At 53.1% G+C, this 56,683-nt stretch carries 52 protein-coding genes and 1 pseudogene (2 of these 53 only partly in view); 12 read left to right on the top strand and 41 right to left on the bottom strand.

The features are described from left to right. The 5 genes in view from atpA to ACK8P8_RS01990 are tightly spaced (at most 13 nt apart) and all read left to right on the top strand, a layout consistent with a single transcriptional unit that may run on beyond the window. Positions 1–1,550, top strand: partial view of a F0F1 ATP synthase subunit alpha gene (gene atpA / locus ACK8P8_RS02010; protein WP_369859188.1) — the 3' portion only. 31 nt of this gene lie to the left of the window's left edge; 1,550 of the gene's 1,581 nt are visible here — the last part of the coding sequence; the start codon falls outside the window, past its left edge; the stop codon is at positions 1,548–1,550. Between the two features lie 4 nt (positions 1,551–1,554). Then, positions 1,555–2,418 carry an ATP synthase F1 subunit gamma gene (gene atpG, locus ACK8P8_RS02005; protein ID WP_369859187.1) on the top strand — a complete coding sequence of 288 codons (864 nt, stop codon included), beginning with the start codon at positions 1,555–1,557 and terminating at the stop codon, positions 2,416–2,418. 13 nt (positions 2,419–2,431) lie between these two features. Beyond that, positions 2,432–3,262, top strand: a complete 831-nt coding sequence (locus ACK8P8_RS02000; protein ID WP_410025490.1) for a lipopolysaccharide kinase InaA family protein — start codon at positions 2,432–2,434, stop codon at positions 3,260–3,262. Beyond that, the gene (locus tag ACK8P8_RS01995; RefSeq protein ID WP_410025489.1) at positions 3,259–4,056 is read left to right on the top strand and encodes a metallophosphoesterase family protein; all 798 of its coding nucleotides are present in this window, start codon (positions 3,259–3,261) and stop codon (positions 4,054–4,056) included. The genes ACK8P8_RS02000 and ACK8P8_RS01995 overlap by 4 nt, the downstream gene beginning before the upstream one ends. Next, positions 4,037–4,723 carry a hypothetical protein gene (locus ACK8P8_RS01990; RefSeq protein ID WP_410025488.1) on the top strand — a complete coding sequence of 229 codons (687 nt, stop codon included), beginning with the start codon at positions 4,037–4,039 and terminating at the stop codon, positions 4,721–4,723. Before ACK8P8_RS01995 ends, ACK8P8_RS01990 begins: the two co-directional genes overlap by 20 nt. A gap of 88 nt (positions 4,724–4,811) precedes the next feature. Here the strand turns inward: ACK8P8_RS01990 and ACK8P8_RS01985 are convergent, their stop codons facing one another. From ACK8P8_RS01985 to ACK8P8_RS01935, 11 genes are read right to left on the bottom strand one after another with little or no spacing between them, the layout of a single operon-like run. Continuing rightward, a complete protein-coding gene (locus ACK8P8_RS01985) occupies positions 4,812–5,417 on the bottom strand; it encodes a DUF6549 family protein (protein ID WP_369859182.1) in 606 nt (201 codons plus the stop codon). Then, positions 5,410–5,622 carry a hypothetical protein gene (locus ACK8P8_RS01980; protein WP_369859181.1) on the bottom strand — a complete coding sequence of 71 codons (213 nt, stop codon included), beginning with the start codon at positions 5,620–5,622 and terminating at the stop codon, positions 5,410–5,412. Before ACK8P8_RS01980 ends, ACK8P8_RS01985 begins: the two co-directional genes overlap by 8 nt. Positions 5,623–5,676: 54 nt before the next feature. After that, positions 5,677–5,967 carry a hypothetical protein gene (locus tag ACK8P8_RS01975; protein WP_410025487.1) on the bottom strand — a complete coding sequence of 97 codons (291 nt, stop codon included), beginning with the start codon at positions 5,965–5,967 and terminating at the stop codon, positions 5,677–5,679. Further along, positions 5,964–6,140 (bottom strand): hypothetical protein, encoded by a 177-nt coding sequence (locus ACK8P8_RS01970; protein ID WP_176554886.1) that lies wholly within the window; start codon positions 6,138–6,140, stop codon positions 5,964–5,966. Before ACK8P8_RS01970 ends, ACK8P8_RS01975 begins: the two co-directional genes overlap by 4 nt. Next, the gene (locus ACK8P8_RS01965) at positions 6,133–6,657 is read right to left on the bottom strand and encodes a hypothetical protein (RefSeq protein WP_240053675.1); all 525 of its coding nucleotides are present in this window, start codon (positions 6,655–6,657) and stop codon (positions 6,133–6,135) included. Before ACK8P8_RS01965 ends, ACK8P8_RS01970 begins: the two co-directional genes overlap by 8 nt. A 29-nt stretch (positions 6,658–6,686) precedes the next feature. After that, complete coding sequence (locus ACK8P8_RS01960) at positions 6,687–6,953, bottom strand: hypothetical protein (RefSeq protein WP_099290222.1); 267 nt, start codon at positions 6,951–6,953, stop codon at positions 6,687–6,689. 4 nt (positions 6,954–6,957) lie between these two features. After that, positions 6,958–7,731, bottom strand: coding sequence for a 3'-5' exonuclease (locus ACK8P8_RS01955; RefSeq protein WP_099290223.1), 774 nt, complete (start codon positions 7,729–7,731; stop codon positions 6,958–6,960). Positions 7,732–7,752: 21 nt separating this feature from the next. Then, positions 7,753–9,930, bottom strand: a complete 2,178-nt coding sequence (locus tag ACK8P8_RS01950; protein WP_099290224.1) for a helix-hairpin-helix domain-containing protein — start codon at positions 9,928–9,930, stop codon at positions 7,753–7,755. Further along, entirely contained in the window at positions 9,927–10,466 is a 540-nt protein-coding gene (locus ACK8P8_RS01945; protein WP_099290225.1) for an NUMOD4 domain-containing protein, read from the bottom strand. Before ACK8P8_RS01945 ends, ACK8P8_RS01950 begins: the two co-directional genes overlap by 4 nt. Continuing rightward, complete coding sequence (locus ACK8P8_RS01940; RefSeq protein WP_410025485.1) at positions 10,456–12,180, bottom strand: PHP domain-containing protein; 1,725 nt, start codon at positions 12,178–12,180, stop codon at positions 10,456–10,458. The genes ACK8P8_RS01945 and ACK8P8_RS01940 overlap by 11 nt, the downstream gene beginning before the upstream one ends. A gap of 1 nt (position 12,181) precedes the next feature. Further along, on the bottom strand, positions 12,182–13,219 hold the full coding sequence (locus ACK8P8_RS01935; protein WP_410025484.1) for a toprim domain-containing protein: 1,038 nt from the start codon (positions 13,217–13,219) through the stop codon (positions 12,182–12,184). A 186-nt stretch (positions 13,220–13,405) separates the two neighbouring features. Between ACK8P8_RS01935 and ACK8P8_RS01930 the strand changes: the two genes are divergently transcribed. After that, the gene (locus tag ACK8P8_RS01930; RefSeq protein WP_410025483.1) at positions 13,406–14,554 is read left to right on the top strand and encodes an ATP-binding protein; all 1,149 of its coding nucleotides are present in this window, start codon (positions 13,406–13,408) and stop codon (positions 14,552–14,554) included. A gap of 307 nt (positions 14,555–14,861) precedes the next feature. Here ACK8P8_RS01930 and ACK8P8_RS01925 read toward each other — a convergent pair whose 3' ends face one another. The 4 genes and pseudogenes from ACK8P8_RS01925 to ACK8P8_RS01910 form a co-directional block, all read right to left on the bottom strand. Next, positions 14,862–15,230, bottom strand: a complete 369-nt coding sequence (locus tag ACK8P8_RS01925; protein WP_410025482.1) for a DUF4405 domain-containing protein — start codon at positions 15,228–15,230, stop codon at positions 14,862–14,864. Continuing rightward, a pseudogene (locus tag ACK8P8_RS01920) lies at positions 15,230–15,660 on the bottom strand (NifB/NifX family molybdenum-iron cluster-binding protein); the annotation flags it as partial. The gene ACK8P8_RS01925 and the pseudogene ACK8P8_RS01920, both read right to left, overlap by 1 nt. A gap of 23 nt (positions 15,661–15,683) precedes the next feature. Next, positions 15,684–16,364, bottom strand: a complete 681-nt coding sequence (locus ACK8P8_RS01915; RefSeq protein ID WP_410025481.1) for a 4Fe-4S binding protein — start codon at positions 16,362–16,364, stop codon at positions 15,684–15,686. Between the two features lie 93 nt (positions 16,365–16,457). Then, on the bottom strand, positions 16,458–17,384 hold the full coding sequence (locus ACK8P8_RS01910) for a hydrogen peroxide-inducible genes activator (RefSeq protein WP_410025480.1): 927 nt from the start codon (positions 17,382–17,384) through the stop codon (positions 16,458–16,460). 99 nt (positions 17,385–17,483) lie between these two features. On the opposite strand from ACK8P8_RS01910, the gene ACK8P8_RS01905 reads away from it, so the two are divergent. After that, the gene (locus ACK8P8_RS01905; RefSeq protein ID WP_410025479.1) at positions 17,484–17,681 is read left to right on the top strand and encodes a 4Fe-4S binding protein; all 198 of its coding nucleotides are present in this window, start codon (positions 17,484–17,486) and stop codon (positions 17,679–17,681) included. Between the two features lie 117 nt (positions 17,682–17,798). On the opposite strand, the gene ACK8P8_RS01900 is transcribed toward ACK8P8_RS01905, so the two are convergent. From ACK8P8_RS01900 to ACK8P8_RS01840, 13 genes are all read right to left on the bottom strand, one after another. Further along, a complete protein-coding gene (locus ACK8P8_RS01900; RefSeq protein WP_410025478.1) occupies positions 17,799–19,172 on the bottom strand; it encodes a DnaB-like helicase C-terminal domain-containing protein in 1,374 nt (457 codons plus the stop codon). Then, positions 19,169–19,789: a hypothetical protein gene (locus tag ACK8P8_RS01895; protein WP_410025477.1), complete on the bottom strand. Its 621-nt coding sequence runs from the start codon at positions 19,787–19,789 to the stop codon at positions 19,169–19,171. The genes ACK8P8_RS01900 and ACK8P8_RS01895 overlap by 4 nt, the downstream gene beginning before the upstream one ends. Beyond that, positions 19,773–20,375 (bottom strand): RNA polymerase sigma factor, encoded by a 603-nt coding sequence (locus ACK8P8_RS01890; RefSeq protein WP_410025476.1) that lies wholly within the window; start codon positions 20,373–20,375, stop codon positions 19,773–19,775. The genes ACK8P8_RS01895 and ACK8P8_RS01890 overlap by 17 nt, the downstream gene beginning before the upstream one ends. 86 nt (positions 20,376–20,461) lie before the next feature. Beyond that, the gene (locus ACK8P8_RS01885) at positions 20,462–20,941 is read right to left on the bottom strand and encodes a hypothetical protein (RefSeq protein WP_410025475.1); all 480 of its coding nucleotides are present in this window, start codon (positions 20,939–20,941) and stop codon (positions 20,462–20,464) included. Then, on the bottom strand, positions 20,919–23,240 hold the full coding sequence (locus ACK8P8_RS01880) for an SMC family ATPase (protein ID WP_410025474.1): 2,322 nt from the start codon (positions 23,238–23,240) through the stop codon (positions 20,919–20,921). Before ACK8P8_RS01880 ends, ACK8P8_RS01885 begins: the two co-directional genes overlap by 23 nt. Then, positions 23,228–24,295, bottom strand: coding sequence for a metallophosphoesterase family protein (locus ACK8P8_RS01875; protein WP_410025473.1), 1,068 nt, complete (start codon positions 24,293–24,295; stop codon positions 23,228–23,230). The genes ACK8P8_RS01880 and ACK8P8_RS01875 overlap by 13 nt, the downstream gene beginning before the upstream one ends. A 75-nt stretch (positions 24,296–24,370) precedes the next feature. Continuing rightward, on the bottom strand, positions 24,371–25,597 hold the full coding sequence (locus tag ACK8P8_RS01870) for a hypothetical protein (protein ID WP_410025472.1): 1,227 nt from the start codon (positions 25,595–25,597) through the stop codon (positions 24,371–24,373). Positions 25,598–25,881: 284 nt separating this feature from the next. Then, complete coding sequence (locus ACK8P8_RS01865) at positions 25,882–26,415, bottom strand: hypothetical protein (protein ID WP_410025471.1); 534 nt, start codon at positions 26,413–26,415, stop codon at positions 25,882–25,884. A gap of 116 nt (positions 26,416–26,531) precedes the next feature. Beyond that, positions 26,532–28,601: a hypothetical protein gene (locus tag ACK8P8_RS01860; RefSeq protein WP_410025469.1), complete on the bottom strand. Its 2,070-nt coding sequence runs from the start codon at positions 28,599–28,601 to the stop codon at positions 26,532–26,534. Next, positions 28,598–29,170 (bottom strand): hypothetical protein, encoded by a 573-nt coding sequence (locus tag ACK8P8_RS01855; protein WP_410025468.1) that lies wholly within the window; start codon positions 29,168–29,170, stop codon positions 28,598–28,600. Before ACK8P8_RS01855 ends, ACK8P8_RS01860 begins: the two co-directional genes overlap by 4 nt. Further along, entirely contained in the window at positions 29,160–30,047 is an 888-nt protein-coding gene (locus ACK8P8_RS01850; protein WP_410025467.1) for a hypothetical protein, read from the bottom strand. Before ACK8P8_RS01850 ends, ACK8P8_RS01855 begins: the two co-directional genes overlap by 11 nt. A 4-nt stretch (positions 30,048–30,051) precedes the next feature. Then, positions 30,052–30,993, bottom strand: coding sequence for a hypothetical protein (locus ACK8P8_RS01845; protein WP_410025466.1), 942 nt, complete (start codon positions 30,991–30,993; stop codon positions 30,052–30,054). Further along, positions 30,986–31,675: a hypothetical protein gene (locus tag ACK8P8_RS01840; RefSeq protein WP_410025465.1), complete on the bottom strand. Its 690-nt coding sequence runs from the start codon at positions 31,673–31,675 to the stop codon at positions 30,986–30,988. Before ACK8P8_RS01840 ends, ACK8P8_RS01845 begins: the two co-directional genes overlap by 8 nt. A gap of 264 nt (positions 31,676–31,939) precedes the next feature. Here ACK8P8_RS01840 and ACK8P8_RS01835 point away from each other — a divergent pair, with 264 nt between their 5' ends. Next, positions 31,940–35,071, top strand: a complete 3,132-nt coding sequence (locus tag ACK8P8_RS01835; RefSeq protein WP_410025464.1) for an SIR2 family protein — start codon at positions 31,940–31,942, stop codon at positions 35,069–35,071. Between the two features lie 68 nt (positions 35,072–35,139). On the opposite strand, the gene ACK8P8_RS01830 is transcribed toward ACK8P8_RS01835, so the two are convergent. The 9 genes from ACK8P8_RS01830 to ACK8P8_RS01790 form a co-directional block, all read right to left on the bottom strand. After that, positions 35,140–35,454, bottom strand: a complete 315-nt coding sequence (locus ACK8P8_RS01830) for an RNA-binding protein (RefSeq protein WP_099290242.1) — start codon at positions 35,452–35,454, stop codon at positions 35,140–35,142. Between the two features lie 23 nt (positions 35,455–35,477). Continuing rightward, positions 35,478–35,780, bottom strand: a complete 303-nt coding sequence (locus ACK8P8_RS01825; RefSeq protein ID WP_099290243.1) for a hypothetical protein — start codon at positions 35,778–35,780, stop codon at positions 35,478–35,480. Positions 35,781–35,845: 65 nt separating this feature from the next. Next, entirely contained in the window at positions 35,846–39,685 is a 3,840-nt protein-coding gene (locus ACK8P8_RS01820; protein ID WP_410025463.1) for a cell envelope integrity TolA family protein, read from the bottom strand. A 74-nt stretch (positions 39,686–39,759) separates the two neighbouring features. Beyond that, positions 39,760–42,015: a hypothetical protein gene (locus ACK8P8_RS01815; RefSeq protein WP_410025462.1), complete on the bottom strand. Its 2,256-nt coding sequence runs from the start codon at positions 42,013–42,015 to the stop codon at positions 39,760–39,762. 9 nt (positions 42,016–42,024) lie between these two features. Next, a complete protein-coding gene (locus ACK8P8_RS01810; RefSeq protein WP_410025461.1) occupies positions 42,025–43,707 on the bottom strand; it encodes a hypothetical protein in 1,683 nt (560 codons plus the stop codon). Beyond that, positions 43,704–44,606, bottom strand: coding sequence for a hypothetical protein (locus ACK8P8_RS01805; RefSeq protein ID WP_410025460.1), 903 nt, complete (start codon positions 44,604–44,606; stop codon positions 43,704–43,706). Before ACK8P8_RS01805 ends, ACK8P8_RS01810 begins: the two co-directional genes overlap by 4 nt. Further along, positions 44,590–45,942, bottom strand: coding sequence for a hypothetical protein (locus ACK8P8_RS01800; protein WP_410025459.1), 1,353 nt, complete (start codon positions 45,940–45,942; stop codon positions 44,590–44,592). The genes ACK8P8_RS01805 and ACK8P8_RS01800 overlap by 17 nt, the downstream gene beginning before the upstream one ends. Next, positions 45,933–46,925: a DUF6046 domain-containing protein gene (locus tag ACK8P8_RS01795; RefSeq protein ID WP_410025458.1), complete on the bottom strand. Its 993-nt coding sequence runs from the start codon at positions 46,923–46,925 to the stop codon at positions 45,933–45,935. The genes ACK8P8_RS01800 and ACK8P8_RS01795 overlap by 10 nt, the downstream gene beginning before the upstream one ends. Positions 46,926–46,944: 19 nt before the next feature. Beyond that, positions 46,945–50,817 (bottom strand): phage tail tape measure protein, encoded by a 3,873-nt coding sequence (locus ACK8P8_RS01790; protein ID WP_410025457.1) that lies wholly within the window; start codon positions 50,815–50,817, stop codon positions 46,945–46,947. Between ACK8P8_RS01790 and ACK8P8_RS01785 the strand changes: the two genes are divergently transcribed. Further along, entirely contained in the window at positions 50,816–51,019 is a 204-nt protein-coding gene (locus ACK8P8_RS01785; RefSeq protein ID WP_410025456.1) for a hypothetical protein, read from the top strand. The genes ACK8P8_RS01790 and ACK8P8_RS01785 overlap by 2 nt on opposite strands. Positions 51,020–51,109: 90 nt before the next feature. On the opposite strand, the gene ACK8P8_RS01780 is transcribed toward ACK8P8_RS01785, so the two are convergent. Then, entirely contained in the window at positions 51,110–51,463 is a 354-nt protein-coding gene (locus ACK8P8_RS01780) for a hypothetical protein (RefSeq protein WP_099290253.1), read from the bottom strand. Positions 51,464–51,661: 198 nt separating this feature from the next. Between ACK8P8_RS01780 and ACK8P8_RS01775 the strand changes: the two genes are divergently transcribed. Continuing rightward, positions 51,662–52,996 (top strand): ATP-binding protein, encoded by a 1,335-nt coding sequence (locus tag ACK8P8_RS01775; RefSeq protein WP_306449682.1) that lies wholly within the window; start codon positions 51,662–51,664, stop codon positions 52,994–52,996. A 1-nt stretch (position 52,997) separates the two neighbouring features. Next, positions 52,998–54,890, top strand: coding sequence for a DUF4209 domain-containing protein (locus ACK8P8_RS01770; protein WP_410025455.1), 1,893 nt, complete (start codon positions 52,998–53,000; stop codon positions 54,888–54,890). Between the two features lie 65 nt (positions 54,891–54,955). On the opposite strand, the gene trxA is transcribed toward ACK8P8_RS01770, so the two are convergent. Beyond that, positions 54,956–55,249 carry a thioredoxin gene (gene trxA, locus ACK8P8_RS01765; protein ID WP_410025454.1) on the bottom strand — a complete coding sequence of 98 codons (294 nt, stop codon included), beginning with the start codon at positions 55,247–55,249 and terminating at the stop codon, positions 54,956–54,958. 35 nt (positions 55,250–55,284) lie between these two features. On the opposite strand from trxA, the gene ACK8P8_RS01760 reads away from it, so the two are divergent. Then, complete coding sequence (locus ACK8P8_RS01760) at positions 55,285–55,602, top strand: RloB family protein (RefSeq protein ID WP_410025453.1); 318 nt, start codon at positions 55,285–55,287, stop codon at positions 55,600–55,602. Between the two features lie 262 nt (positions 55,603–55,864). On the opposite strand, the gene ACK8P8_RS01755 is transcribed toward ACK8P8_RS01760, so the two are convergent. Continuing rightward, positions 55,865–56,347 (bottom strand): DNA N-6-adenine-methyltransferase, encoded by a 483-nt coding sequence (locus ACK8P8_RS01755; RefSeq protein WP_410025452.1) that lies wholly within the window; start codon positions 56,345–56,347, stop codon positions 55,865–55,867. Between the two features lie 9 nt (positions 56,348–56,356). Further along, positions 56,357–56,683 carry the 3' portion of a hypothetical protein gene (locus ACK8P8_RS01750; protein WP_302363163.1) on the bottom strand. The gene runs 129 nt beyond the window's last position, so 327 of the gene's 456 nt are visible here — the last part of the coding sequence; the start codon falls outside the window, past its right edge; its stop codon occupies positions 56,357–56,359.

Below are 56,683 nucleotides of genomic sequence, written 5' to 3'. Positions count from 1 at the left end.
TTTCGGATATACTGCTTTCCGAATTGCAACAGACAGACCTTACGGCGCAATTCGCCGAGGTAGGTACGGTGTTGCAGGTCAGCGACGGCGTAGTGCGTATCTTCGGATTGCAGAATGCCGAAGCGAACGAACTTTTGGAATTCGAAGACGGCATGAAGGCCGTAGTGATGAATCTCGAAGAAGACCATGTGGGCGCAGTTCTGCTCGGTTTTTCCGAACGTATCGAAGAGGGGGATTTGGTGCGCCGCACGGGCCGCACGGCATCGATCCGTGTGAGCGAAGCGATGCTCGGCCGCGTCATCGACCCGCTGGGCGAACCGCTTGACGGCAAAGGCTCGATCGGCGGCGACCTCACGGAGATGCCGTTGGAGCGCAAGGCCCCGGGCGTCATCTTTCGCCAGCCGGTGAACCAGCCGTTGCAGACGGGTCTGAAAGCCGTTGATGCGATGATTCCCATCGGCCGCGGACAGCGCGAGCTGATTATCGGCGACCGTCAGACCGGCAAGACGGCAATTGCCATCGACACGATTATCAACCAGCGCCGCAATTTCGAGGCGGGCGATCCGATTTATTGCATTTATGTAGCTATCGGCCAAAAGGCATCGACTGTTGCGGCGCTTGTGGAGACATTACGTCGACATGGAGCGATGGCCTACACGGTTGTCGTGGCCGCCACGGCCGCCGATTCGGCTGCCATGCAGTATTTCGCACCCTTCGCCGGGGCGGCCATCGGCGAGTATTTCCGCGACACGGGACGTCATGCGCTGGTCGTCTACGATGACCTTTCGAAGCAGGCTGTGGCCTACCGCGAGGTGTCGCTCGTGCTGCGCCGTCCGTCGGGCCGCGAAGCCTATCCGGGTGATATTTTCTACTTGCACTCGCGTCTTCTGGAGCGAGCAGCCAAGATCATTGATCAACAGGAAGTAGCCGCCGAGATGAATGACTTGCCCGAATCCTTGAAGGATAAAGTGCGTGGCGGCGGTTCGCTCACGGCACTGCCCATTATCGAGACACAGGCGGGCGATGTCTCGGCCTACATCCCGACGAACGTCATCTCCATCACCGACGGTCAGATTTTTCTCGATGCCAATCTTTTCAATCAGGGCAACCGTCCGGCTATCGACGTGGGCATCTCCGTTTCGCGCGTCGGCGGCAACGCCCAGATTAAGGCAATGAAGAAGGTTGCTGGTACGCTGAAGATCGATCAGGCACAGTATCGCGAGTTGGAATCGTTCTCGAAGTTCAGCAGCGACATGGATGCCGTGACGGCCGCCGTGCTGGACAAGGGACGCAAGAATACGCGCCTTTTGGTGCAACCGCAGTACAGCCCGATGCCTGTCGAGCAGCAGATCGCCGTCCTTTACTGCGGTACGCATGGGCTGATGCGCGATGTCCCGCTGGAGCGGGTTGCCGATTTCGAACGGGAGCTGCTCCGCGAGTTGGAAGCCTCGGAGGTTTTTGAAACCTTGCGCGGCGGTGTGATCGATGAAGCGACCGGAGCAGCCATCGAAACTGCGGCCGCACGGGTATCGTCCAATTTGAAAGCATAGGCGTATGGCAGCACTCAAAGAGATAAAAGCCCGCATCGCTTCCGTACAAAGTACGCTGAAGATCACCTCGGCAATGAAGATGGTTGCCTCGGCCAAATTGCACCGTGTACAGGCGACGGCTTTGGCATTGGCTGAATATGAACGGGGACTGTCGCAGATTGTAGCGGCGTTAACGGCCACATCCGATACAAAAGTCGCTTCACCGTTACTGTCGCCGCATGAAAAACACGAAGAGGCCGTGGTCGTGGCCTTTTCATCAGACGGCTCGTTGTGCGGTTCTTTCAACGCCAATGCAGTCAAGGCGCTGGCACAGCAGGTTGAGGTGCTTCGCGCCGACGGGTTCGACCGCGTGACGGTGATTCCCGTGGGCGAGAAAATCGCACAGGCTGTCGTCAAGGCGGGATACAATGCGAATGAACGTTTTCATTCGCTTGTGTCGAAACCGGCCTACGGTGACGTTGCCGTGCTGGCCGATCTTTTGATGGCGGAATATACGGCCGGAAAGGTTGACCGTGTGGTATTGGTCTACAACCATTTTCACTCGATGGGACATCAGACGCCCGTGCAGCAGACGTTTCTGCCGATAACGATGCCTATGGGAGAAGAACTGTTCGACTACGCTCCGGAATACATTTGTGAACCTAAAACGGAAACGCTCCTTGCGGCACTGCTGCCCTACACGCTTCGCGCACGTCTTTATGCTGTGTTGCTGGACAGTGTCACGGCCGAACATGCGGCCCGCACCGTCGCCATGCAAACCGCCTCAGACAACGCTTCGGAGTTGTTGGACGATCTGTCGCTGACCTATAACAAACGCCGCCAGCAAGCCATCACTGACGAACTGGCCGACATTACTCCCAACGATTGATTTATAACGTACCATGAAGATCCTCATCAATTCCAAATATGAATACCTCCGACCATTCGTCGAACAGCTGACCCGCCCGATCTTTTTCGCTCGGCACGGAGAGACGCTGCACAGCGGCCGTAACATCGTCAAACTCTTCGAGACGGACGGCATGCGGCTCGCAGTCAAAAGCTACGAACGCCTGACATTATGCAACCGTATGCTGTACGGTTCGCTTCGTAAGAGCAAAGCCATGCGCGCCTATCTGTATGCCGACAGGCTGCGTCGGTTGGGCATCGATACGCCCGAGGAGGTGGCTGTCGTGGAAATCCGAAGGGGGGGGGTAATGCGGCAATGCTATTTCGTGTCGCTGTACACGGATTATGAATCGATCCGTCCCGCGACCGAGACGTTCATGCAGAACGAAGAGGCGAAAAACGTCCTCGACGGCGTGGCCGGATTTCTGGTTCGAATGCACTGGGCTGGTGTGGAGCATAAGGATTTGAATGTAGGAAATATTCTATGTAAAAAAGAAAGAGACAACGGAGCTGACCGATATTGTTTTATGGTTATCGATACCAACCGAATGTCGTTTCGCAGGCATCTTTCTATGCGCCGACGTTTGCGCAACATGCGCCGCCTGTCATGCAGTGCGTCGGCCTATCTCTACATCCTGCACCGTTATGCGGAGCTGTTGCGCACCGATGCGAATGGAGTTCAACTCAAAGGTATCATTTGCCGCTTACTCTTCGAATGGCGGCAACGCACAAAAAGAAAAATCAAAAGCATCTTCCGTCGGAGCAAGCCTCAACCGCGAGCAGAATGCGAAGATGTTTATGTCGCACAGATTTCCGGTCGGTTATGAAACATAGTATCGTATTTTCAACTATTGCTGTATTTCTGGCTGCCTGTCAGGTCGAATACCATCCCTACGATACACGCATCGATGGCGAAACGGGTATCAATGCCTGCAATATCGCTCGCATCGAGGCTGCTTGCAAAGGCAAGCGGACGATTCGTTTTGCGCAGATAAGCGACACGCAGCGATGGTACGACGAAACCGAAGATGCGGTCAGGGCGCTCAATGCTCGCGACGACATCGACTTCGTGATCCATACGGGCGACATGGCCGATTTCGGCATGCGCGACGAGTTCGAGCGGCAGCGAGACATCCTCAATCATCTGCGTGTTCCTTACGTCGCCTTGCTGGGCAACCACGACTGTCTGGCTACCGGCGAACGAATTTTTACCAAGATTTTCGGCGAGGTCGATTTCGCCTTCACGGCCGGCGACGTGCGGTTCGTCTGTCTGAACACCAATGCGCTGGAGTTCGATCACGACACACCTGTCCCGAATTTCGACTTTCTTGAACGCCAGATTGACGGCTTCCCCGCCGGGGCCGAAAAGACTGTCGTGGTCATGCACGCCAAACCTTATTCCGAACAGTTCGATAACAACGTGGCCAAAATTTTCCAGCAGACGATCCGTCAGTTTCCCCAGTTGCAATTCTGCCTGAACGGCCACGGTCACAACTTCGCTGCTGAAGAGATTTTCGATGACGGGGTGGTATATTACGAATGCGACAATATCGGAAAAGAGAATTACCTGCTCTTTACCATTACCGAGGAGGGATACAGCTATGAACGGGTGGAATTTTAAACGATTCATTATCGTATTGGTCGGTTGTCTATGGCTGTTGCCTGCAACGGCTCAGGAACCGTCGTTCGTCCCGCTTGCCAACATTCAACTCGGTCAAAACAAACGCCTCGATTTTCGGGAGCATCGAGGGTATGAAGGATGGGAACGGCTTATTCCCACACATGTCAAGGCACAGTACGCCGGAGGTATGGGATTCATGTCGGTTGGCTGCGGATGGGACTACGGAAAGAAATGCCGTTGGGAAACCGACGTGCTGGTTGGCATCCTGCCCAAAGCCTATTCAGACCGAACACATACGACCTTCACGCTCCGGCAGAATTATATTCCGTGGAGCATCCGATGCTGCGAGCGATTCGCCATAGAACCCTTCACGTCAGGCATTTATCTTAACTTAATTACAGGCGAGGATTATTGGGTACGTGAGCCCGACCGTTATCCGGGCGACCGCTATTACGGTTTCACTTCACGGCTGCGGACGCATCTATACGTCGGGCAGCGATTCACTTATTACCTCAAAAACGACTGCCTGCTGCGTCATATCACGCTTTATTACGAGTTGAGCGCCAACGACCTCGACATCGTCGCCAAATGCGGGAACAAGTCGCTCGACTTGTCCGAAATCGTCTATTTCTCGGTGGGGATCAAGTTCCAGCTGTTACGGGAATGAATATGAATGAAGAGCTATTACTGTGTATGAGATTATCCGCCGCCTAACAAATTTGGCTAAAAAATCAGAGCAACTGGCAAATCATGGTTTACCGGTTGCTTTTTGCTATTTGTATATACTCCGAATACCGTATCTCCGCATACGGGTTGTCACTTGAAATGGTTTGATGCACGGACTTTACCCGCCGCCAGAACCACCAGCCTTTATACTCTAACCACACCGCTTGGCGCAGCGTCACCGGCACCCGTATCTCACCCCGCAGCCGGTTATCCTCGATGATTCCCGTAAGCTGGATGTGCGGCGTAACCATCTCTACCCTTTGGCGCAGAATCGGCACCGTATCCCGCACAACCACCGTGTCCCGTATCACGGCGTCTATCGGTCCGGCCACCTCAACCTCATGCCGTGCCGCCGCTTCGAGGTGTTTGATTTTTATCCCGAGCCGCCTGATTTTCTCGGCATCCTCGGCACGCAGACGCTTGTATTCGTCCACCCGCAACCGCAGCGCATTCACATCCACGGCCATTGTCGTCGAATCGACACGGATACGCTTCATATCCGACAGCAACGCTTCTGTATTGCTCCGGTAGCGGTTGCGTTCCTCCTTGAGATAGCCGTTGCGTTGCCACAGAACTGCAACAGCCCCACCGAGCAACAGCACGGCGAGGCTCAAATACAGGGTACTCTTACGCATGGCAGACCGATTCGGCGGGGATGAACCACTCGTATTCCTCTTGGTACGGGTCTTTGAGAAACACCATATACCCCTTGCATCCGCGACGTTCGGGACTGGTAAGGTCTTCCGACACGACACCCGTTTTCCCGACCAGTTCCTCCAGCATCATCTCCGTAAGCTGGGATGATGCCACTATCTTCACTTTTGAATTTCTTGCTATCATAACGCTTTTTATTTGATGAATAGTAATTTAGATTTCTTCCGGCTTCTCAATCATTTATCGTTTTTGCTTTAAGAGTTCCTTGATGTCCTCCCGCATCTCCCGAATGTCGGTCTGCAAGGAGGTGAACTGGGTCATCGTCGCCTCGAACACCGCCTTGTCGAGCTTGATGGCGTCAATGCGTTCGTACTGGTCCTGCACTTTCATCTCTAATGTCTGGCAGCGGCGTGTCAGTTCGTTGATATGCTCGGTGTTGCTGACGTGCTGCACATAGAGGGTCACGACAAACGAAACGATGATGATAATCGTCCGGAAGTTGTCGCTGATGAAGTTTCTTACTTGTGTCATGATGGATTTTGTATTAAGATGGAAAAAGCATTCGTGATGGCCTCCATAAGCCGTGCGGCCACCTCGGAGTCCCGTAGCAGACCGTATAACAACAGCCCGAGGATAACGAGGATGTAAATCACCCGTTCCGCCGTGCGGCGGCTGAACTTCGGTCGGTTCCTATTTTCACTCATGGGGCGTGGATTGCGGTACGATGACGTTGAAGACTACGCCGCCCTCACCGCCGTCGATACGGAGTTTGGTTTCCTGCGAGCACTTGATGGGATAAAGCTCCATGAGGGCTTTGGCGGCATTGACGGCTACGGCACGCAACGGTGCCGGGGAAAGCGGCACGCCGAATTTGTCGGTGTACTCGGCCGAGGAGGTTTCGCTCATCACCGCTTTGAGTGTCTCGGCCACCTGCAACCGGGTGGCGATGGTCTCGACGTCGAACTGCACACTGTCAATCATCTCCCGAATACGGGCCGAGATATGCGGACGCCCCAGCAGCAGACGGCTGGCGATGGGTACGTTCTTGCCCTTGCCGAACACCTCCTCGTAACACTTGCGGTGGTTGCCGGCATAGAGCGGACCGCCGGAGACGTACAGCTCGCAGAACTTGTCTTCCTCTTCGGTCAGCGGCTTGTCCGCCAAAGGGACAGGCACCGCCGGCAGCACCTCGTTCGTCTTATCGCTATCTTTCTTTTTCATCACATTGTCGTTTGAAAAAGAATAGAGAATTACGGCTTCGGCGGTTGAATAAAATCCGCCTTTCTGGAGATAAGCTGCTCCATCAGTGTCTGGTAAAACACATCGGCCAGCGCGTCGGCACACGCTTCGGCATCTGCCAGCGAGTTGATGAGCCGCATGTTGAACATCACGTTCAGGTCATACCCCGTAATGGCGGCCATCAGCTCGTTGCCGTCGTAGTTCAGTATCCCGTAGGTCATGCGGTCTTCCACCCGGAACGTGACCCGTTCTATCTTGTCTCCTTTCTTCTCTTCCATAACTTCAGATTTTGAAATGGTTCCTCATCTTCGGTGTCCGCTGCTGCGAAATATCCGTATCCCCGTTCTGCCGCAGACGGCGGCTGCACAGAGCGGCCACTTCCCGTGTGGCCGTCACATCGGCATCGGCATCGTGGGCATCGTCCAGTTCGATGCCGAGACGTTCGGCCACCAGCTCCAGCTTGTAGGACGTGACCTGCGGATCGGCGGCTAAACAGAGCCGTGCCAGGTCGATGGTGTCTAAGTAATGAGGCTGGAAGTTCCCGTAAAAATCCGTCGTGCCGGCGAATACCTGCGCGAACTCTTTCTGTAACCCGGCATAAGCCATCATCTGTTGGAGAAAGCCCACGTCGAACGGGATGTTCTGCCCGATAAGCACGGGCTTGTAACGGACGCCCTTGCACAGGGTATGTTTGCGGGCGAAGTCGATGACATCCGCCGCCACCTGTTTCAAGAGGATGCCCCGTGTCCGCAGTAGGTCCATCGTGATGTCGGTGTAGTTCAGCGCGGCGGCCTCGTAGTTCATCGATTCGGAGGTGCTCTCCTGTTCGATCTCCCGACGTGTCTTGAGCACTTTGCGTTTGGGTGCCCCGCCCAAAGGCTGCTTGTCGTAAGGGGCGATATAGTTCGCATAGCGTCCCAGCACCTCGAAGGTGTCGAGCCGCACGGCCTGCATGGCGATCTGCGTGCAGGCGCAGCGCGTGCAGTCCAGACCGCCGGTCTCGAAGTCGAGCACGACGGCCGTATAGATTCCTTGTTCTGTCTTGGGTGTTGCCATATTATCCGAATAAGTTGATTCTCATACGATATGAATGATAGTCGATTTGGTGCTTTGGAGGTTGTTTGTGCCGGAATAGTCGCTGTACTTGACCATCCCCGACACGATGACGATACGGTCTTTCAGTGCGGAGATTTCCTCCCGATGGGCTTCGCAGGTCTCGCTCCAGCAGACCATCTCCGCCACGTCGTTATTCTGCTGGAGCGTCAGCTTGATAAACCGCTTGCGTTCGCCGCTCGTCCGGTCTTTGTACGTGTGCTCGGACAGCTCCGTGACGGAGGCGCATACGGCGGCACGCCGTCCGTCGCTGGCCGGGTCGAGCACGTCGTGCAGACTCAGGTAGGAGGCTTTGCCTTTCACGAGCGCACGGGCTTCGGATGCCTCGAAGATGCGGCGGTAGTCCACCGAACCGATGCCCGACACGGCAATCTGCTGGCGGCTCCAAAAGTAATGCCGCCCGACCAGCTCCTCGGGGAAGTCTTTCTCCGAAAGCGTGAAGCCTAATTCTGCCGCTGCACGGGCAAGCAGACCGTAACGCTCCGTCACCGTACCGATACCTTCCACTTTGTCGAAGCATCCAGACAGAATCATGTTCCGCACATGCCGGGCATTGACCGGTACCCGCACGGATTCTTCAGCATTGTCGGGGTCGTCCCAGTAGGCGTATTTCTTCAATTTGTACCGGAATATCCGGTGGATGAAGTGCTCGATGGAGGTGTAAGGACCGTTTTTCTCGCGTTCCTCGACGATGCAGGCAACGGCTTTGGCTCCGAGCTGTTTGATGCGGCCGAGTGACCAGAAGATTTCATCCGTGCCGTAGTCGGTGAAGAATACCTGCCGGGAGGTGTTGATTTCGGGCGGCACGATGCGGGCTTTCGAGCAGAGCTCCATCTCGGACATCAGCAACGGGATTTCTTTGTCGTCGGCCCACTGCAATGCCACGGTGTAGAACGCTGTCGGATAGTTGGCTTTGAGATAGGCTCCCACGTAGCTGGTGACGGCATAAGCGGTGGCATGGCTGGCATTGAACAGGTAACCGCCGCCGGCTTCGATCATTTCCCAGATGTGTTCCGCATCTTCTTTGGGACACCCTTTGGCGGCAGCTCCCGTCATGAACTTCTCCTTCATGGCGCGGATGACATCGATTTTCTTTTTGGAGATGAGTTTCAGCAGCCGCACGCCCTCGGCCAGCGAGAAACCGCCGACTTCACGCGCCATCTGGGCGAGCTGTTCCTGAAAGACCAGTACGCCGTAAGTGTTTTTCAAGGCATCGTAGGTTCCCCACAAATAAACGGGGGCCACTTCCTCACGGCGGCAGAGCAGGTATTTTTCGGCCGAACCGGAATCGAGCGTCGCCGGACGGTACAACGCTCCGGCGGCAATCAGGTCGCCGATGCACTGCGGCCGCATGTCTTGCAGGAAGCGGGTCATGCCCGGCGAGGAGAACTGGAAGACGTTCTGCGTGTAGCCCTCCGACAGGATACGGAAGGTCTTCTCGTCGTCCAAGCCGCTGCGCACGATACCCTCGAAGGAGAGCCCCGCACCGTATTCCCGGTTGCAGATGTCGATGACCGCCTGTATTTTCGACAGCTCCTTGATGCCGAGACAGTCGTTTTTCAGCAACCCGACCTCGTCGATGGAGTATCCGTCCAGCTCGGAAATGAGCAGGTCGTCCACTTTCTTGATGGGCGTGTAGTCGAAGCACTCCATCGGCTCGCCGTCCTGCTGCTTGGGCGTGATGATGATGGCCGAGGCATGGACGGAACCGGAACGGGGCTGACCCATAAGCGGGCGGATGTCCTCGATGACCCTCGGGTACCGTAGGATGAAGTCCCGGACTTTCTTGTTGGTGGCGGCCAACTTGAACAGGTCGGTCCAGGTCATGTTGTCGTCCCCGAAGATGGCCGTGATGTAGTTCACCACACTGACCGGCACACGGTGTACGCGGCTGACATCTTTCAGCACGGCTTTCATTTTGAGGGTCGTGAGCGTACCGGCGGAGAAGACCTGCTGTCGCCCGTCGGTGTTGTACCGACGCTCCAAATACTCCTTGACCTCCTGCCGGCGGTCGGACTGGAAGTCGATGTCCACGTCGCTCATGGTTTTACCGGAACCTTGAAGATAACCGTCACCGACCTCACAATCATACGCTTTTACAATGTGCCGGGATTCAATCTTCCTTATTGATTCTATTTTCATCGGACGTAGGTTTTATTGTTCACGATGTTGCATATTGCCTGTTTGCACACGCCGAACATACCGGCCAGTTCGACTTGGCGGATACCCCACAGATAGTGTAATAACCGAATTTGACAAGCCTCCTCGTTTGTTAATTTCGCGTGGGCATGGTTCTCACCGTAATCTCTTTTCAGATTCTGTTCTATGGCATGTCGATAGTTTTCTTTCCGCGTGCACATTTCGAGATTATCGGCTCTGTTGTTCAGTTTATTGCCGTCTTTATGATTGACTTCCAGGACTGAATTCCAATCCGGTAAAAAAGCACTGGCGACAAGCCGGTGAATCAGAAAGTGTCTGGTGTTGTTTCGTGTACTTAATTGTACCTGAAAATAAGGGGATGTTCTGCCTTGAGCGGGAGTCAGGATATGGCCTTTGAGCAGACGTTCTTTTCTATTCTGCACGAGCACTATCCTGTCCAGGCTTCGTACTTGCCCGAAATTACTGACTTGATAACACTTTTCGTAACCGGGTATATCTTTCCATATTTCATCTTCCATATCGCATATCTTTGTTGATTTCAAATAGTAAATCCCGATTGTCGAACAGGATATCATCCCCCTCCCGAAGCTCATCGGCATAGACCTCGATCTGTTTTTCGCCACGGCGTACCGCCAACCGGGCATCGCGGTCAAAAAGCACTGTCTGACCATTACTCAAACATAGTTTCACGTAGCTCGTAGATGCAATCGTTCCGACAAGTTTGGTCGCTTTGGCCGGATAGAGCCCGGCACGCTCGGGCAGCAGGAAACGCTCGAAGAGCAGGTTGTACCGGATGGGGTCGATAAGCGTGATACCCAACAGGTACAAAGCCAGACAACCTCCTGCCGAACCGCGCCCGCACCCCACAAGAATACCGTTGCGACGTGCCCAGTTTACCGTATCGTACTGCACGAGCATGTAGTCAATGTTATCTGTAGATTCGAGAATGTAGATCTCTTTATCGAGTCGCTTCCTGTACTTGTCCTTTTGTTCGGCGGGTACCAGTTTGGAAAAACCCTCTTCGAGCAGGGAAAGGAACATCGTATGCGTATCGCCGTAACGCTGCCGCTCCTCCGCCGTCATGTCGTAGCGGGGCATGTAGTTCCGCTCGGTCTGGTAACGGGCTTCGGCACCCTCGGCAATCTCCACCGTGTGGCGGCACATCCGCTCGAAGAGCGCGTCCGTGTTCCACCGCTCGCCGTCGAAAAGCGCACGGACGGCGGTATAGTGCTCGTCGATGTCTTTGAAGTATTGGTCGTCGCTCTGGGCATGGGCGGCACCCGTGGCGATTTTGTTGAGCACGGTTTTCGTGCGGGCATCGTCCTTGTCCGGATAGTAGCAGTCGGTGATGAGTATCGGCTCCACTAAGAAACTGTCGTTCCGCTCGTCGTAGAAGGTGTGGAAGAAATGGGCGGTCGCCTTCAGCACCTCGGCATCCAGCCGTTCGGCCTTGTACTCCGACAGGTCCACCTGGTAGAACACCTTATCGAAGGTCTCCCGCAGGGCTTTCACCGCATGTAGGTTATTTTCCATCCAGCACGGCGAGAGTTTGCCGAACACCAATACGTTCCCTTCGCCGCGGCGGAGCAGTTCGGGAAGCGGAATGGTCGCGTCCGCAGCATCCACCATGACGGCTTTCTGGATGCGCAGCAGATTCCTGAGTCCGCGCTGGCTTTGACAGTAGATTTTTACCTCCACCTTTTCGCTCTCGTGCGCCAGCGTGCAGGTGTATCCGATGACGGGACGGATGCCGGCCTTGTCGCAGGCTTTCTGCAACGCCAGCGTCGCACCCATCGTATTCCGGTCGCAGATGCCGAGGGCGGTATGGCCCATCCATGCGGCTTTCCGCACCCACTGCGACACGTCGCCCGAGGCATTGAGCAGTTCGTAGGGCGTATGGACACCTAAGTTCACGAACGGGGTTTTCCGCTTACAGGGAACTCGCCGACCCACGTATTTGAGGATGTTCAGAGCGAAGCCCTCCCGGAGGGAGTAGTAGTACCAGTTGTCCCCGAACGGGAAGACGACGTATTCGATGCCCTCGGACAGCAGCACCTCCGGATGTTCCATCAGGTTGAATTCCACCTCTGCGCCTCGCACACGGAAAATCGACTCCACCCCGGAAAGGTCCGCGAGGAACAGTTTGCCGAGCCCTTCAATTTCGACCACTTCACGGTCTATGGGCCGGTAAGCGATGCGGTGCGCTTTCAGCCATTCATGTAATTCGTTCATGCTATTTCTGTTGTATCTTGGTGAGTTGATATTCGACAGGCGTTTTCAACCCGTAGGCGAAAACACGGTAAATCTCTTCCGCCGTCAGGTCTTCCCAGTCTTTCTCCGGATCGGGAATGTCCGCCACGAAGACCTCGAAATAGGCGGAGAGCTCCGAGGCGGTGTGTTTGACGGCCTCCACGGCATCGCCGTCGTAACCGATGACCACCGTGCGGACGCCTTTCGTCTGGAGTTTGTAGATTTGGGTGCGGGAGATTTTCTTCCCGAAGGTGGCGACGGCGACGATACGTCGGTTGTCGTACAGGTCTAATTTGCGGGTCAGGGCGACCACGTCGAAGATGCCTTCGGTCAGGATGACCGTGTCGGTTTCGCCCTCCACGATACCGTCGTAATGATAGAGCAGCTTCACGAAGTCGTTCTCGGTGGAGTTGCGCCAGCGCAGCATCTTGTAGCCCCCGTTGCGTGCGGCACGGCGGTTATGGAGGTCGATTTCCTCCTTGCTCCACGTATGGCGGGCCACGTAACCCACCGTGTCGCCCGCGTCGATGACGGGAAAGATCACGTAGTCGTCCCAGCGGCGGTTCAGCCGGCAGGTGGTGCCCACCGGAAAGCGGTCGTAATCGTCGTAGGTAAATCCCCGGCTTTGCAGATAAGGATGGGTAAAGGTGCGCCGCCAGTATTCCGGAAGGGATACGATGCCCAACTCGTCATCGACCTCTTCCTCCGCATCCTCCAACGGGAACAGCACATTGGGAAGCGGCTCGTCGAAAGCCACCGTTTCCGTCGGCAGCAGGTCCATCCGGCCGAGGCTTTCGAGCAACTTGCCCAAAGTCGTGGTCGAGCGTCCGCACGAGAAGCAGTGCGCCATGAAAGGTTTCTTACGGGCGGTCTCCTTACCGATATAGACCCCGAATTTTCCGTCCTTGCCGCAGAACGGACACCGCGCGATAAGGTTCTTCCCGCCGCCGTCCGTCCGTGCCCCGAGTTCCGCCCGGAGCTCGGTCACAAGCAAGTCATATTCTTTCCCTGTGATGTACATATAAAGAAATAGCCCGCCGCAGTGGCGTTGGGTTGGCAAAAGCCGTCTTTTATTTCTCTTTCGAGCGAGATTTCCTATTTCCCGACAAATTGCCGCCAAAACATTTTGCGTTTTCCGACAAAAAAACAGGTATATATTTTGCAATTATAAAATTCAATTTTATTTTTGCATAAAAATAACGACGATATGATAGAGCGCACCCAACAAGCCAAGTTACTTCAACTGGCAACAAAGTATCCTTTTGTGACTATTACCGGACCGCGACAGTCCGGCAAATCAACTTTGGCCGAACTGACCTTTCCGGATTATAAACGTGTATCACTGGAGGATTTGGATAACCGTGAGTTTGCGACCGAAGATCCGCGAGGTTTTATTGCTACCTATCCGTCTCATACGATTATTGACGAAGTTCAGCGTGTTCCTACACTGCTTTCCTATCTTCAAACGCACACGGACCAGGAACATCGGATGGGGATGTATATTCTGACCGGTTCGCAGAATACGGAACTGATGGATGCCGTTGATCAGTCTCTTGCCGGCCGAGTCGGCATTTTGACTTTGCTACCGTTCTCCCATGAAGAGATGCGCAATGCGGGCATTTTGCCCGAAACGACCAACAGTGAGATTTTCAGTGGAGCCTATCCGAGTATCTATGACCGCAGTATCGACCCGACGGACTATTATCCGAATTATATCAAGACCTATATAGAACGTGATGTCCGACAGATGAAGGCCATCGGCGATCTTTCAAAGTTCCGCAGACTCATCAAATTGTGCGCAGGACGTATCGGTCAGTTGCTCAACAAGGCTTCTTTGGCTGTCGAATGTGGTGTGACCGCTCCGACAGTCGATGCGTGGCTTTCGATTCTGGAGGAGAGCTATATCCTTTATTTCCTGCGTCCCGACTACAACAATTTCTCCAAACGTCTCGTAAAATCGCCCAAACTCTATTTCTATGATACGGGGCTGGCTTGTTCCCTTTTGGAAATAAGAAATGTATCACAACTCGATTCACATTATCTGCGAGGCGGGTTGTTTGAAAATATGGTCATCAACGAATTTCTCAAACGGGACTATAATCGGGGATTGGAACCGGCTCTCTCGTTCTGGCATGATAGCGCAGGCAATGAAGTGGATCTGATTCAAACGGAAGCTGATTGTCAGTATGCCTACGAAATCAAGTCCGGAGCGACCTTTTCCAAAGAATATTTCAAAGGGCTCAATTATTGGAGTAAACTTTCCGGGGCTGATCCTGATCGAAAAACGGTAATTTATGGAGGAGATAAGTCGATGCAGACATCAGATGGCAAGGTCGTATCATGGAAAAATATTTAGTTTCTTTCATGCGATGATAGGAACTGTGCTATCAGGTACGGAATTACTCACTAATTGAGCAATTGTACACACGTTATTGCTCAACTTATGAGCAATTTCCGTATATTTGCAGCATCTAATCAGTGCCCGTATCGGCAGGTCACGATATCTGCACTATAAAAAAGATGCAAGAAGGCTCCTTCACGGGAGCCTTCTCTGTTTATAATTTTCGCTTAATGCTTCTTTTGTTGGAGTTAAAGGAGATTGTATTTTCTGAATCGTTGGTTTATTCGTTAACTATTAAAACGGATGCCGCTATTCCGAAATGCTAAAATAAAGATAACCAAGGCACTATCGTTATCAGCAATAGCATCAATAAAAACACATAAAGTGCCATCCGTAATGTCCGGTTCGGACATCTCTTCTTAAAGAAAGCCGATACTATGTTCAGATGCAACAGAATGTGTGCGGCAAGCAGAACAAGCAAAGCTACCCCTGCCCATAAATGGACATCGCCCCAGCCATGCCTTCCCAATCCACACAAATGCGAACACCATGAATCGGCACCTTGAAATCTGACGGCATGGCGGGAAGGAATGACAACTTCCAAGATGAAACCGCTTATGCTGACCAATGCTATTGCAATCAACATGGCAAGGTCAATGGCAATATTGACCGGCATTTTGTTCTTTAACATCACTCCTTATTATTATGTTCATGGTGATGCCCATGATGACATTCATGATGTTCATGGGATGAACAACCTATACCGGAATCTGTGATTTTTCCGTTCAGATAATCGGTTACAACATGCTGGATATTCCCGGAGCAGCCTCTTACTACTTTTATGTTGTGGGAAGTAAGGACATTCAAGGCTCCTTGTCCCATATTCCCAGCCAGCATCACATTGACCCCCATCTTCTCCAATTCTCCTGCTATGTTGGACTTGCATCCGCATCCTTGGGGAGAAGGAATAATCTCGTTACTCAGGATTCGATTGTCTTGCCCTATTGTCAAGACAGTGTAATACTCGCAGTGGCCGAAGTGGTCATCGACCTCATTTTCTCTTGTCGGAATTGCAATTTTCATCATAATCTATTTTTATTTATGTTAATGTTATCTACCGTAGAGCCTACGTTATTTTTGTAAGTTAAGGCTTCATTTCAGGAACTTTCAGAGGGCATCCTTTGATGCAACGTCCGCACTTGATACAATCAGGATGGAGGAATCCGTCTCCGTCATTCCTGCTCTCGTATGGCTTTAACTGCATGGGACATACCGCAGAACAGAGTTTGCATTTTGTAGTACACTTTTCTCCTACGATGATGCGGCGGTAGCTGTCGGGAAGCCTGCCGCTACGAGGCGACACCCACGCTGACAGCGTTCCCATCGGACAAAACGAGCACCATGTTCTCGGAGCATATATAAATGAAAGAGCCACGCCAACAATCGTGGTAACCAGTATAATCGTCCAAAATACCCGTCCCATATCATTCCAGTCGCCCCAAGCACGGTACATCTGTATGCCGAACATGGTGAAGATAAATATCACCATGAAAATACGGAATCCTTTGGTGCGTACAAATGCCGGAATCGGTTTGTGCGGCGAGTATTTCGCCAATACCCGGTCGTAAAAATTTCCACGGGGGCAGGCATTCCCACACCACCATCGCCCTTTGCGCACGGCAAACGCGACCGGTGCTATCATACAGATAACAGCAAGGAAACCGATTACCGGATAAAAGTAACCGACAACAAGATACACCAATAGTATCCAATATAGTGGAAATCCCCTTTGAGGAAGAGAACGAAAAAATTGTTTATGTGCCATGTGTTTTCTAACTCATTGTTTCAGGGAACAAAGTTACGCAATTACCCACATCGGCACAAGCTATAAAACAGATACCTTAATCGATTTTATCAATCAAAGTGTGATTGAGAATTTTTTAAGCCTCTTATTGATCATGGCAGGAGGAATAACTGTCCTGATAGCATCGGCAAGGATATTAAGCAGGCGTTCACGCACGAAATTACGATGTACCACAAAGGCAATCTCACGGTTCGGTTCGGGATTGGTAAGAACACGGACATTGGCTTGCTGGCATTTCCTAAGAAGCGGTACATGAAGTTCCGGAATGATGGCATATCCTCCGTTCTCGTCAACAATCTTTATCAGTGTCTCCACACTGCCTGCTTCATAAACGGCTTGGCGCCCTGCCTTGTAGTTGCAAAAGGGAAAAACACCGCGATTGGGGCAATAGCCCTCACGAAGCACCCATACGCTTTCCACAGGAAGCCGGCCTGTCTGCAAATCAGCGGCATTATAAATTGGCTCGTTCGGAGACACGTATGCCATGAGACGCTCTTGATAGACCGGTATTTCCAACAATTCGTCGTTATTAAGCGGTGTCGCCAAAAGCGCGATATCAAGTTCTCCGCGTTCAAGTTGTGAAACAAGGGTTGATACCCGTGCTTCCTCTACATGCAATTCTATGTCCGGATGATTGGCAGACAGGTATTTGAGCATTTTCGGCAATAAATACGGAGCGACCGTAGAAGTAATGCCGAGCGACACTTTCCCGACAGATTCTCCTTTTCGTGTAGCCACCAGCTCTTTAACCTGTGCTGCATTGAACAACAGCAGCTTTGCACGGCTGATAATTTCTTCGCCGACAGCGGTCGGCTTCACCGGATGGCTGTTACGGTCAAATATGGTTACATCAAGCTCATTCTCCAATTTTTGAACAAGCGATGACAAGGTTGACTGTGAGATGCCGCATGATTCCGCGGCTTTTGCAAAATGGCGGTATTTGTCAACCGCCACGATATATTCCATTTGCTGAAGTGTCATATAAGTCGGATTACGTTCGATAATTTCGATGCAAAATTAGATAAAATCTATTTTGTGGAACAGAATTATTGGACTAATTTTGCAAAAAAATAAACGGCTATGATACAAGTAAACAAGAAAATCTGCCCTCACGACCATATTTGTCCGCTGATTAAAGCATGTCCGGTCGGAGCAATTTCACAAGATTCCGAAGGTTTTCCGGTGATAGATTACAACCTTTGCATCGAGTGTGGTAAATGCGTGAGAAAATGCCCGATGAAGGCGATGAAACAAATAGAGAGCGAACAAAAAATATAAATTCTATGAATATCGCATTACCTGATCGAGTTCGCTTCCGGCAATACGATACCGCTTTGGCATTTCGGATTCAATTATTAGATGACAAAAGGCTCCCTAATCGGAGCCTTTATCATTTTAGATGTCTTCCATCTGCTGCAACGCCATCGACCGCTGCGGATCATAGAACACCTCGTTGTCGTAGTCAGTGGCGATTTTGATGGTGTCGCCCTTCCGGAAGAACCGGCTCTTGGCCACATGCAGGCGCATCAGGCACTCTTTCCGCTCGGCAGACGACTGGTTGAGCGATATAAGGTGCGTACAAGGACGCGCCAGCCCCTTCGCCTCCGAACAGTTGTATTCGGTCAGCACGTTCCGCTCGTTGTTGAGCCAGTCCCGGTCCTCGATGGTGCTCTGGTAGGTCACTACCATCCACACGTTCTCGTCCGCCGCCAGGTCTTTGAGATCGTTCGCCACGGCGATGCGCTTGGAACGTTCGTGCTCGGCTCCCCACTGGCGGCGCGTGGCGTCGGTGAGCAGGTCCATCGAGTCCACGATGACCACATCGGGCGAGTAGCCGTTGATTTTGCGGTATTCGGCAATGCCGTTCTTGATGTCCATCGTCGAGATGCGGGCTGCGAAACGCGGGAACGAACGCACCGTGATACTGCCGGCGTAGCTCATCACCAGCTCCTCGAAGTGCTTGAACTCCCGGTCGGAAATCTTCCCTTGCTCGAAGTAGTAGGCATTGCGGGAAATCATTCCGCCCGAATAGGCGTCCAACGCCTCCTGCTCGGAGCCTTCCAACTGGTAATGCAGCACGTGCAGCCCGTCGTCGATGTCGGCACGGATGCCGATGTGCTTGGCCAGATGGGATTTGCCCACACCCGTCGATGCCAGAAAACAGGTCAGTTGCCCCCGAAGGTTCCGGCCGCCGTTCAGAGCGTCGAGATACGGGATGTAGAAGCGGCACACCTGCGGCAGTCGGTTTTCGCGGCTCTCGGCTTCGCGGCGGCGGTTGTGCTCGAAGCGCTCCCGGAAGGTTTTCGCCACGTCCACGAATGCCGTGGTACGGAGCGTGAACGATGAGAGCCATCCGGCATATTCGGCGAGCAGCGCCTCGGCCTTGTCCTGACGGTTCTGGTTGTAGAGCTTGCCGACCTCGGTATAGACTTTCTGCAACCGCACGCCCTTGATGTAACCTTCGAGCAAGTCGGTAAGGGATTCCGTGTTGGTGTTCTCCTCCTCGTACTCGCGGAAGGTCTCCAACAACTCGATGGCGTCGTAGTCGCCCTGGAATGTCTGCGAGAGCGTGGCATACGTCGGCGGGGATTTGTAGGTGCGGTAGTGGTTGGCGATGACCTCCTGAATTTTCTGGAAGCTGCGGTCCGGCAGGTATTCCGTGCGCATGTTCTCTGCCACCACGCCACACAAGGTGTCGTAGCGCAGGGCAGCGGCATAGAGCTCGTAGAGAAACTCCGCCGATAAAGGATTGACAGGTGCGTTTTTCATGGGTGGCTCCTCCTTTCAGCTTCTTCACGGCGCAAGCGGTAGAGTTCCGGATAACGGGCGGCGGTACGCTTGCGGCAGAGCTCGGCACGGGAGCATGTCCGGCAAGCGTCCGAGAACGGATTCCACAGCAAGGTCGAAATACCGCAGACGTAATAGCCCACAGGCGTGTTCACCGCCCGTTGTTTGGTCGCCTCCTCGTATGCCGGATCGAGGAACTGCCACAAGGGATGTTCCCGCCGGTCTTTGAGCAGCAGCGGCAAGGCGGTGCGGTTGAGTCCGGCCTGCTGAAGCCATCGGTCCTCGTGGTAACGGCGTACCGGTGTGGTGGCGGCAAAACGCTCCCGAGCTTTGGGTCCGAAGGAGTGCGACGGCATCCATCGGCACGACAAGTAATTCCCGTCAAACCGGCTGATGGCATGCACCTGACAGATGCAGAAGTCCGCGATACGCTCGTCGGAGAGCTCCCCGCCGCTGTGGATACGCAGGAGCTCCAAACAGGCCGCCACCATCCGCCGTCCCGACTCTCCGCCGGGAAAGCGGAACGAAGCGTCGATGAGCCGGCGCACGAGCGTCTCGAACAGCGATACCGTCACACGGGTTTTATCGTTTCTCTCCATCGGGCGTAATGAGTTTGCGCATCTGCTGTTTCGCCAGGAAAATCCGGCTTTTCATCGTGTCGAGGCTACGGCTTTTCATGTTGCCGTTGCGGTATGAAATCTCGACGATCTCTTCCAACTTGTATCCCGCCTGTTGAAGCAGCAGGGCCTCCCGGTAGATGGGTTTGAGCGAGTCGAGGGCATTCAGAATGTCATCGTTGTAAAACTCCCGGTAGTTCTCCATACCCATAGCGTTGCCGTGCGTGTCGTCTTCATCGGTCAGCGACGAGGCCAGCGAATAGACGTCCACGTTTTCCGAAACGGGCAGGCGGCCGTGACGGCGGTTCTGCTCCATGACGAACCGTTTGGTCACGATGTGTATCCAGTTGAGAATGCTCCGCTGGGGATCGTATGTGGTGATGTACTTGAAAAAGTTCACTAATGCCTCGCTGTAATTGTCTGCAATGTTCTCCTGCAAGTAGGTGTAACGGATGCAGAGCCGGTACACCAGATTTTTGTTGGGCAGGATGTAGCGGTTGAACAGCTCAGTACGCAGTTCGATATTTTTTAACTCCTCTTCCGGGAGTGGCTTTTCCTGTTGCTCCATAGGCCGACGGATTGATGGTTCAATCTGAATCTCAATCTGTCAGCAACTCTATGTGCGTCAATTCTATAAATGTTTGTCATAACTTCTTAAATACGATATTTGCGGATATAGTAATGATAAAGGTGGCAGGCGTCGGCGGCGTTGTCGTCGGGTGCATCGTAGCGGTATTTCTCGCGGCAGGCGCGAATCATCTGCTCCTTGGTCGCCCGCCCGTCTCCGGTGGCGAATTTCTTCAGCGTGGCCGGGTTCACGAATTCGGGCTCCGGCAGGTCGAGTTCATCGCAGACCTCCAGCAGGATACCCCGCAGCTCTGCAAGGCGGCGCATGTCGTAGAAGTGGCGGTTCACTGCCACATCCTCGGCCACGATCCAACGGATACCGTAACGGCGGATAAAGGCCATGAGCATGACGCGGAACGCGCCGTGCATCTTGTTGCCGTTGCGGCGTTTCGACTCCGTGAAGTTCCACGTCCCGCTCTCATGCTGGCTGTAATAGCCGGTCTTGGTCGCCACATCCAACGCCAAAACCTGTTCGCGGCCGACATTATCCGATACGCGATTCTCCATGCTCTTTGACGATTACCAGTTTATTGGGATAACCCTCCGCGACATTCCCGTGCGATACGACGAGCACGGTCCCGCCGAGGGCGTTCAACGCCTCGAACATGGACGCCAGTCCCGCTTCGTCCACCGCCTCCAGTATCTCGTCGAGAACGAGCAGGTCCAGCCCCTTTTCGTCGTCGCAGTTGGCGTTGACGAGCTTTTGCATGGCAAGGATTGTCGCCAGATTCACGCGGGCGGCTTCGCCTGCCGAGAACTTGCCGAACGAACCGCAGTCCACGCCGTCACGCAGCAATGAAATGGAGATTTTCTCGCGCACCTTGCCGCTTTTGAGCACCGTGTAACCGTCGAAACGGATGCGGATGTCGCTGCCGATACCGACGAGGAACTCGTTGGTGATGTGGCTCAATGCCTCGATTTTCGTGTTGGCCAAGTAGGTCTTGAACTGCACGAAACGTTCCCGCTGTACTTCCAATGCCCGCACTTTGTCGTCCACGTCGAACTTGCGTCGGGCGGTCTCCATCGAGCGTTGTTTTTCCTGTTTCAGCGTAGCGCGAAGCGACTGGGTCAGGTCGGTCGCGGCGGCTTCGTTTACCTCACGGATGGTCTCTTTCAGGGTGTCCACGGCACACTCCGCCGAACGGATGTCCTCCTCGGCTTTACGTTTCTCCCGACCGAGTGCGGCACCCCGCTCGTCGATGAAGCCGAACACTTCGTCGAATACCTTGCGGCGGATACCGTCGATCTCCTCCTGCATGGCGGCAATCCCGGCTTGGGTGCGCTTACGGTTATGCTCCGCATCCTCGACGCTGCTCGTGGCACCGCGCACCGCACGCTCGTGTTCCGACAGCTTCTGTTCCCAATCCCGATGCTCGTTCTCCATGTCGCGGCGTTCGGTGCGGATACGGTTCTGCTGCATCTCTACCTCTTCGGTGCGTTTCTCCCCGGCTTCTATGCGACCATTCACCTCGGAGAGTTGCTGTTGGCGAAGACGCAGTTCCTTCGTTCCCGCCTCGATGTCGAATCCGGGATGAGCCACCAGGAACTCGTGCCCGCAGGCGGGACAGGTAATCGAACCCGCCAGTTTGTTGGACAGCTCGTCGATACCTGCCGAGACGGTACGGCGCTTGCGGCGCAGCTCGTCCAGACGTCCGGCAAGGTCGCGCAACCGGCTGTCTATCTCCTGCAACCGCAACTGATAGCCTGCCGTCTGTTCCTCGTACTGCGAGCAGAAACCGGCGTAATCCTTTTTGAACTGTTCCCATGCCGCACGTTTCTCCGCCAGCGTCCTTTCGGCGTGTTTGACCGCAGCATCGAGGTTGGCAAGAGAGGCACGGGCGATTTCCATATCCTCCTTTTTGAGCCGGAGGGTACGGTCCCAGTCCGTGCGCCGTGTGTTCGTGAAGAGCGGCATAAACGCTTCGATGGCTTTCAGGCACTCTTCCAACGAGGTGTCCGAGGATTCCAGCTCCTGCAACGCTTCGTCCGCCTGCCGGACTTTCTCCATCGTCCCGTCGGTTTCGTCCGCCGACGCTTTCCGGACACGTATCTGTTCCCGCTTAGAGGCGATGGACGCTTCGAGCTCCGCAATGCGGGTCGCACGGGTGCGCCCGCGCTCTTCGCCCGCTACCGTCTCGCGGTCGATCTGCTCCTGCAACATCTCGATACGACCGTCGATGCCTGCCAGTTCGAGGTTTATCCGCTGCTGCTCGCTTCCGAGCGGTTCGATGTCCTCCTCGACACGGGCGATGGCTTCGTCCACGAGAATGCCGTTCGAGAAGCGGTTGATAATCTCCTTTTTCTCCTTGTCGGAAGACGAAAGGAAGTCCTCGTAACGGTATTTCGAGAGGATAAAGTTGTTCAGCAGCTCATCCCGCGTGACACCTAACTTGTCGAGGATGTAGCGGTTATAGGCATCGACCGAGGGCTGCACGGCCTCGTCCGTCTCCACGTTCTTGCCGCCTCGCCGGAGCGTGCAGGCAACCGTCGATGTCCCTTTGCGGGGAATGCAGCGTGAAACGACAAGTTCCTCATTGGAAGCGTCGTTTGCCAGATGCAGGTCGATACGGCACTCCTCGGCAGCATCGTTGATAATCTCCTCGGAGCGTATCTTACGCAGCGGACTGCCCGTGATGCCGATGGCGATGCACTCCAAAAGGGCGGATTTCCCGGCACCGTTCGACTGCTGGGAGTCGTTGTCACGGTTATCGCCGAATATCAGGGTCGTAACACCTTGCTGCAAGGTGTACGACAGGCGGCGGAAAGCGCACAGGTTTTCCGCCTCTATGGTCTTCAGTTTCCACATGGTCTGTTCTCGATTTTAGATAAGTATTCCAGTCCGACAGTCACCTCGTCGATCTGCTTCTCGCGGCAGAACTCCTCGTAAGTCTCGCGGATGCGGCGGCTGTCGAATTTCTCGAAGAGCGACGAGGACGAGGCTTCGAGCATCTCTTCATCGTCGGCTATAAGCTCTACCTTGGTGGCACCGGCTTCCAAAAGCGCGGCCTTATTCACCGATTTCATGGCCGCCTGCGGGGCATGGACCCGCACCTTGACCTTGTAACGGCCGTCGGCATCGATCTCCCTGAGCTCGTCCATGAGGTGCAGGCCCGTCCGCTCGGCCGACACGTCTAATACCTTGTAGCGCGTGTTCACCTTGTTCTTGATGAACTCGTGCGTGCCGTCGGTGTAGATGACCGTGTAGCCTTTTTCTTCATCTTCGCCGAAGTTGTGCTGACGGCTTGACCCTATATATTCGATTTTGGTTTTCGGGATGATGCACCGGTTGTGGTAGTGCCCGACGAACACTTTGTCGAAAGCCTCGAAAAGGTGTACGGGCAGTTCGTTGTCGGACGGCTGGGACAGTGCCCCGTTGATGCCTTCATGGATGTACAGGTAGTTCAACCGTTCGGGGTCGAGACGCACCCGCTCTAATTTCTCCGGAAAGCTGCCGTTCTCCGGAAAGTAAGCGACCATGTGCAGAATGAACCGCTGCCCGTCGGGACAGGGCAAGGCGATGTAGTCGTCCGCGACCAGCACGTTGTCGTGTTGGTCGAAGATGTGACAATAACCGCGCGGCGATTCCTGGTTTACCTTGTCGTGGTTGCCGTTGATCATCGTGACGCGCATACCGTACTCGGCAGCCAGCAGCAGGGCGTCGTGCACGGCCAGCAGCACGTCGAGGGTCTGGGCGGCACGGCTCAGAAAGAGGTCGCCGCCGAGGGCAATCTCCCGGATGTCCATCTTCCGGCAGATGTCAAGGGCCTCCCGCCAGTTGGCCGTAAATTCGGGTATGTTATCTTTGGATACGTGTATGTCGTTCAGTAACAACAGACACGGATAGTTCTTTTCCTTTGGCATAAGCATGTGATGTAGGAAAGGGAAGCGCAGCACAAGGCTGCTCCTTCCCTGAAATGAATAACGCTACGTGTCTGTTTACCTGCGACGGCGACGGGGTTCCTCCTCGGCCGGCGGTTCGGGTGCTTCCTCCTCTTCGGAAGGGACGGGACCCTGCATCGCCTCCTCGATCATATCCAGCAGGTCTTTGTTCGAGGTCGAACGGGTCACGCGGATCTGAAGACCTTCCTGCTCGATGTAGGCGCGGATAAGGCCGCGAAGTTCCTGCCCCTGCTCGGTGCGGTCGCCCAATCCTTGCTCCTGCAAGCTGTCGAACCGCTCGAACAGGTCGTCGAGGGTGGCGGCTCCGGCCGCCGGGTTGTCCTTGTTGTCTTTCGTGCGTTTGTCGAACGAGAAGGAGCTGGTATCCTCTTTCGGGAGGGCGGCCATGATGGTTTCGACGGCTTCCTTCATCTCGTCCGTCTCCATGACGGCCATGCCGTAACGGGCATCGCACTGCTTGAGGTACTCGACGGTCGCCTCGGCCTGATAGCGCGAGTAGCGGTAGATGATGTCGGGAATGCGGGGTGCGGAGAGCAAGGCCGAAAGTTCCTCCTTCGAGAGTACGTCGGTGTCGCTTTCGTTGTCGATGCTCACGAGGTATTCGGTCTTGCCGCCGTTCTTTTTCTTCTCGATTTCTACCGGATAGGCATCGTGTACCGAGCACACGGGACAGGGATGGTTGGGGTTCTTGGCCAGTTTCTTCTGCCAGAGTTTGAATTTCCGTTCGTCGAGGTCTTTGAACTGGCTGTGCGAGAGCGTGAGAAGCTGGAGCCCTTTGGCCCGTTCGTCAAGGTCGAGGACGTAGAGCGCGTGGCCGTAGCTGTATTTGAGGCCGCCGCCGAAGCTGCCGCCCCCGATTTTCTCGGCCAGTTTGTCGTCTCCCTGTGCCTTGGCTTCCGCCACGGCGGCCTTGCGGTAGATGTCGATCAGGTCCAGCGGATAACCGGCGTCGGTAGCTCGCGGGACGGTCACGTACAGGTACGAGGCTTTGCCGCCCGTGGAAGGTTTCTCCAATTCGAGCAGCAGTTGATGGACGGGGAATTCGTAACCCGGACGGGCAAGTACGCCGTCGGTGGTCGGCGCGATGGGCAGCACGCGCAGGCGGTACACGCCCAACTTGTCCATGCGGAAGAACTCGGTGCGGGCGAACGCCTTGTTCTCTTCCTGCGCCCGCTGTTGCGCCTGGGCATAGGTCTCCTGCGAGGCAAGGAATAAGTCCTCCACGGAAACCGGATTCTCTCTTTCAAGATTTTCGTCTTGCATAGTTTGAAAGTGATAAAATTACTAATGCCGAAGAATCTAAAAGACGACGAGGGACGGGTTCGGATGCACCGCCGCTCTTCAATTTAGAAACTGGATGGAAAGCCGGCCGGTTCCGGTCCGTTTATCACTTTCCCTATGCGCCGCCCGAACGGGCGGATTCAACTCAAGTGTTTACAAAAATAGCCTCCTTTCACGAGCGGGCAAAATAAACGGTTGAATGTTTGCTGAAAAAGTGGATAACCCGCTGTTTTCAAACGGTTTATTATGCCCTGCAAATAATCGTTTCAGGTTTTCCCCGTCGTAGTGTTCTGCCACGGAAGGCGCAGGCGCTCCGCCGGATAGAGGCTCGACGTGTCCACCTTCGAGGCATCCTCGACCATCCGGCGGCGGATGGCGGAAATAAGTTTCCGGTTCCGGCAGATGAATTTCTCCAATTTGTGCCGCCGCATCTCGTCGTAGAAGGGTTTCTTCGCAGGGGTCATCACGGTAGCGCGGCGGCAATAGAGGCCGTTCCGTTCGTAGAGCTCCATGTAACGCCGGAACTTGGGCTTGCGCAGGGACGGGTCTTTCGAGGCCGAGCAGACGATACGGATCAGCGGCAAGGGCGGAGCGCGGTGCCTGCCCGCCGGCAACGACTGCATGATGAGCTGGAACACTTCGGGGACTTCGTATTTGAGGAAGAATCCCAATTTGGTCTCCTCGAAAAGGTAACGTTTATACGTTCCCTTCGGTCTTCCTGACTTTCCGGGACGTTTTGCGGGGTTCTGCTCCGCTTTGCGGGTGATCCTCGCGCCCCGGTGTTTCTTCGCTTGTGCCATGTGTTTCGGGTTTTACAGGTTCGACAGATGCCTGGGCGACGCTGTGCGTGCGGCGGCGTTTCTCGCTGATGGCGGCGCGGCTGTTCAGGTCGCGCTGGATGTTGAGCTTTTTCATGTTACGTCATGTATGAAAAGTGAATATTGATTTCCGTGCTGTACATGCCCCGTTCGTAGATACGGACGTAGCGGCTTCCGGCATCGATGGTGAAGGACGAGCCCCGGTTGTATTTGTGGTCGTCGTTCCAGTGTGCCATCGTGGTGCGCAAGCCGTATTTGGGCGGCTCGACCTTGTTGGGAATGACGGCGATGATGCCGCCCTCGTTGCTGCCGTCACGCCGGGCGGTGTTGATACGCCCCTGTATGCAGACGATGCTGCCGATCTGGCGCACGAACAGTTTGCTGGTATCGGTTCCCGAACCGCTGTTCGACATCTGGAGCCAGCCGGTATCGAGCAGCTTGGGCTGGTAGTCGGCGGCGTATGCAGCCCCGATATTTTTGCAGACCAGCTTACGGGCATCGTCATCGGGTAATGCGAGGTCCGACAATTTCTTATCCCGCCGCACGTAGTTGTCCGCAAGGTCTTTGCTGCCGGCGGCGGCCAACCTCTCCCGAAGCATCTGCTGGGCTTGGGCCGAACTTTTTCCTTGACGGACCAAAAAGGTGATGTAGTCCTGGAACAATTCTGCAAGACGGCCGAAACGGCTGTCCGCATCTTTCTTGGAATAGACACCCAGATTTCCGGCGGCGGTCTGCCGCTCACCCTCATCCAGACCGTCAAGCAGGCGGTCGGCTTTTTTCCGGAGTTCGGCGGCGACCTGCGTCGTGGTAACGTATCCCTCGCTCTGGGGCGTGTCCTCCCCGGCGAAGCTGCCGCTGGCGATGGCGTTCAGTTTGTCGTAGAGTTCTTGGGTGAAATCTTTGGTCGATAGCCCCTTGCCCTCGACGGCATCCACTTTTTTGTTCAGTCCGTCGGTCAGGGCCTGCTGCGTGGCGTAGGTCTTGGCGATGGAGATGCCGTTTACCTGCAAATCGCCCTGCACATCGACGAAGTTTTTCGGGACGAGCAGAATGCCGCCTGCCGTGTTGGTGATGGAAAAATGAGGGTGTTTGTCTTCGGTATAGCCCACAATGGCGGCTTCCGCTCCCGACTGGTCGCACCAGCGTATGGTACCGCCGAATGCGGCATCCGTCAGGACGTGGTCTGCGTCCGAGAGCGTGATGCCATGCGCCGAATCGACGGCCAGCACGGCATGTACCGCCACCCGTTTGTCGGCACCGCATACCTGCAACAGCGGCAGCGTGCACCGTTTGCCGTCGTACACCTCGAAGTTCCGGAAGTAGGCCGTGCCCTCCTCGTAGCCGTCGTAGTTGATACGGACGGTTCCCTTGTCACTACGCTCGGCGATGTTTTTCAGTTGGTTCCCCGTGAAGAACAGCGAACCGGCACGCACCGTGTCACTGCGCAGGTCGGACAAGGTGCAGAGCCGCTCCGTGAAGGTAGCGGCGACAACGCCTTTGCTTTCGATGGTAACGCTGCCTTTAAGCAAGTCGAATACGACAGCGGCGACAGGAGCTGCATTCGTGCCGGCTTCGAGACGGGCGACGGAGGCTTCGGAAAAGTAACCCCGCAGAATCTTTTTGCTGCCTGTCGGGGAAACCAGCAGCGAATGTTTGCTCTCGATGCCTTTTTCGACGGTCAGGGTGCCGGTCAGCAGGAGGTCTTTGCGGACGGTCTGCCTGGCGAAGGGGCTGTCGGTCATCAGGGCGTAGCGGCCGAAGAATTTATCCGCCAACCGGGGTGCATAGTCGGCCGTCACCTCGATGTACTGCGGCAAGGCTCCCGTAACGGAATCGACCGTGTCGGGCACGGAGCGGCCGCCCGAAGCCAGGTAGCAGGCTCGGCCGCGTTTATTGACTTCGTTGGCGTAAGTGACCGACTCGTTGCTGTTTTTCTCGTAGATGTAGTACGGATACGAAGCGTCGGCACACCCCTCGAAACGGCGGATTTTACCGCCCAACCAGACGTATCCGGGGGTAATGACGGCGCCTTGGCACTGGCAGCCGGAGATGATGAAGTTGGAACAACCGTCTAATAGGCTGCCGATGGCCAGCACCATGTCCTGTAAGTTGATGATATCGTCGGCGTAGGTGTAACGGCCGCCGGGTTCCGCGATGAATTCTTTCATGATTTCGTTTTATTGGGTTTGAGCTCTTCGCCGTCTATTTTGATCAGATAGGTCTTGCCTGCCGTGCGGTAGGTATTCACCGCGTAGGAAAGCATGTAAACGAACTCCTGCGTGGGGATGGTGATGGACGGTACGCATACCATGAAGCTGACTTTCGCAATGGCTTTCTCTTCGGCGAACAGATGGAATGGCCGGGGATTTTCATCGTCGCTATCCGTCGTGACCTGCTCGCCCTCGTACCATACCGTGAACGGCCTGCCGACCGTCGCGCCCTCGTGGTAGAGGTCCACGCCGAGCGGTGTGCTGTCCGTGATGTGGATGACATCGGATGCGTCGCGGAAGTAACGGCGGAACCGGTAGTTCAGCCACCACTCGAACCACATCACCTGCGAGGTCATGCGCGCCTCGATCTGCCGCTCCCGTGCCCATGCGCAGAAACGGTCGTTCAGGCTTTGCAGCGGCCACACGAGGCTCTGCAACAGCAGGATGTAACGCCGCCCCGACAAATAGTGCGGGGTCAGGCGGTTGATGAGCCTGTCGGTCGGCAGCCGGTATCTGTTATTGTCCATCGACGCTGAGTTTTAAGGCTTGTCGGAAATTGGGTATCTGCTCTTCGTCGCCCTTCCCGGAGGACTGGCGCAGGTATCCGGAGGCGGTATGCCGCATCCGGACGATTCGTTCCATTGGCATCAGGGTTCCTTCGCTGTTGTGGCAGGCTAAAAAGACACCCTGCCGGGGCGTGGCCTCTTCGTCGATCCACACGTCGGTCACATGCTCGGCCGAGCGGATGGCTTCCATGACCTTGGAGACATAGACGACGGCATTGAACTCGATGTTCATCATGTACTCCTTCAGCTTCTCTTCGATGTTGTCGAACACCTCCGCCTCGGAGATGGCGCCGTCCCAGAAGACGGAGAGCCGGGGCACTAAGAGGTCGCCCGGCAGGGAGGTAACCTCGACACGGGTGCCGGCGAACTTGATTTTGGCGAGATAGGCGCGAATTTGTACCAATTCCTCTTCCTCTACGGCAGACAGGTTGCCCTTGTCCCCTGTGGCGACTTTCAGGACCAGCTTGCTGTCGAGGTTCACGTCGTCGCTGCTCTCGTCATACGACACTTGCGTGATGATACGCTTGCTTTCGTCCACGGAGGCGTACCCGAAAGCCAGACCGTCTTCGCGGACGGTCAGTTCGTCGCCTTTCTGGTACTGGAGCAAGGCACGGGCGTAGTAGTCCGGAGTGCCGTTGATACGCCGGTTGATGGTTTCGGAGATGTCGTAGGCGAAGACGTCGAGCAGGGTCTCGAAGCTGTGGATGACGGCGGCAACCGTCCATGTGATACCGTTCAGGATGGAGAGCTTCGAGTCGCTGGAAAACTCGTTCAGCTCCATGCGCCTGTTGCGCTCCCGGACGGCTTCATCGTATATTTCTTTCAGGGTTCGGCTCATGGGTTCAAGGTTGATTGGGGGTGTAACGATAGCATTTTTCAGGGGTACGGATGACCCAGGCACCGCCTTCGTTCCAGCTCTCCTCGTGAGTGAGCAGCCAAACGGCTTCCAGACCAGTGGCGGGAACACATACACCGGTCGCATCCCGCACGGGTTCCGCGTATGTACCGGAGGGAACGACAGGCAGTGTGAGGTCGCAGTTGCGGCGGCCGTAATGATGGGTAACCAACCGGATCAGGTATTCATCGACGGCAGCACGGCTTATGTCGGCATCCGTCAGATCGAGCGTCATCAGTTGCCGGCACTCCGCCAACGGCAGCAGTGTCCCGCAGCTCTGGCGGCTGAGGTCCATCCGGAAGACACCGTCTAACAGAGGTGCGAAGTCCAACGGGCACGCACCGCCGCAAAGCGAGAACCGCTCGCAGCGAAGCGGCTCGGACAGACGGATGCGACGCGCACCGCTCGCGCTCAGATCGAGGCTCTGAAGGGTGAAGTCCCCGTAAAGGCGTACCCGCCGGGGCGTGACGACCGTGTTGTCGAAACGGTGTTCGATAAGCCGCACGGAGGAACTCAACACTACGGGTTCCAACGGGGAGTTGTCGCCCCAGTCGATTTCGGCGGTACCGCTGCCGGAAAGGGAGAAAGCCGTAGCGATTTGTGCGGCTTCCAGCGTGAACCACAGACGGCGCTTGCCTGACGGGTATTTAGGATAGACATTCCGTTCTCCGCCGGCCGGGACGATTTGTTCCCGACGGTATCTGGCGACCACATCCGCATTGATGACGAAATCGTCCGTGTAGAAGAGCTCGTCCCCGCTGTGGAGCGTATCGGCCAGAGAGAGCGTGGGATTGCAGATCAGCAGGTCCACGATGCCCTCGATGGAACCGGTTAGGTGCAGGGCTACATCATACAGGTTCTGACCTTCGGTGACGGTATATTTACCCATGCTGTTCCTCCTTTTCTTCGGTTTCTAACAAGAGCTCTCCGGTAATTGAGTCCATGTAGGCGTTGATGATGACCATGTTGTCGCCCTTGAACTCGGCTTGCAGTCTGGCAGCGAGGTTGTTGTTCTCGAAGTTGCCGTGCAGGAAGTCGATCAGCCCGACTCCGGTGGTGGGATACTGGTACAGGTTTCCCGGAAAGGCTTTCAGCAGGAACACCTCGTTCTGGTATTTGGCGGCACCGATTTCCAGATCGGTGTCGTCACCGGAATAGAGAAGCAGGCAGCCGTCCCGAAGGACAAGGTGGTAACGGCCCTCTTCATTGATGGTCTCGTATTCGGAGAGCCGTATGACCTGCGTCGCACCCTCGCTGTCCTGCAAATACACGGGAAACCAGGTGGTGTTGTTCGTGGAGTTGACGACATATTCGGGATGTCCCGTCCCGGTGTCCAAACGCAGGCGCACGAGCAGCTCCTTGTAGAGTGGCGTGTAAGGGATTTGGACGTAGAAACCCTGTTCGCCACGGCGACGCACGGTGAAGTCCGCCGGGACGGTAATCTCCCCGCGAACCCGTTTTTCGTCCTGCTCTCCCGACAGACGAAACGGGTAGAACACCTTGCCGGCCAGACCGGTCGAGGTGTTTACCTCACCCAAAGAGGGATTCATCGTGATGTCCATGCGTGCCATAAACAAGTATTGAAAAGCCCCGGACACAGGTGCGCCGGTACTGCGTGTTACTGATAAAGATTAGCGACAAAAAAATAGAATGGTTTATAGATTTGCTGTGAAGTGGATTTATTATCAATTATAAGCTGAATAGTTGATTATTCTATTTCCGTTAATTATTAAGCCTTTATATTTGTTCGCATTAAGTCAAATTGTTAAATTTGCAACAGCATTTATGTTTTTATAGAAAGGATGCTGTAAGTTGAGATAAAGATTCAGTAAAATATGGACCAGCACAATTTATATTTGGATTTTGATGCTTTTATTCGTTCGTTTGTCCAGAACCGAGATACATCTTTTGCATTTCTATTAGGTGCTGGTGCATCTATTACTTCAGGAATGCCTTCTGCTAACGATTGTATATGGGATTGGAAGAAACTTATTTATTGTTCTTCCCAGTCTTCAACTCCTTCATTTATCGATCCTAAATCAGATACATGTAAAAACATCATTCAGAAATGGCTTGATAATCAAGGTAAATATCCACCTGTTGGGGATGCTCATGAATATTCCTTTTATGCGGAAAAAGCATTGCCCATTGAGGGGGATAGAGTAAAATATTTTGAGCATTTAGCTCAAGGAAAGCAACCCTATATTGGGTATAAACTTTTATGTCTTCTGAACAAATACGGCATTGTCAAATCTGTATGGTCAACTAATTTCGATGGCTTGGTTGAACGTGCGGCTCAACAAGCCAACATAACGCCTATCTGTATAAACCTGGATTGTACTGATCGAATATATCGGACTGAAAGTAACAATGAATTACTATATATAGCTTTACATGGGGACTATAAATACACATCGTTAAAAAATACTTCCAAAGAGTTGGATAATCAACACCCGACTTTTGTGGCAGCATTGAAACGATATTTTAGCGATAAGAATCTCATAGTAATCGGTTATAGCGGTCGTGATAAATCGCTAATGTCGGCATTAACGGAAGCATTTTCAGAAAGAGGTTCTGGACGCATATATTGGTGTGGTTATGGTTCTGATATACCACCAGAAGTGGAAACCCTATTAAAAGCTGCAAAAAATGCAAAGCGGGAAGCGTTTTATATTGATACTGACGGTTTTGATAAAACGATGCTTTCGCTGGTTATGAATAGTTTCCATTCAGACGTAGAAAAACAAAAAGAAATTATGTCTATATTGGAGAGCGTCCCTGAAGACGACAATACATCTCCATTTTCTATTCATATCACGAAGACGGACAAATACTTGAAAAGTAATTTGTATCCCATAATCTTTCCTAAGGAACTATTTCAATTTGAGATTGAATATAAAGAAGATGAAAGACCTTGGGCTCTTTTAAGGGAGCTAACTAAAGACCAAAGTATTATAGCTGTTCCATACAAGCAAAAGGTATATGCTTTATCTACCGGTTCTGCCATTAACAATGTATTCGGATCCCGACTCAAAAGTGATATTGAACGGATTCCTGTTTCAATAGACGATATAGAGCAAAAAAGCAGTTATAGGGAACTGTTTTTAAGAGTAATACTACAAAGTATATCGACAATTCGGGGTCTCAACGTTGATGTTAGGCATAATACACTTTGGCGACCTGATATTTTCAGGAACGATAATGGCATATTGATTCATGAAGCAATAGAATGCTCACTTATTTTTGTGCCACAACAAAAATACGCCCTGCTTTCCTTGCGACCAACAATATATATAGAAAACCCACGCACGGTTTCAAAAGAGAAAAAGCAGGAGTATGCACGGATATATCTGGATAAAATGTGGAACCAGGCATATAGCAATAAACTTATCCAATGGGAGAATATTGTATTTGGCAATGCACGCCTTATTTTTGAGTTCCCTCAAAATTCTGGCAGTGGATTTAAATTCCAAATAAGCAACAATAGCGGATTTTCCGAAATACAATATCAGGACAACAACGAACGAGGATATTTTTCAAGATCGTATGATAATAGAAGAACGATTTACCGGGGACTTCAACTCAAAGAACCTGAATTAGAATTCGTAAATACATTTGCAGACAGACCTTTTTTAGATTCAAATCCTATGAGAGGATTATCTAATCATAAGCCTTATGATTCTTGGCAAAAAGATGTTTTGCCTCAAAATGTAAGACTGGGTGTGATCTGCCCTCATGCTCACACGGATAGATTCAACTCTTTTTTACAACGCTTAAACACAACCGTACAGGCAAACGATAATTCGGATTACATTCAGCCATATACAGGATTTCACAGTATATATAAAACATTACTGGAGATTCCTGACCGCAATACAGATAAGTGGATAAAAACAGAAGATACGCCGAGAGATACGATAAGCCTTGCACAATCAATATGTCACCAAGCCGGTAGTTTAGCAGATAAATATCCGGGAATTGTGGTTGTAATTTACATACCTACATCTTGGAGTATTCACAAACAATTCAAGCATAACAGCGAATCGTTTGATTTACACAATTATATAAAGGCTTATGCAGCTCAGCACAGTTTTACAACTCAAATTATAGAAGAAAAGACTCTGAGTGATCCAATGGTGTGCGAAATCTGTTGGTGGTTGTCGTTAGCTTTATTTGTTAAGGCAATGCGTATCCCTTGGGCATTAGCCAGTCTTGATTCAGATACGGCGTATGCAGGCATTGGTTATAGCGTCAAAACGAATAGTAAAGGAAAAGTGGACATCGTTTTGGGTTGTAGCCACATATACAACGCTAAAGGTCAAGGGTTAAGATACAAATTATCAAAAGTTGAGCAACCTCAATTTGATGGGAAAAAGAATCCTTACTTAACTTATGAGGAAGCATTCAAATTTGGAATTACCATACGAGAATTGTTCGTTAAATCTATGGATAAATTACCTCGCAGGGTTGTCATTCACAAACGAACACCATTTAGAAATGAAGAAATTGAAGGCATTACTCATGCGCTAAGTCAAGCGGGAATTAAAGACATCGACTTGATAACCATCAATTATGAATACAATGCTAAATTTATAGCACAAAGAGTTTATAACAACAATATTTCTGACGATTCATATCCGGTATCGCGTGGAACTTGCATAAAACTGTCATCAAGAAATGCTTTACTATGGACACATGGTGTTGTTCCATCAATTCGGGGTGGACGGCGCTACTATCCCGGTGGCAGGTGTATTCCAGCTCCTCTAAAAATAACTAAGTATTATGGTAAAGGAGATCTATCTACTATTGCTTCTGAAATTATTGGATTTACGAAGATGAACTGGAACTCATTCAATTTATATACGAAATTGCCAGCAACAATTGACACTTCTAATACATTGGCACAAGTAGGTAATTTACTGCATCAATATAATGGAGCAACATACGATTATCGATATTTTATTTAGTTCTATAAAACATTAGTCTGGCAATGCCAGACTAATGTTAATACGGAAATTTGTGCTGCAAATTCATACTATTTCCCGTCATAAATTTTCTCCACGACCATCCACATGTCGTCCGGCAGCTTCTCGTCCGAGATTTTCTCGCACGCCTGTTTCAGGTAGGCCAGTTCGTCGGCAGTGAAAGCGATGGACTGCGGCGTGTCTTTCTCGATGTCCCACTCGATGCGACCGTTCTCCTCATTCTCGTGCAGACCGACCGCTTCGCGCTCCTTGGCGGAGATTTCGATTTTGCGGAGAATCTCTTTCTTGGTGTTGAACTCCTTGAATGTGCCGTCTTTGGGCAGGATAACCGGAATGTAGAGCCGGTCCTTGATGTTTAATTCCATATTGCTGATAATTGGTTTTCGTGTTATTCGGTTGCTGTCTCGGCGGTAACGGCGGACTGGATCAGAGCCATAAAGTTCTCGAAGTCGGCCATCATGCCGGCAATGGACACTTCTTTGGGCAGAGAACAGAAGATTTGTCCGTTTTCGTAAGTAACGGTGCCGATAAAGACCGGAGGCGTGTCGCTGTCGGGGCGGCTTTCCGGGGTGTAAACAGTCGCCACCACCCGCTCCAATGCGTTGTCGGTGATGGTGAAGTCCAGATTGTAGAAGGCGCGGTCCGTGCGTTCCTGCGCCGTCTTTGTCGTCGTGATACGGATGATGTTCATATAGCAGGTTTTATGAAAGAATAGCATATTAAGGAACGGAACAGGTGACAATGCTCCAAAAAAGATCACAAATCCCAGTCCGCCGTACTGATTACCTGAAAATTGAACGAGCCGTCATTCCGGGAAGCATCGTCCTGCGTGTAGATGTCGAAATAGTAGGAATAGATCGCTTTTACTGTCGGGTAAATCGGGGTGTTTTCCGCCGTGGAATAGATTCCGGTAGCCATGACGAGGTAACGGCTCGACAATCCCCACGAAGAGGGAAGATAGACGCGGTACATGCCTTTTCCCAATCGGCTGACGGATACGGATTTTGAACCGTCGAAACAGAAATAGCGGATAGATGCGCTGGAAGTTGTTCCGGTAACAATGCCTGTAACAAGAATTTGCTGAAACTTTCCGTATCGGCTGGTTGTCATCAGGTCCCGGCGGTTGAGTATAATCCATCCGAAAAAGGTCTTGTCGTCCCCGTAACCGATCATCTCGATGACCTCTCGGGAAAATTTGAGCGTCGTTTTCGAGATGCCATCTTCGTAGAAATATTTCCCGCTCGGAGCCGTGATGCTCATCACTCCCGTGGAGACGGTCGAGCCCCATTTATAATTGACCAGACAAATCCGGCGGCCGGAGTTTTCCAGTGTCCATTGCAGGTTGATGTTTTCGTTCCAGCCTCCGGATTGCGTACACACCACGTTGTCGTAATGCACGGGGTCGGTCTGTACATCACTGGTCGTGCCGCCGCCTACGACAATCCAGATGGAAGGGTCGTTCTGGACGAAGGCACTGCGGATGGTCCCCTGTATGGTCACGTCCTTGAATTTACCTCCTTGGGCGATGATGTTGCCGGCGGCATCCCACTTGAATTTGCCGTTGGCCACCTGTCCCGAGCCATCCGTGTTGAAAAGGCTGCGTCCGGAGCCGAACGAGGCGGAACCGTCGTTGTTGAGTTTCCACCGCGTACCGTTGGTGATGGAGCCGTCGGCGCCCAACGAGACGTTGTTTTTCCAGATGCGGCTGTTGTCGAAAGCCCAGCCGGCAATGCGGTTATAAATCTCCTTGGCTCCCGATTTTGTGTAGTTGGCCGACAGACAGAAGTATTCCACGTTGTCCCAGGTCATCATCTGGATGCCGAGAAAGCCCGTCTTGACCGTACTGCCCGAAGCGGCGATCTGTCCGAAGACCACATGCCCGGCATTGCTGCTCTGACGCCATGTCATTACGATGCCCAAGGGTTTATAGGCACCGCTGTACCAATAGCCCGAGCCACTGGCCGCCGAGCGAATCTGAATCGGCATGGCACCGACAGCACCCACACTGCCGGCCGTGATGTTGTCCGCCCCGATGGTCCAGCCGCCAATCTTGCCCCGCACGAATGTACAGGTCAGACCGTTGATATAGTCCGTGTTGATGATGTTGGCTTTGATGCTGGCTGCATCGAGCTTGGAAGAGTTGATGCTCCCCGCCGCAATGCGGTCGGCACTGAGCGTCCCCGTCCGGATACTGCCTGCGTCAATGGCGACGGCATTTACCTGCGCCGCAGTCAGCGTGCCGGTATAGATACCGTTGGCATCGATGGTTGTGGTGTACCGTTCCGATGAAGTGACATCGAATACGGTTGCGTATGCCACCTGCCATGTAACCGGTGCTTCGGCTGTAGCGGCCGCACCACCTGTCAGATAAAAAAAGTTGGTCGAGGAAAAGGATGCAGTGCCGCAGACTACTTTATAGATATACTCGCACCAGTCTCCCGTACCGGCAGTCGGAGTCAGCCATTTACTGGAGCCACCCGTTCCGATGTTATTTGTCGCCCAGGCGATTTGCCGTCCGGCCGGAATCTTGGCTATGATACGGACAATGAATATCTTTTTATATCCGGTTTGGGTATAGAACGTGAAGCCTCCGAATCCGGGAGAGGCGCTTCCAGTAGTTTTAATCTCCAATACATAACCGCTGTCATTGGGAGCCGATGCGCCGGTTCGGGTTACGGTCACCGTACCGTTACCTGCATTGTTATAGACATTGACGCTATTATTGCCGTTACGGAAAGTCGGATCACGGTAGAGCATTTTACCGAATGCCATCGCCCGTGCCAGTTCTTTGGCGGCATCGGACTTGCTGGTGGCGTCTGCCGCCGCTGCATTGACGGCTTCCGTTTTCTTGGTATCAGCATACGTTTTGGCGGACGCCAATGCCGAATTGGCCGCATTGGTCCAGTTCAACGACACCGCTGCCGAAAAAGTCACCGCACCGGCTGCATTCCATGAGATGTTCCCCGAAGCGATACTGCCGGAACCGTCGTTGTTCAGCTTCCATTTGCTGCCGTTCGTGATGGAGCCGTCCGCACCCAATGCGATGTTGTTCTTGTAGAAACGGCTCGCATCGATGTTCCACCCGGCAATCTGGTTGGCCGAGCCGAAACGGGCAAGACAAGTGCCGGCGGCATCCGTGGCGAAAAATCCGAAATCAGTATCGGAGTTGTAATAGAGTTGTACCCGCTTGCCGCTCGTTGCTCCCGAACTGGCTCCATAAACGACCATCCGTTTGTTGCCGCTGTCCAACAGGATGTGGCTGTTGGATAACGTGGTCGCACCGATAGTCCAGCCGCCGATGGTTCCCCGAACGAAAGCGCATGTCAGACCGTTGATGTAGGCCGCATTGATGATGTTTGAGCGGATCTCCGCAGCATTCAGACGGGCGGTAGCGATGGTGCCTGCCGTAATCTGCGAGGCGTTGATGTTGATGGCACTGACGGTATTGGCGGACAGTTTCCCCGTGAATATACCGTTTGCATCGATGTAGGTCAGCTTGTTCGACCAGCCTTCCGTATTGGCTTTCGAAGTGATGGCATCCGCCACGGCACGGGCATCCGTACCGGCTTTCTTGGCATCGGCAATGGAGGCGTTCAGCGTAGTGGTCAATGCAGAGATTTTACTGTCCGCATCTTTGCCTGCCTGCGTGATGGCTTCGCTTTTTTTCGTGTCAGCGTAACTTTTAGCCGAATTCAAAGCCGCATCGGCCTTACTTTGTGCGGTAGCGGCAGCACTGTTGATGGCTTCGCTTTTCTTGGTGTCAGCATAGCTCTTGGCACTGCCCAATGCGGCATCCGCTTTATTCTGGGCAGTAGCGGCAGCAGCGTTAAGCGTTTCAGTCTTGGCTTGCTGGATGGCATTGGTCCAGTTCAAACTGACTCCTGCACCGAACGTGATTTTACCGGTTGTGGCATCGTAGCGGACAAACTGGTCGCCGTAACCGAGCTGGACATTGCCGCCATTATCCAGAACAAAAGTTTTGTATCCGTTCTTGAACCCGCAGATGCCATCAATGGTCTCGGTAGCAATACTGCCCGACGCTGTTTTCGTACTGAGGGCAAAACGGCCGATGGCGGTCCCCGTAATGGTTCCGTCATGGTTCTTCACACCGGCAAAGAGTTTCGGCGTGATGACGGTATGGCTGTCGATGAGCGTTTTACCGGTATTCCATTCCCGCACCCAGTCCAACAGGTTGGCATCGGCACCCGCTGTGCCCGGTGCTCCGGCTTTTGCTTTCGACCATACGAACGACAGGCGGTAAACCGTCCCCACAATGGTAACGGGAATATCCAATGAACCGTGGTCGGCAAGGGTTGCCGTTCCGGTAGCAAGCGTATAGGTCACTGTTTTTCGGCTATTATCCACCGAAATAGATGAGAACCCGGTTGGTTTAACAATTGCTCCGATGGTAAAGTCCTTGTATTCCGAATCGCCCAAGGTAACCTTGATGGTCGAGGTCAGAGTAACGGCAGAAAGTAGCTTCCCCGAATGGTCTGCGGGGAAGACGTATTCCCCGAGCGATTGGCTGATCGTGTAGGAATCCTTCTGTATGTAAAGCGTGGTTTGCCCACGGGCGATAAGTTGTCGGCTGCTCATACGTTTTGTTTGTATAAGAATAGCCGTATGTGTGGGCAATGAGTTTATAGACGAGATGGGTTATCTCATATTGCCTACATGAGCACTTCACAGTTGAATACCGCCTTGCGCCACACATCCTCACCGGTAATCCGCAGCGTGCGTCCCCGATGTTCTTCCGCATTCCAGAGGGCATCGCTGTCGGTATCGTCGCTGATACGGTTCCAGAGAAAATGTTCATCAGGAATCCGGTCAGTGATTTCTGTTCCCGCTTTGTAAAGACGGGCACGAAGTGTCGTTTCGACCATGTGGTTGCGGAAAACGGTACCCGAATCGGACTCCACATGCAAAGAATAGCTGTCACTGCCGTCGTATTGTTTGGAGACGGTATGGGTGGCGTGGTACGACGCGCCGGAGGAGCGGACGACGAAGCGGAGTGTCAGCACGTTCCGCCCTTCCCAGCCGGAAAAGTCCGGCGTGAGCGTGTAAACGGATGAGGTCCCTCCGGTGTCTTTCCACCCGCCGTCTGCGGCAAGGTATTCCCAACGGCAGGAATCCGCTGTCAGGTTCTGCGCCGTGCCGGTCAGGAGGATTTCTGCCGGGTCACAGAGATTACCGGAAACGGCATCGGGATAGTGAAACACCGTACTGCCCTCGACGGTGACGAAACGGGGTCTCATCTGTTCCTGCATCTCTTCGTCCAAATCCTCCCAGCGGATGGTGACATCCTGCAAGATGATGGTGTCTTTGTTCCAGCGGAAACGGCCGCCGGAGAAGTATCCGCTGCCGTCGGGGTTGATGACGAACGAATCGTTGCCTGCACGAATGGAACCGTCCGGCTCCAACCGCAGCAGAGGGTGCTGGATTGTGCCGCCCACGCCGCCCCGGCAGAACCATGCCCCGTATTCGTCGGTCTCGTTCAGGGTGTCGTCCGTGGGTTGGTACAAGGTCGGCACGTTTCCTTTTTCGAGTTGTGGGGAACTGAAAAACCAGACCACCCGGTTCTCGGTGCGGAAATCGATGCAAAGGTCGTTGCCGGAAACAGGTTCTATGTCGAAGGCCACATGTACCCGTTGCCAGGATTGAGGCATTATAAGGCTGGCAAGCACCTTTCCCCCGTGAAGAATATCGAACGATATCTCTTGTTTGGACGGGCAATAACACCAGAACGAGAGACAGTAACGCTCGCCCGCGTGTTTCTCGGCCCATGCTTCTTTCTGGCAAAGCAAGGTCCCGCCGCTAACGGGAAGCAGGATATTTTTCCCGATACCGCTCGGAGAGTGGGACGAAAGGCGAACGACCGTCGTGGTGAAATTACCGTTCAGCGAATCGAGGATGCAGTTCTTGTGAATGCGTCCGGCGTAGAAGGTGCTGCCGAAACCGCCCTCGTCACCGGCGGTCAGCGTACCGGCTACATGGACGTCCCGCGTGGCGTAGAGACGCTGGAAGTAAGCCCCGTAGCCTTGCAGCATGCCGAACAGCGGGTCGGCGATTCCCGTGATACGTCCAATACGGATTTTGGCGGCTTCGGCAAAGGAGGAAAGGTGTTCTGACAGGCAAACATTGAGGTCGCCGACCTCGCACCAGTCGCCCGGATTAAGATGTCCGGAAAGGTCGAAAGCCAGTATGCGGGCATATTCCGCAGGAAAGTCCACCGTAATCAGGCTCAATCGGTATTGCCACTCGGTCGTAACGTCCACGGTGTCCTGTCCGTCCGTCTCCGTGCCGTCGGCATACCCGAAGCGTAGCGGCACGGCGGACAACGCTTTGGATGCACGGATACGGAAGGAAATGACCAAACGCTGGGGATGGGAAACGGATCGGGGAAACGGAAGCAGCAATCCGCCTGAAGCTGCCGTCTGATCGGCAGAACGGGTGATTCGGATAATCCGGCTGGCCGGACCTCCCGAGGGAAGATAATGGTAGCTCCATGTCGCATTGTCACTGCAACCGAATGCGGCAAGCGATGCGGGGCGGTACAAGGAACGTTCCGTCCCCATACCGTCGATGACATCCATGTACGGAGCTTCTTCATCCGAGGCGGTCAGGTACATGGCACCGCTGCGCCGTTCATCGGTCAGGCTCGTGAGGCGGACGAAATCCAGCAGCTCCCCGTCACGAGGCTCATCGCCCTCGATGAGCGCACCGATGAAATACGGCGACGACGCCTCCTTCCCATCAGGCAACAGCACGGAGTCTTCACCGGTGGCCAGTACGACCATCAGACTGTAAAAGGTCTGTGCGCCGTCCACGTACTGGCGGCGCACGACGTCTCCGGTGTGCAACCCCTGCCGTTTCTTGGAACCGGGGTCGATGCGTATCTTGAATCGGGAATATTCGTATAGGGCCATAAGTCGGATTTACAGTTTCTCGACACTGTCCCCCGAACAGGTATCGGTAACCCACAAGGCTCCGTTGGTCGCCGAGGAACGCTGCACTTCCAATTCGTAAAGCCGCATCCGTTTCCGGACGGTCAGTTCGTCGAAGGTCGCTGAGATGCTTCCCGTCGTTCGGCTGCGCAGGATCGCCCAACCGGTACCGGCCATGCCGGAGGTGAATCGCTCCGAGGAGAGACTGCCGTCGAAGTAGGCGTTACCACCGTGACGGATGCCGTCCTTGACTTGTCTGAGACAAATGTTGTCGGTAAAGAATAGTCCCTCTGCTGTAAGACGGGTGAAGCTCCCGTCGATACCGATGTGTCCCGTGACCTCGACGGGATTCAGGGCGACGATAAAGTCCCCGAATGTGCCGATGCGCAGGGAGTTTGAAGTTCGGTTTAACGGAGCGTAACGGCTGGTGGAGGGGGCATGGAACAATAGTGTCGCAACCTGTTCGTATTGACCGCCGGGAGTCTGGGTGTGGTCGCTGCGGGAAACGAAAGCCAGCATGTCGTCCTCTCCGGTCAGATAACAGCCGCCCGTGCTCCCGAAACGCAGGCGCTTATGGATGACGATGCCTTCGTCCTCACTGTCGGTGCGGTACGAGGAGAGCAGGTCCCCGCCGTAGTTGTGCCGTACCCGGATGGAGTCGGGAAAGTACGCCGCTCCGTATGGGGAAAGCAGGACATGTTCGCCGTCGATGTCCGTGAGGTTCGACATCAACCGGATTTTAACCGTGTGGTCGCCGCCTACGAGCAGGTCGCCGTCGGCACCCTCCAGCCGGATGTCGCTCGCACCGGAACCTTTGAGCACGGTAACTCCGCTGATTCTTACGCCGCATCCGGCTGAAAAGGTCAGGTCGCTCAGACAGGATACGGTCTCCCCGAGAACAGAGAAGAGCATCCGCCCGCCGTCGCCCAACTCCGCGCCCTGCAAGGCACGCAACTTTCCGGAGAGTGTCGCCGCTCCCGCAACTTCGAGAGAACCGGCGACGGCAGCATCGTGCATCGACCAGTCCACGGTGGAAAGGTTGGCGTTACCGCCGTGATAGACTTCCCGTCCATGAATGAGCAGACTGTCCGAAGTCAGGAGCACTCCGTTTTCTTTGGACTCGCCCAACAGGATACTTCCGGTCAGGGAAAGGGCGGCGTCAGCGAAATCGACCCGTTTCCCGCTCAGGTAAATCGTACCGGTAGCCTGTTCGCAACGGAGCGGTTGCATACCACCCACAAAGAGTTGATTGCTGCCGACATGTACGTCGCCTGTCAGGCGGATGCCGTAGGTGTAACCGATAATGTTTCCCTCGTCATCACTTTGTGAGGTGCGGTACGTTTCCAGCAGACGACGGTTGTCGATGCCGGCGGTAAAACCGTAGTCGGCACATAACGGTCCCTGCATGTCGCCACCGCTTCTGGGCAGATAGCCTGCCCAGCTACCCGTACCGCCGCCCTCTCCGGAAACGCCTGACGAAATCGCCTCTGCAAACCCGTAAGCCGTGTTGTGCAGACGGATGGATGTATCATCGCCTTCCTCCACACCGTAAGGATTGTTCTCGCTTTTGCGCTCCTGGGCGTTGAAGAAGGTCTGGTATAACTGGCGGTAGAGACTGTAACACAGGCTCTGCGTATCGAGACCGCCGATGCCGGGATGAAGGGTGACGCTCATTTGGTATAGGAGGTTTTGGATAGGAATTTCTGAATCTTGGAGGTCAGCGAGAGGAAGTTGGGAAAGTTCAGTGGCTGCATGGTTCCCATCAGCGTAGGCGTCATGATCTTGCTGCACTCCGTCAGGAAGTCCAGCATGAGCTGCGCCAGCTCGTTCCCCAAAACAAGCGGTTCGGTGGCGTTCTCGTCGCCGAGCGTCACTTTGTTATCCGCTACGGCAACGGTCGTGGAATTTACCTTCTGCACGATTTTGTCGGCGGTCTGTCTGACTTCCGATTTATCGACAGTCTGCGTGATCTCTTCCGCACTCTGCACGACCGACGACTCTTTGCCGCTGTCGTTCTTGACCGTTGCCGTGATACCTTCGGCCGTGTAGCTGGTATGGGCTTCGTTTCCGGTCGGTTCCAGTTCGTCGTAGTCGGGCGAAGAGTCGCTGTCGGGGTCGAGAGCCTCGGTTTCCGTCATGCCGATACGGACTTCCGAATGGGCTTCCATACGGATGGTTTCGGCATGGGAGTAATTGACGATGTAGGCATGGCGGGTGGCAGCGTCCAGTACGATGGTCACCTCCGAAAAAAGGGTCGGCACGATGAGAAACCCGCCCTCGTTGTTCCGGGCGGCAGCCAGCAACACGCCTTTGTGGATGATACCGCCCGCCGAGGCCGTTTCGTCGGGGTATTCACCCACGTCCACCGTGCCGCCGTAGTCGGCGAACTCTTCATCGCCGGGGTCGTCATGTATCTTGGCGACATAGCCGTGAATCATGCGGGCGGTTCCCACACCGCCCATACCGCCCGGAGCCATCTCGATACGCTCGATACTGCGCCCCAATGCGATTTTGCGGATCGCCTCCTGTATCATCCGCCGGTTGTTGTCCTGTGAATTATGCTTTGTTTCCATACGTTGTTTTTGTTCCTTTGATTTTATGCGGTATCGTGATTTTCTGCCGGTAGCCTCCCGTTCCGAAAGTGGTCGTAACCTCTTCGACGATGTAAGTGCCGTTCTTGGCAGGGTTCCGGTCATCGGTGAGTTCCACCTGGCAAGCCGGATATAACCCGAAATCCCCGAAGAGCGTCACCGAACCGCTGATGCCGTTCAGGTTGTAGCTGCGGAAGTATTCGATGGCCTCTTCGACGAGCTTGTCGGAGTTGATTTTCATGTTCGGCGACATGTAGGGCACGATGGTGTAGGTCGAGAGGTCGGCTTTCGTGCGGGCCTGTGCGCCGCTGGCCGTGGTGTTGCCCGTGACCTTGTGCGTCTTTTTGCTGATTTGCGTGGCGTTCACGGTCTGAAACTCTTTACTGCCGGGGGTGTTCGGGTCATAGTCGGGGTTCAGGCGCACCGTCACCTCAAAGAATTTCTCGTCCGAGCCCAACGCCTTGGCCTGCACGGCAAGAAATTTCGGGTCGGTTTTGAGCACTTTCAAATCCGACGATGCCACGTGCGTGTCGAAGCGTATGCGGAAAGGGCCGGACGACGTGTCTTCCGGAAACCGGGGCTGGCTCTTGGCCGATGAATACGGACGGCCGATGGCGATGGCAGGCATCTGGTCGGGACTGTTTTCGTCGTATTTCAGAAAACAGTAAATGCGGTAGCGGCTCCACGCCGAGAGGATGTCGGCCACGGTGAAGTTGTCCGTGATTTTGATTTTCCCGATCTGGATGTCGAACCGCTTGGTCTCGGAGTGCAGTTTGAACCCGGTATCTTTCAGGATGTTGTATTTGCCTTCCATTACGTCGTTCACGCTCGTGCCCGATGCCGGCGTCTCGAACTTGGGCGCCTGTTTCAACTTGAGCTTGTAGGCCATATTTTCGCATTTCAGCTCGAAGCTGCTCTCGGTGTTGTAGCCGGTGATGTACCCGTCGAACATCGTGCGCAACATCCCGTTATACCCCAAGCGGATACGCACCCGTTGCCCGATTTTGAAGGTCGTGGCATCCATCGCCGAGTAGCTGGAACGTTTCTCGATGACCACGCCGTCCTGCATGACCTCGGTGGTTATCCGGCTGGCATCCTTGCCTTCGAGGGTGGCAGTTCCGATGATGGTGGAACGGAAAACGGTCCCTTTGGGAAAGCGGATGGTCGCCGTGCCGATGAGCTTCTTGTAGGTTTCGACGATTTCGACCTCCTGCACCTCCGTGAGTGTGACAGGGTTCTGTATCGCCATCGGGTTCCCCGGGTCGGGGTCGCCGACGGTAATCCGGCAGCATAGTACGTCAAGCGGTGCTACAGCCATAGGTTGTTCAGTTTTAGTATGGAGGTCGGGTCGATAACGTCGGTTCCGAACCGTACCCACTTGATCCATTTGTTCGTATGTTCGATGGCTTCATCTACCACCTCCGCATCTTTGGAAATCAGCTCTACCGCCTCGGATGGTTCCACCGCCACGCATTGCAAGGTATAGGGCTGCACATTCCGGTATTCGGCGGTTGGGAGCGAGTAACCCAGAATGATAAGCTGCGAGATTTTCAACTGCCGCAGGATGGTGTTGTCGCAGTCAATGACACCTTTGTACTGGACGATTTTCAGGAATTTCGACAGCTCGGCCTCCGGGTACACGTCGGGATATTTGCTGGTAATTCGACCGTTTACGGTAAATTCCAGATCGCCACCCGAAATGAACTCTTTTCGGGTATAGTCGCGGCCCTGCACCGTGGTCAGCACGATGTTGTTTTTCGAGGAGAGCTGCACCTGCGGACCCAAATCGACGAAAGTGATCAGCCCGTACTTACTGTTGGGCTCCACCTTGCCGCTTTCCTTGTCGTAGTAGGTTCCCTCACTGCTGATTTTCAATTCGATGTAGTCTGCCACCGTGCGGCCCACGATGCTGTCGGTGTAGTTCTTCTTCTCGGCGACAGTCTGCTGTTCCTTGATGAGCTGGTAGTATTGTCCCGATTTGTTGACGATGGCACTCTGCGACTGGGTTTCGAGGTATTTGTCACGCTCTTTCTGTTCCCAGTATTTGATATAGCGGGGATAAGAGCGGAGCATGCCGTAAGCCGTCTGGCAGGCGAACTGGATGACGGCACGTTTCAGGATGTCACTGTTTTTGGAGAAGTAATGCACGGCACCGTCCTGAAACTCCGCGAGTCCCAGACCGATGGCGCGACGGGCGGCATCGCTGATGTAGCCGCCCAGTCCGCCGTGCGAAAGGATGCCTCCGCTCAGAAGCGTCGAGGCACCGATATTGAGTAATCTGCTGCCGAATAAGTTCTTCATGTCGTTGTCTTTTCGTTAATTAACCGTTCCACGAGGCGTCGAAGTCATGCACCACGTCGATAAGCGCCTGCGCCATCTGTTCCTTGAAATGCTGGATCTCGGCGGTCTGGCCTTCGGGCGATTTCAGCAGGTCGATGGTCTCCACGCTCATCAGGTTGGTGATGTTGACGATGACCTGCTTGGGAGCCGCTGAAGACAGCCGCCCCGTACCGGAGTAGTTACCACCCGCACCGCCGTCGTCATCCCCGGAAACACCCGTGATACGGTTGGCATTGAACGGGGAGGTGTCGTTCGAGTCCGGCTCGTTGGCGTAGAGCGCAGCCGAGAAGCCCGCCTTGCGGAGGATGTTTTCCGCAGCCTCTGACGAGCCGCCGAATACCTGGCGCAGGGTGCCGGAAAGGTTTACCAACAAATGGTGCACACGTTGCCGGCCGGCCAGCATCTCCTGACGCTCCTTGTCGGTAGCCTGCGCGTTCAAAGCCTTCTGTACCCACAGCCCGTCTTTGTTCTGCGTAAAGCCGCCACGGGTCAGCTCGCCATAATCGAATCCCGATTTCTCGATCAGGGCACGTGCTCCTGCCATGCTCTCGATGGCATCGAGATAGCCCTGCGCCGCCGTGGTGATATGCTTCACGGTGGTGGTGTTCTGGTAAGCGGCGTAGGTGGGCGTATAGGCCGCAGCCACTTCCGGCAAATCTCCGAGTGCATCGGTATAGGCAACTTTGCCGTCACGCTCGAACCAGAAAGGTTTGTCCAGTCCGAGTTTCTTTGCGGCTTCGGCTGCCGTCACCGCCTGTTGCCCGTATTTGAGGGCGATGTTCTCGATAAAGGCGCGGACCTCCAACGGGTCGGACATTTTGCCGAACTCGGCGTAGGCGGCATTCAGACGCGACTGGCTGTCACGGCGGGCAATGGCGGTGATGGCCTCCCGGCTGTCGTCCTGTTGGGCATCCTCCGGACCATATACGTCTAATATCGTAATCATACCGTCAGAGGCACCCACGGCGAAAGTGCCGGCCCAACCGGACCACCAGTTTTTGGTAAAGGCTCCAATTTTATGTCCGCTGCTCTCCTCGATGGTCTTGCCGGAGGTCAGGTCGTCCACCGCCTTTTTGGTGTCGATGGCCTGCTGGTAGGTTTTGTGCAAGGCGGCATACAGGTCTTCGATAACCGGGTAACGGTATTTCTCGTTGGCGGTAATGTCTTCCAGTACGGCGTCCTTGGCTTTCTTGATCTGCCATGTCTTATAGGCGACCCAGCCCAACGCTCCCACCAATGCGGCGATACCGGCCGTAGCGGCAACGGCGGTCGTGCCGATGGCACTTAGGGAACCTGCGGCACCGACCAGACCGCCGCCCGTAGCGACCTGGGAGGCGAACAGCGAGGAGAATCCGGCACGGGCGGCAAAGGAACCGGCTCCACCTTGCAGCAAGGTACGACCCATCGCACCCTTGCCGCTGACTCCGGCTGCCTGCAAGGCCGTGACAAGGGCCCGTTTGTTGGCAAAAGAGAGGGCTTTGATTCCTCGGGCACTGGTCAGACCCGTCAGACCGGAAACCAGCTCGACGATGGAGTTGCCTGCGGCCTGTTTGCCGATAAAGCCGACCGCGACACCGACATTGGTCAGGGCGCCGGCGAGTTTGAACAGCCGCGTGGCGACAAAGCCGGTGAACAGGAGCGGCTCGATCCAGTAAAAGTTGCGGGTCATCCACGAAGCGAAGTTACCCAGCACGGAGAGCAGGCTCATAACACCCTGCCCGATGGAGGCGAGACCTCGGGCGAACTCGCGGGAATTGAATTTCGCAAGGAAGTCTTTCAGTGTGCTCCGGATGACCGGCTCGACGAGTTCGTACCCTTGCATGAAGGATTCCGTGAGCTGGGAAGTCATCTGGTACCACAAACCTTTGGTCGTGTCCTGCTTTACCTGTGCCAGCTCGGAGGAGATGCCCTGCGATGCCCGGTTCTGGGAAGCAAGCGTCCGAAGCTGCCCGTAGTTGCTGACGAACATCATGGCGGCGTTACCTCCGATTTTACCGAAGATGGTCTGCATGTCGGCCATCGTCGCCCCTTTCTTGTTCAGGTCCTCGAAGATGTCGGCCAACGGACGCAGCTTCTCCACCTGCTTGCCGTAGATGTCCTCCATGCGCGTGAACTTTACACCCAGACGGTCCAACGCCTCCCGTGCCTCTTTGGTAGGCTTGGCGAAGCGGGTGGCCATAGCTCGCAAAGCCGTACCGGCCATCGTCCCCTTGATACCCATGTTGCCGAGTACGCCGATGGCAGCGGATGCCTCCGTGAAATCGACGCCCGACAGACGCAGGTAACCGGCCGCCATCTTGAAGGATTCGGCCATCTCGATGATGTTCACGTTGGAACGCGAGACGGTAGAGGCCAGGATGTCGGCCACCGAGCCCATGCTGGTGTTCTTGATGTTATATCCCGTCTGGATGTTGGTAGCGAGGTCGGCGATTTGCGAGATGTCGTTGTCCCCGATGAGCGCAAGGTTCGTAATCGGGCGGATCGATTCGTTGATGGTCTCGATACCCATACCGGCCATACTGAGGAATTTCACCGCACCCGCCACCTCGATGGCCGTGAACTTGGTCTCGACACCGATGCGGCGCACGTACCGGGCCATCCGGTCGAAACGCCCCTCGAAGGTCGCCAGGTCGGAATCGGCAACCCGGAGAATCGAGTGTGCCGACTGCATGATGTTGGAATACTCGACGGCCTCCGTGAACTGCGTGCGAAGGAAGTTGTAGGCCATGTAAGCGTTGAGCATACCGGCCATCGGGAGGTTCCGCCACGACGGAGCTTTGGAATACTGGATACGGTTGATAGCCGCACGCCGTTTGCTGCCATATACGGAATCCTCGAAAGCCGCTTGACGACGCATGGAGGTCACCGCACGGGCTGCGTTGCGCCGCCGCTGGGTCTCCTCGGCCTGACGGCGTCGCTTCTCCGCATTGAGTTCCTCACGGCGGGTACGCTCGGCAATTTTGCGCAACTCCCGGTCGGCACGAGCACGTTCGCTTTCACGTAAGCGTGCGGCACGCTCGGCGGCGCGGATTTCCGACATCTGGCGGAAGGTCTCCACCTGCAAGGCCGCTTTCTCTTTGGCCTGCTGCATGCGCTGGCGGTTCATGGCCTCGTCCGCGTAAAGGCGTTTGTTCAGTCCCGCCTGCTCTTTGTCGGAAAGCACGGCCGCTGCGACCGGGGCATACGGTGGGCGCACGACGGGACCGGCAGGAACGGAGTTTGCGGGTGCTGCCGTATTCAGGTGCAGCGTCATAGTGGCTGCGCCCCGGATATTGCCCAAGAGTGTGAGAATCTCCTGCAAGCGTACACGGGCTGTGTCGGTCTTGATGTTTACCTCACGCCCTTTCTCTAAATGAGCGAGGGCCGAGTTGATTTTGCCGATGGAACGGGTAACCGTCCGCTGGGTGTCCATGACACTCTTGACCGCCGAAGCGGCATTCCGTTTCGCCTCAGCCTGCTGCTCGTCCAATTTTTTCTTGCCGACCAGCTTGTTTGTCTGGTTACGGAGCGCACGACCATCGATTTTCTCACCGGGATTGATGGTCAGCCTGATGCCCTGCGTCAGTTCTTTGATTTCGGTCAGCAGGTTTTTGACACCTTCCAGCCGCTTCTCCGTCTCGCCGGTTCGGATTTCCAGGTCGAAGTTGAAATCCTTCTTCTTGCCGTTCTTTCCCCGGAAGGTCTTTTCCACGGCCTGCATCATCTCGTTGATGTTGGTCACGACCGGTGCAAAACTTATCCGGCCCTTGCTCAGCTTCTCGACAGCATTGGCAAAGGCGGTGACCTGCTCGGTTCCCTCCGTGGCATTGACCTTTATATCGTAATAGACTTCGTAATTCTGCGTTTGAGCCATGAATAGCGTGTTTACATCCGTTGAAAGAATAGCCCTTTTCGGGTGCCGGGGACTGAAAAGGGAAGCCCCGCAGTCACAGGGGCTGCGAGGCTTCGGGAAGCGGATCAGGGAGACGGCGGTTGCAGGGTCAGACGGGAGACGAGTACCTGCTGGTGAAGCCACAACGCCTCCTCGGAAAGCATGGCGAACTCCTCGTCCGTGATACTGTCGAGATGGACACCCGGAAAGTAGTGGCGGATATAGATCAGCCGCTGACGAATCCGCTGGTCGTCACGTACCGCCCAGGTGTCTATCAGTTTACCAGCAGGCTCTGACGGGTGGTGATGATTTCCGAAAGCTGCGACATCAGACCGAAGAGGAACAATGATTCGTTGTCCACTAATTCCTTGTCGCCGTCGAGGAAGCAGTCGCGGGCAAGCTGACGCATGGCGTTTACCTCGTCCTTCTTCGATGCCGCCATGAACTTCGAGAACTGCGGGAAGGTCGGCTCACCCATGTAGGCGACGTAGAACTCCTTCTCGCCGCAGTCCGTATCGCCGAACACTACCATCGGATAGACCTTGCGGACTTTCTTCTCGGCCTTCAGCGCGGCCGCTTTCTCCTTAATCTGGGCTTCCTGCTCCAGCGTAAGATTCTTATCTTCCATTTCTGCGTGATATTTGGTTACAAAAAGGAATAGTCGATTTTTGCCAAAGATGGTTAAAATGCAAGGTACATAATGCATAAGTCCAATTCTGTTACATTGAAAGCAGAGTTATACCCCTATTTTATTACAAATACAACAACCTTTTGCTCCTATTTTGTGCTTTTATGATTATCTTTGCACACATAAACACTTGAAGATATGTTTGAAAGAAACGCCTTAATAGAATTAAGACAGTGGGCTGCTCGGCCCGGTCACAAGCCAATGGTACTCAGAGGTGCCCGTCAGGTTGGAAAAACTACGCTCGTAGATCAGTTTGCCGCAGAATACGATGTATATCTGAAACTCAATCTTGAAAAAAATACGGATAGACAATTGTTCGAATCAGGAATGTCTATGGATGAGTTGATAACAACCATTTATCTGCTCAATAATCAAGAGCGGAAGGCAGCTCCAACACTCCTCTTTATCGATGAAATTCAGAACTCACCACAAGCAGTTGCTATGCTGCGTTACTTTTACGAAGAAGTTTCCGGTATTGATGTTATTGCAGCGGGTTCCTTGCTGGAAAATCTCATTGACAAGCACATCACATTTCCTGTAGGACGAGTTGAATATATGGCTGTTCGTCCTTGTTCTTTCAATGAATTTCTCGGAGCTATTGGAGAAAACGGCTTGAAAACGGCACAACAACGCGCTGCTGTACCAGCCCCTCTCCACGATAAGGTGATGCGCCTATTCAATACCTATACTTTGATTGGTGGAATGCCTGAAGTGGTAAACAACTATGCAGAACATCAGGATATAATTTCATTGAAGTATATTTATGAAACATTGCTGACCGGATACCGAGACGACGTTGAAAAATATTCTGCAACAGAGACCATGAGAAACGTTATCCGCCATATTCTAAATGCAGGCTGGATATACGCAGCACAGCGTATTACATTTGAAAAATTCGGGAACTCGCTATACCGCTCTCGTGAAATGAGCGAAGCATTCAGAACGCTGGAAAAAACGATGTTACTCGAATTGGTTTATCCCATGACCTCGGTCGTAGTTCCTTTGGCTCCGGAGCCGAAACGCTCCCCGAAATTGCTATGGCTGGATACCGGATTAGTCAATTATGCCGGAGGAATTCAAAAAGAATTGGTGAATATACCAGATATAAGCGATGCTTGGACGGGACACATCGCAGAGCAAATCATCGGACAGGAATTATTGAGTACTGATAATATGTTTTCCCATAAACGCTATTTTTGGGTAAACGGGACGGGATCGGAAGCCGAGATCGATTTTGTAATACAGTACGATGGAAAGATTATTCCTATCGAAGTAAAATCCGGGCACAACTCACGTCTACGGTCGTTGCACCAATTCATGGAAAAAGCACCGCACGACATGGCAGTACGATTTTGGGGAAATCCATTTTCTATTGACGAAGTTATTACACCGAAAGGTAAACGGTTTCGGCTTTTTAATCTTCCGTACTATTACGCTGGGCAGATAAATGAAGTTTTACAAAAAAATATATGATATGAAAACATTGCAAGAATATTACGCAATAATAGACAGTAGTGAATTTGATGGGTTGACAGACGAATCTGTCATCGGATTGTTACCAAAATTATCCCCAGATGATGCGGATTTCAAAAACATTGTTTTGGAAAATACCGCTTTTCTGATCCGTAAATCATTGAATATTCAAGAAGATCCAGAAAATAGGACAGTAAGAGGCTTGTCATGGAGATATCAAGGCAAAAATGTAGATGAACAGGGAAATGAAACAAATCTCTATGTTCCGGATGTGATGGCATTGACTCAGCAGGATTATGAGTATTTTGAGCAGCGTTTCCTGACGTGTTCAGGGTTGTTTCCTAAGACCGAGTATGGATTACTTGTCTATTTCGGCCAAAAAACGCCATACTCGAAACGTAACGAATTTAAGAAAGAGTTGGCTGATAAATTAATGGTACTGGCTCGAATCTATTGGGGCAAGGCTTTGCAGGGAGGCGAACGAAATTACAATTTCCAGACTTATTTTCCTATATTGCGGACTGCTTTTGCTATTTATCAGGGAGCCAAACTCACAACTGATAGAGATACCGTGTGCCAAGAAGTTATACAGCATCATGCTGATTGGGATATCACGCGTAAAGATACATTACGGGGTATCCTTGATTTTACAAGTTTAATGGCTGAATATTTTCCGGTTTTTAAGACTAAAATTGATTTTGAAAATATCATAACCAAAAATTTAACGGCTGCACGGGAAATCGAAAAGTCATATACATGGGGAGCGATATATATAGTAGATAGCTGTATAGGAATTCGCCAGAAATTGAATGCGGATTCCAAAGACTTATTAAGATATAAAGCTAAATTATTTGAAAAAATGGTATCCGAGCGTTCGGAGAGTTTCGTCCGTTTACAATTCATTGAAACGGCTTTACGCATATATCAAAGTTTGGATGATACTGCAAAAATAGAAGAATTGGAAGCAGCTTATACGGCTACACGAGCAACGATTGAGATGGATCATGAAAAACTCTTTGAATATCCGGATGAGTATGTTCAACAAAGGACTCGTATAATACAAGAATTAGTTCAGGATGCCGATGATGTGACCATAACAACCAATATCGCAACTAATGTTTGGTTCAGTAGTATTGAGGATATCCGGCAAATGGCAAACAATATTGAACAGCAAAGCCTGCTTGCGACAATGGCTACCACCAAAATACTGGATAAATACGGTAATACGATAGATAATTGTACCTCTGAAGAAGAAATACAGGAGATGCACTTTTGGGAGAGTTTTGGTTTCTCCTTTCAAGTCGGTGTTGCATCATTACATGAATACATCATTGAAGCCTACAAAGCTGGAAAATTTACCTATGCGAACCTATTATCTTATTTAGAGTCTACATGGTACAATGAACCGATAATTCACACATACCATGGAAAAGATTTTGAACTCCGTATTTTGGATGTACTGAAACCAGGGTTGAAAAAATGCTTTGAGGAACTGGATTACGCTTTTAGAGACTTAGAAAACAATCATTATGATTATGTGATTGTTGTAGACACTCTTACGCTTAAAATAGAAACAATTCTACGATTTATGTGTGAAAAATTAGGCATTGCGACATTCAAGACAAGGAATAAAGGAGGTGAAAAACTTGTTATGGAAAAACTGTTAGATGACATGTTGAGTGACTTGCAGGATACTCCGCGAACACCGACAGGATTTAGTGAAGCGGATCGTTTAATGCTTAAATATGCACTTACACCCAAAGGTCATAACCTACGAAACAGAGTCGCTCATGGACTTATGGATCTGTGGGAGTATTCGTTTACCGATGTCGTTATTTTATTATACTTGATTATCAAATTAAGCACATACGAATTTACTTCTCATATAAACTAACATACAACTTGAAAATAGCCAGGACTATTCCTGGCTATTTTCCATTTCTATAATAGGTCTCTTATTCATTCTTCCAATATATTACGAGCAATAGCTCCGACCTGCCGCCCGACCTCCTTACCGTCCATGAAGAAAATCACCGTCGGTATGTTCCGAATGGAATACCTTACGGCTATATTGTTGTTTTCTTCCACGTCACATGCGGCGATAACCGCCTGTTCCTTGTAAGTTTCCGCTAACTCCGCAACCATCGGTGCCAACGCCTTGCATGGACCGCACCACTCGGCGCCGAAATCGACCATGAGTGGTTTCTCCGTAGAGAGCAGCTCATCAAAGTTCTTCTCTATCGCTTGTATCATAATCATTCGTTATAGGTTATACTCAAACTGGCGGTATGAAGGTAGCATATAGCAACCAGGCATTTGAATACTGGTTTCTGTTGCACTATAACCTGTTTCAAGGGCCGATGCACCGAAACCTGTGCGCCGAAAAGTTGAGCGGATTGCTGGGGTTGGCATATAGCAAGGAAGCCGGATTCGCAAGTCGGCTATTTCGTGTGCTTGCCGACAAACAGGACCAAGCGATCCGGAATGCCAAAGCCATCATGCGCCAAATGGAAAACGTCCCGCCGGCACAGGCTGAATCATCCACAACAGTACATCTTCTTGTCGAGGAGTTGAACAAGTACATACAACTGCCGACGTGGAAATAATCACTTAACAATCAACTTATTATCAATAGATTTGTATCATTATCATGGCTTGTGATAATGATACAATGTTTTTGAATTTACGATCCTCGGAAGAAATGATGCTGTACAAATTTACCGCACTTTTGAAAATTTGTGGTGAGTTTGTACAGCCTTCAGACCAAAACGAAAGATTGCATTAACGCAATCATTACTTTAATAAAACGGCTGAAATCGAAAAATATCGCCGCTGTATGCAGGAATTTTGCACACAGCGACGATATGATTAGATTTTTACCAATTTACCTTCAATACCGCAGCGTTCCAGCACTGCGGTATTTTCTTTGTCGAAAGCAATCAGGCAGGACGGGGCGCCTGCCGTGCCTCCCGGCTCTCCTGTCACGTGATAGAAACTCAGCCGTCCTTTAATAAACAAGATGGACTCCGCATTCGGAAACACCAGCTCATGGAATAACCTTGTGTCTGTTCGCACAAAGGTCAAAGCAATGGCATTGCGGTGTTCCACGCAACGCCTGATAAACTGTACGATGAGTGCCGTGTCATACGGAGGATTGCAGAACACACGCCCGAACCACGGCTGCTTGAGCCCGTCATCTTCGATGGTATAATGGTGAGCCGCTGTATTCCACGGTCGGTTCACGGGAGCGCAAGGGTCCAAATCGAACGGCCCCAACCGCCGCAGAATATGTGGCGGTGTGAGCCATTCGTTTTTCCCTGTCGAGGATTTCCCTTCAAAGGTTACGTCCATAGCCTCTCCCTAAATGGTATCCCCGTCTCCGATTTGGATGTCAAAGGGATTGAGGTCGAACTCGTGCGTGATGTTGGTATCATCCTGACTGCTCTCCATGCCGTCCTCGCTGAAGATACAGCCTTTCAGCGTGACGGTGGTGGTCGTCCAGTCATCGCTGGCCATCGGGTTGGCGAACGAGATGATCAGGTCGAACTCTCCGATGTCCATCAGACTGCCGTAGGTCGAGCGCAGGGTCTGCTGCGTGGCATAGTCCATCGTGATGCTCGCCGTGTAGGAGATATTTCCGAAACCCCGGCTGACCGGTTTTCCGCCCAGACCGTAGTTGGGCTCGAT

It is taken from the genome of Butyricimonas muris (assembly GCF_046365375.1).
GTDB classification, from domain to species: domain Bacteria; phylum Bacteroidota; class Bacteroidia; order Bacteroidales; family Marinifilaceae; genus Butyricimonas; species Butyricimonas muris.
This window is presented reverse-complemented; position numbering and strand designations above follow the sequence as displayed.

Excerpts from the sequence above, each read along its gene's own strand:
- ACK8P8_RS01850 (WP_410025467.1), bottom strand. The coding sequence starts at position 30,047 with ATGAGCCGAACCCTGAAAGAAATATACGATGAAGCCGTCCGGGAGCGC.
- ACK8P8_RS01780 (WP_099290253.1), bottom strand. The coding sequence starts at position 51,463 with ATGGAAGATAAGAATCTTACGCTGGAGCAGGAAGCCCAGATTAAGGAG.
- ACK8P8_RS01865 (WP_410025471.1), bottom strand. The coding sequence starts at position 26,415 with ATGGCACAAGCGAAGAAACACCGGGGCGCGAGGATCACCCGCAAAGCG.
- ACK8P8_RS01755 (WP_410025452.1), bottom strand. The coding sequence starts at position 56,347 with ATGGACGTAACCTTTGAAGGGAAATCCTCGACAGGGAAAAACGAATGG.
- ACK8P8_RS01890 (WP_410025476.1), bottom strand. The coding sequence starts at position 20,375 with ATGGAGCAACAGGAAAAGCCACTCCCGGAAGAGGAGTTAAAAAATATC.
- ACK8P8_RS01770 (WP_410025455.1), top strand. The coding sequence starts at position 52,998 with ATGAAAACATTGCAAGAATATTACGCAATAATAGACAGTAGTGAATTT.
- ACK8P8_RS01985 (WP_369859182.1), bottom strand. The coding sequence starts at position 5,417 with ATGCGTAAGAGTACCCTGTATTTGAGCCTCGCCGTGCTGTTGCTCGGT.
- ACK8P8_RS01875 (WP_410025473.1), bottom strand. The coding sequence starts at position 24,295 with ATGCCAAAGGAAAAGAACTATCCGTGTCTGTTGTTACTGAACGACATA.
- ACK8P8_RS01960 (WP_099290222.1), bottom strand. The coding sequence starts at position 6,953 with ATGGAAGAGAAGAAAGGAGACAAGATAGAACGGGTCACGTTCCGGGTG.
- ACK8P8_RS01800 (WP_410025459.1), bottom strand. The coding sequence starts at position 45,942 with ATGGCTGTAGCACCGCTTGACGTACTATGCTGCCGGATTACCGTCGGC.
- ACK8P8_RS01980 (WP_369859181.1), bottom strand. The coding sequence starts at position 5,622 with ATGATAGCAAGAAATTCAAAAGTGAAGATAGTGGCATCATCCCAGCTT.
- atpG (WP_369859187.1), top strand. The coding sequence starts at position 1,555 with ATGGCAGCACTCAAAGAGATAAAAGCCCGCATCGCTTCCGTACAAAGT.
- ACK8P8_RS01860 (WP_410025469.1), bottom strand. The coding sequence starts at position 28,601 with ATGAAAGAATTCATCGCGGAACCCGGCGGCCGTTACACCTACGCCGAC.
- ACK8P8_RS01900 (WP_410025478.1), bottom strand. The coding sequence starts at position 19,172 with ATGAAAAACGCACCTGTCAATCCTTTATCGGCGGAGTTTCTCTACGAG.
- ACK8P8_RS01825 (WP_099290243.1), bottom strand. The coding sequence starts at position 35,780 with ATGAACATCATCCGTATCACGACGACAAAGACGGCGCAGGAACGCACG.
- ACK8P8_RS01810 (WP_410025461.1), bottom strand. The coding sequence starts at position 43,707 with ATGAGCGTCACCCTTCATCCCGGCATCGGCGGTCTCGATACGCAGAGC.
- ACK8P8_RS01870 (WP_410025472.1), bottom strand. The coding sequence starts at position 25,597 with ATGCAAGACGAAAATCTTGAAAGAGAGAATCCGGTTTCCGTGGAGGAC.
- ACK8P8_RS01795 (WP_410025458.1), bottom strand. The coding sequence starts at position 46,925 with ATGAAGAACTTATTCGGCAGCAGATTACTCAATATCGGTGCCTCGACG.
- ACK8P8_RS01940 (WP_410025485.1), bottom strand. The coding sequence starts at position 12,180 with ATGAACGAATTACATGAATGGCTGAAAGCGCACCGCATCGCTTACCGG.
- ACK8P8_RS01775 (WP_306449682.1), top strand. The coding sequence starts at position 51,662 with ATGTTTGAAAGAAACGCCTTAATAGAATTAAGACAGTGGGCTGCTCGG.
- ACK8P8_RS01950 (WP_099290224.1), bottom strand. The coding sequence starts at position 9,930 with ATGAAAATAGAATCAATAAGGAAGATTGAATCCCGGCACATTGTAAAA.
- ACK8P8_RS01835 (WP_410025464.1), top strand. The coding sequence starts at position 31,940 with ATGGACCAGCACAATTTATATTTGGATTTTGATGCTTTTATTCGTTCG.
- ACK8P8_RS01905 (WP_410025479.1), top strand. The coding sequence starts at position 17,484 with ATGATACAAGTAAACAAGAAAATCTGCCCTCACGACCATATTTGTCCG.
- ACK8P8_RS01930 (WP_410025483.1), top strand. The coding sequence starts at position 13,406 with ATGATAGAGCGCACCCAACAAGCCAAGTTACTTCAACTGGCAACAAAG.
- ACK8P8_RS01830 (WP_099290242.1), bottom strand. The coding sequence starts at position 35,454 with ATGGAATTAAACATCAAGGACCGGCTCTACATTCCGGTTATCCTGCCC.
- ACK8P8_RS01955 (WP_099290223.1), bottom strand. The coding sequence starts at position 7,731 with ATGGCAACACCCAAGACAGAACAAGGAATCTATACGGCCGTCGTGCTC.
- trxA (WP_410025454.1), bottom strand. The coding sequence starts at position 55,249 with ATGATACAAGCGATAGAGAAGAACTTTGATGAGCTGCTCTCTACGGAG.
- ACK8P8_RS01995 (WP_410025489.1), top strand. The coding sequence starts at position 3,259 with ATGAAACATAGTATCGTATTTTCAACTATTGCTGTATTTCTGGCTGCC.
- ACK8P8_RS01805 (WP_410025460.1), bottom strand. The coding sequence starts at position 44,606 with ATGGAAACAAAGCATAATTCACAGGACAACAACCGGCGGATGATACAG.
- ACK8P8_RS01945 (WP_099290225.1), bottom strand. The coding sequence starts at position 10,466 with ATGGAAGATGAAATATGGAAAGATATACCCGGTTACGAAAAGTGTTAT.
- ACK8P8_RS01935 (WP_410025484.1), bottom strand. The coding sequence starts at position 13,219 with ATGTACATCACAGGGAAAGAATATGACTTGCTTGTGACCGAGCTCCGG.
- ACK8P8_RS01785 (WP_410025456.1), top strand. The coding sequence starts at position 50,816 with ATGAATAGCGTGTTTACATCCGTTGAAAGAATAGCCCTTTTCGGGTGC.
- ACK8P8_RS01790 (WP_410025457.1), bottom strand. The coding sequence starts at position 50,817 with ATGGCTCAAACGCAGAATTACGAAGTCTATTACGATATAAAGGTCAAT.
- ACK8P8_RS01915 (WP_410025481.1), bottom strand. The coding sequence starts at position 16,364 with ATGGCACATAAACAATTTTTTCGTTCTCTTCCTCAAAGGGGATTTCCA.
- ACK8P8_RS01760 (WP_410025453.1), top strand. The coding sequence starts at position 55,285 with ATGAAGGTAGCATATAGCAACCAGGCATTTGAATACTGGTTTCTGTTG.
- ACK8P8_RS01990 (WP_410025488.1), top strand. The coding sequence starts at position 4,037 with ATGAACGGGTGGAATTTTAAACGATTCATTATCGTATTGGTCGGTTGT.
- ACK8P8_RS01925 (WP_410025482.1), bottom strand. The coding sequence starts at position 15,230 with ATGTTAAAGAACAAAATGCCGGTCAATATTGCCATTGACCTTGCCATG.
- ACK8P8_RS01855 (WP_410025468.1), bottom strand. The coding sequence starts at position 29,170 with ATGGACAATAACAGATACCGGCTGCCGACCGACAGGCTCATCAACCGC.
- ACK8P8_RS01970 (WP_176554886.1), bottom strand. The coding sequence starts at position 6,140 with ATGAGTGAAAATAGGAACCGACCGAAGTTCAGCCGCCGCACGGCGGAA.
- ACK8P8_RS01965 (WP_240053675.1), bottom strand. The coding sequence starts at position 6,657 with ATGAAAAAGAAAGATAGCGATAAGACGAACGAGGTGCTGCCGGCGGTG.
- ACK8P8_RS01815 (WP_410025462.1), bottom strand. The coding sequence starts at position 42,015 with ATGGCCCTATACGAATATTCCCGATTCAAGATACGCATCGACCCCGGT.
- ACK8P8_RS02000 (WP_410025490.1), top strand. The coding sequence starts at position 2,432 with ATGAAGATCCTCATCAATTCCAAATATGAATACCTCCGACCATTCGTC.
- ACK8P8_RS01820 (WP_410025463.1), bottom strand. The coding sequence starts at position 39,685 with ATGAGCAGCCGACAACTTATCGCCCGTGGGCAAACCACGCTTTACATA.
- ACK8P8_RS01885 (WP_410025475.1), bottom strand. The coding sequence starts at position 20,941 with ATGGAGAATCGCGTATCGGATAATGTCGGCCGCGAACAGGTTTTGGCG.
- ACK8P8_RS01975 (WP_410025487.1), bottom strand. The coding sequence starts at position 5,967 with ATGACACAAGTAAGAAACTTCATCAGCGACAACTTCCGGACGATTATC.
- ACK8P8_RS01895 (WP_410025477.1), bottom strand. The coding sequence starts at position 19,789 with ATGGAGAGAAACGATAAAACCCGTGTGACGGTATCGCTGTTCGAGACG.
- ACK8P8_RS01840 (WP_410025465.1), bottom strand. The coding sequence starts at position 31,675 with ATGGCACGCATGGACATCACGATGAATCCCTCTTTGGGTGAGGTAAAC.
- ACK8P8_RS01880 (WP_410025474.1), bottom strand. The coding sequence starts at position 23,240 with ATGTGGAAACTGAAGACCATAGAGGCGGAAAACCTGTGCGCTTTCCGC.
- ACK8P8_RS01910 (WP_410025480.1), bottom strand. The coding sequence starts at position 17,384 with ATGACACTTCAGCAAATGGAATATATCGTGGCGGTTGACAAATACCGC.
- ACK8P8_RS01845 (WP_410025466.1), bottom strand. The coding sequence starts at position 30,993 with ATGGGTAAATATACCGTCACCGAAGGTCAGAACCTGTATGATGTAGCC.